49 protein-coding genes and 3 pseudogenes are annotated in these 52,991 nt (G+C 72.7%); 31 read left to right on the forward strand and 21 right to left on the reverse strand.

The genetic code is table 11. The features are described 5' to 3' along the window. The coding region (locus IEZ12_RS06645; RefSeq protein ID WP_189271212.1) for a multicopper oxidase domain-containing protein at positions 1–657 on the forward strand (657 nt) is incomplete at its 5' end. A gap of 16 nt (positions 658–673) precedes the next feature. Here the strand turns inward: IEZ12_RS06645 and IEZ12_RS06650 are convergent. Then, positions 674–1,402, reverse strand: a complete 729-nt coding sequence (locus IEZ12_RS06650; protein WP_189271213.1) for an SDR family oxidoreductase — start codon at positions 1,400–1,402, stop codon at positions 674–676. On the opposite strand from IEZ12_RS06650, the gene IEZ12_RS06655 reads away from it, so the two are divergent. The 3 genes and pseudogenes from IEZ12_RS06655 to IEZ12_RS06665 all read left to right on the forward strand — a co-directional run. Then, positions 1,401–1,934, forward strand: a complete 534-nt coding sequence (locus IEZ12_RS06655; RefSeq protein ID WP_189271214.1) for a hypothetical protein — start codon at positions 1,401–1,403, stop codon at positions 1,932–1,934. The two genes, IEZ12_RS06650 and IEZ12_RS06655, sit on opposite strands and share 2 nt — an antisense overlap. Before the next feature lie 103 nt (positions 1,935–2,037). Then, a complete protein-coding gene (locus tag IEZ12_RS06660) occupies positions 2,038–4,452 on the forward strand; it encodes an ATP-binding cassette domain-containing protein (protein ID WP_189271215.1) in 2,415 nt (804 codons plus the stop codon). A 58-nt stretch (positions 4,453–4,510) separates the two neighbouring features. Continuing rightward, positions 4,511–4,726, forward strand: a pseudogene (locus tag IEZ12_RS06665) (GNAT family N-acetyltransferase); the annotation flags it as partial. Here the strand turns inward: IEZ12_RS06665 and IEZ12_RS06670 are convergent. After that, complete coding sequence (locus IEZ12_RS06670; RefSeq protein WP_189271216.1) at positions 4,727–5,059, reverse strand: winged helix-turn-helix transcriptional regulator; 333 nt, start codon at positions 5,057–5,059, stop codon at positions 4,727–4,729. It abuts the pseudogene before it with no gap. Between the two features lie 107 nt (positions 5,060–5,166). Between IEZ12_RS06670 and IEZ12_RS06675 the strand changes: the two genes are divergently transcribed. From IEZ12_RS06675 to IEZ12_RS06695, 6 genes and pseudogenes are all read left to right on the forward strand, one after another. Continuing rightward, complete coding sequence (locus IEZ12_RS06675; RefSeq protein ID WP_189271217.1) at positions 5,167–5,808, forward strand: NAD(P)-dependent oxidoreductase; 642 nt, start codon at positions 5,167–5,169, stop codon at positions 5,806–5,808. 142 nt (positions 5,809–5,950) lie between these two features. Next, positions 5,951–6,376, forward strand: a complete 426-nt coding sequence (locus IEZ12_RS06680; protein ID WP_189271218.1) for a VOC family protein — start codon at positions 5,951–5,953, stop codon at positions 6,374–6,376. A 17-nt stretch (positions 6,377–6,393) separates the two neighbouring features. After that, a pseudogene (locus IEZ12_RS06685) lies at positions 6,394–6,618 on the forward strand (mycothiol transferase); the annotation flags it as partial. 101 nt (positions 6,619–6,719) lie between these two features. Continuing rightward, on the forward strand, positions 6,720–6,794 hold the full coding sequence (locus IEZ12_RS40505) for a putative leader peptide (protein ID WP_354644872.1): 75 nt from the start codon (positions 6,720–6,722) through the stop codon (positions 6,792–6,794). Between the two features lie 120 nt (positions 6,795–6,914). Further along, positions 6,915–7,931: an isopenicillin N synthase family dioxygenase gene (locus IEZ12_RS06690; RefSeq protein WP_189271219.1), complete on the forward strand. Its 1,017-nt coding sequence runs from the start codon at positions 6,915–6,917 to the stop codon at positions 7,929–7,931. Between the two features lie 103 nt (positions 7,932–8,034). Then, positions 8,035–8,784, forward strand: coding sequence for a MerR family transcriptional regulator (locus tag IEZ12_RS06695; protein ID WP_189271381.1), 750 nt, complete (start codon positions 8,035–8,037; stop codon positions 8,782–8,784). On the opposite strand, the gene IEZ12_RS06700 is transcribed toward IEZ12_RS06695, so the two are convergent. The 5 genes from IEZ12_RS06700 to IEZ12_RS06720 all read right to left on the reverse strand — a co-directional run bounded on the left by IEZ12_RS06700 (position 8,772) and on the right by IEZ12_RS06720 (position 15,905). Beyond that, positions 8,772–10,955, reverse strand: a complete 2,184-nt coding sequence (locus tag IEZ12_RS06700; protein ID WP_189271220.1) for a 3-hydroxyacyl-CoA dehydrogenase NAD-binding domain-containing protein — start codon at positions 10,953–10,955, stop codon at positions 8,772–8,774. The two genes, IEZ12_RS06695 and IEZ12_RS06700, sit on opposite strands and share 13 nt — an antisense overlap. Before the next feature lie 41 nt (positions 10,956–10,996). Continuing rightward, a complete protein-coding gene (locus tag IEZ12_RS06705; RefSeq protein WP_043913164.1) occupies positions 10,997–12,211 on the reverse strand; it encodes an acetyl-CoA C-acetyltransferase in 1,215 nt (404 codons plus the stop codon). Between the two features lie 38 nt (positions 12,212–12,249). After that, positions 12,250–13,392 carry an acyl-CoA dehydrogenase family protein gene (locus tag IEZ12_RS06710; RefSeq protein ID WP_189271221.1) on the reverse strand — a complete coding sequence of 381 codons (1,143 nt, stop codon included), beginning with the start codon at positions 13,390–13,392 and terminating at the stop codon, positions 12,250–12,252. A gap of 11 nt (positions 13,393–13,403) precedes the next feature. Next, complete coding sequence (locus tag IEZ12_RS06715) at positions 13,404–14,546, reverse strand: CaiB/BaiF CoA transferase family protein (protein WP_189271222.1); 1,143 nt, start codon at positions 14,544–14,546, stop codon at positions 13,404–13,406. A 132-nt stretch (positions 14,547–14,678) separates the two neighbouring features. Beyond that, positions 14,679–15,905 carry a PucR family transcriptional regulator gene (locus IEZ12_RS06720; protein WP_189271223.1) on the reverse strand — a complete coding sequence of 409 codons (1,227 nt, stop codon included), beginning with the start codon at positions 15,903–15,905 and terminating at the stop codon, positions 14,679–14,681. A 126-nt stretch (positions 15,906–16,031) separates the two neighbouring features. Between IEZ12_RS06720 and IEZ12_RS06725 the strand changes: the two genes are divergently transcribed. The 5 genes from IEZ12_RS06725 (at position 16,032) to IEZ12_RS06745 (ending at position 19,400) form a co-directional block, all read left to right on the forward strand. Beyond that, the gene (locus tag IEZ12_RS06725) at positions 16,032–17,525 is read left to right on the forward strand and encodes a flavin-containing monooxygenase (protein WP_189271224.1); all 1,494 of its coding nucleotides are present in this window, start codon (positions 16,032–16,034) and stop codon (positions 17,523–17,525) included. Between the two features lie 102 nt (positions 17,526–17,627). After that, entirely contained in the window at positions 17,628–17,891 is a 264-nt protein-coding gene (locus IEZ12_RS06730) for a DUF1876 domain-containing protein (RefSeq protein ID WP_100586848.1), read from the forward strand. Positions 17,892–18,025: 134 nt separating this feature from the next. Continuing rightward, complete coding sequence (locus IEZ12_RS06735; protein ID WP_189271225.1) at positions 18,026–18,676, forward strand: Pr6Pr family membrane protein; 651 nt, start codon at positions 18,026–18,028, stop codon at positions 18,674–18,676. A gap of 44 nt (positions 18,677–18,720) precedes the next feature. Beyond that, complete coding sequence (locus IEZ12_RS06740; protein ID WP_189271226.1) at positions 18,721–19,005, forward strand: hypothetical protein; 285 nt, start codon at positions 18,721–18,723, stop codon at positions 19,003–19,005. Further along, positions 18,987–19,400 carry a PIN domain-containing protein gene (locus IEZ12_RS06745; RefSeq protein ID WP_189271227.1) on the forward strand — a complete coding sequence of 138 codons (414 nt, stop codon included), beginning with the start codon at positions 18,987–18,989 and terminating at the stop codon, positions 19,398–19,400. Before IEZ12_RS06740 ends, IEZ12_RS06745 begins: the two co-directional genes overlap by 19 nt. A gap of 3 nt (positions 19,401–19,403) precedes the next feature. Here IEZ12_RS06745 and IEZ12_RS06750 read toward each other — a convergent pair whose 3' ends face one another. Next, on the reverse strand, positions 19,404–20,213 hold the full coding sequence (locus IEZ12_RS06750) for an IclR family transcriptional regulator (protein ID WP_189271228.1): 810 nt from the start codon (positions 20,211–20,213) through the stop codon (positions 19,404–19,406). 204 nt (positions 20,214–20,417) lie between these two features. On the opposite strand from IEZ12_RS06750, the gene IEZ12_RS06755 reads away from it, so the two are divergent. Genes IEZ12_RS06755 through IEZ12_RS06765 form a run of 3 tightly spaced genes read left to right on the forward strand, consistent with a single transcriptional unit; the run spans position 20,418 to position 23,570 of the window. Further along, positions 20,418–21,716, forward strand: a complete 1,299-nt coding sequence (locus IEZ12_RS06755; protein ID WP_043913185.1) for an extracellular solute-binding protein — start codon at positions 20,418–20,420, stop codon at positions 21,714–21,716. Positions 21,717–21,750: 34 nt separating this feature from the next. Next, positions 21,751–22,725 carry a carbohydrate ABC transporter permease gene (locus IEZ12_RS06760; RefSeq protein WP_189271229.1) on the forward strand — a complete coding sequence of 325 codons (975 nt, stop codon included), beginning with the start codon at positions 21,751–21,753 and terminating at the stop codon, positions 22,723–22,725. Then, positions 22,722–23,570: a carbohydrate ABC transporter permease gene (locus IEZ12_RS06765; protein ID WP_043913190.1), complete on the forward strand. Its 849-nt coding sequence runs from the start codon at positions 22,722–22,724 to the stop codon at positions 23,568–23,570. The genes IEZ12_RS06760 and IEZ12_RS06765 overlap by 4 nt, the downstream gene beginning before the upstream one ends. A gap of 8 nt (positions 23,571–23,578) precedes the next feature. Here the strand turns inward: IEZ12_RS06765 and aroA are convergent, their stop codons facing one another. From aroA to IEZ12_RS06795, 6 genes are all read right to left on the reverse strand, one after another. Then, a complete protein-coding gene (gene aroA, locus IEZ12_RS06770) occupies positions 23,579–24,799 on the reverse strand; it encodes a 3-phosphoshikimate 1-carboxyvinyltransferase (protein ID WP_189271230.1) in 1,221 nt (406 codons plus the stop codon). A 103-nt stretch (positions 24,800–24,902) separates the two neighbouring features. Beyond that, positions 24,903–25,955: a DUF2599 domain-containing protein gene (locus IEZ12_RS06775; protein WP_189271231.1), complete on the reverse strand. Its 1,053-nt coding sequence runs from the start codon at positions 25,953–25,955 to the stop codon at positions 24,903–24,905. Positions 25,956–26,074: 119 nt separating this feature from the next. Next, the gene (locus tag IEZ12_RS06780) at positions 26,075–27,130 is read right to left on the reverse strand and encodes a hydroxyacid dehydrogenase (protein WP_189271232.1); all 1,056 of its coding nucleotides are present in this window, start codon (positions 27,128–27,130) and stop codon (positions 26,075–26,077) included. 39 nt (positions 27,131–27,169) lie between these two features. Beyond that, a complete protein-coding gene (locus IEZ12_RS06785) occupies positions 27,170–28,066 on the reverse strand; it encodes a carbohydrate ABC transporter permease (RefSeq protein WP_043913194.1) in 897 nt (298 codons plus the stop codon). Beyond that, positions 28,063–29,079, reverse strand: a complete 1,017-nt coding sequence (locus IEZ12_RS06790; protein ID WP_189271233.1) for a carbohydrate ABC transporter permease — start codon at positions 29,077–29,079, stop codon at positions 28,063–28,065. Before IEZ12_RS06790 ends, IEZ12_RS06785 begins: the two co-directional genes overlap by 4 nt. Further along, positions 29,079–30,434 (reverse strand): ABC transporter substrate-binding protein, encoded by a 1,356-nt coding sequence (locus IEZ12_RS06795; protein ID WP_189271234.1) that lies wholly within the window; start codon positions 30,432–30,434, stop codon positions 29,079–29,081. Before IEZ12_RS06795 ends, IEZ12_RS06790 begins: the two co-directional genes overlap by 1 nt. Before the next feature lie 322 nt (positions 30,435–30,756). Here IEZ12_RS06795 and IEZ12_RS06800 point away from each other — a divergent pair, with 322 nt between their 5' ends. From IEZ12_RS06800 to IEZ12_RS06810, 3 genes are all read left to right on the forward strand, one after another. Next, positions 30,757–32,667 carry a DUF2264 domain-containing protein gene (locus IEZ12_RS06800; protein WP_189271235.1) on the forward strand — a complete coding sequence of 637 codons (1,911 nt, stop codon included), beginning with the start codon at positions 30,757–30,759 and terminating at the stop codon, positions 32,665–32,667. Positions 32,668–32,760: 93 nt separating this feature from the next. Continuing rightward, entirely contained in the window at positions 32,761–33,540 is a 780-nt protein-coding gene (locus tag IEZ12_RS06805; protein ID WP_189271236.1) for a sugar phosphate isomerase/epimerase family protein, read from the forward strand. A 112-nt stretch (positions 33,541–33,652) separates the two neighbouring features. Next, positions 33,653–34,303, forward strand: a complete 651-nt coding sequence (locus IEZ12_RS06810; protein WP_189271237.1) for a DUF6928 family protein — start codon at positions 33,653–33,655, stop codon at positions 34,301–34,303. 7 nt (positions 34,304–34,310) lie between these two features. Here the strand turns inward: IEZ12_RS06810 and IEZ12_RS06815 are convergent, their stop codons facing one another. Continuing rightward, the gene (locus tag IEZ12_RS06815; protein WP_189271238.1) at positions 34,311–34,946 is read right to left on the reverse strand and encodes a gamma carbonic anhydrase family protein; all 636 of its coding nucleotides are present in this window, start codon (positions 34,944–34,946) and stop codon (positions 34,311–34,313) included. A gap of 59 nt (positions 34,947–35,005) precedes the next feature. Beyond that, positions 35,006–35,917, reverse strand: a complete 912-nt coding sequence (locus tag IEZ12_RS06820; protein ID WP_189271239.1) for an NmrA family NAD(P)-binding protein — start codon at positions 35,915–35,917, stop codon at positions 35,006–35,008. Positions 35,918–36,021: 104 nt separating this feature from the next. Between IEZ12_RS06820 and IEZ12_RS06825 the strand changes: the two genes are divergently transcribed. Both IEZ12_RS06825 and IEZ12_RS37860 read left to right on the forward strand, forming a co-directional pair. After that, positions 36,022–36,816, forward strand: a complete 795-nt coding sequence (locus IEZ12_RS06825; RefSeq protein WP_229847300.1) for a TetR/AcrR family transcriptional regulator — start codon at positions 36,022–36,024, stop codon at positions 36,814–36,816. 9 nt (positions 36,817–36,825) lie between these two features. Continuing rightward, a pseudogene (locus tag IEZ12_RS37860) lies at positions 36,826–37,040 on the forward strand (hypothetical protein). A gap of 142 nt (positions 37,041–37,182) precedes the next feature. Here IEZ12_RS37860 and IEZ12_RS06830 read toward each other — a convergent pair. Then, positions 37,183–37,863, reverse strand: coding sequence for a hypothetical protein (locus tag IEZ12_RS06830; protein WP_189271240.1), 681 nt, complete (start codon positions 37,861–37,863; stop codon positions 37,183–37,185). A 141-nt stretch (positions 37,864–38,004) separates the two neighbouring features. Here IEZ12_RS06830 and IEZ12_RS06835 point away from each other — a divergent pair, with 141 nt between their 5' ends. After that, positions 38,005–38,712 (forward strand): GNAT family N-acetyltransferase, encoded by a 708-nt coding sequence (locus IEZ12_RS06835; protein WP_189271241.1) that lies wholly within the window; start codon positions 38,005–38,007, stop codon positions 38,710–38,712. Here IEZ12_RS06835 and IEZ12_RS06840 read toward each other — a convergent pair. Next, positions 38,649–39,734: a substrate-binding domain-containing protein gene (locus tag IEZ12_RS06840; RefSeq protein WP_189271242.1), complete on the reverse strand. Its 1,086-nt coding sequence runs from the start codon at positions 39,732–39,734 to the stop codon at positions 38,649–38,651. The two genes, IEZ12_RS06835 and IEZ12_RS06840, sit on opposite strands and share 64 nt — an antisense overlap. Positions 39,735–39,937: 203 nt before the next feature. Between IEZ12_RS06840 and IEZ12_RS06845 the strand changes: the two genes are divergently transcribed. Continuing rightward, complete coding sequence (locus tag IEZ12_RS06845; protein ID WP_189271243.1) at positions 39,938–41,938, forward strand: carbohydrate binding domain-containing protein; 2,001 nt, start codon at positions 39,938–39,940, stop codon at positions 41,936–41,938. A 25-nt stretch (positions 41,939–41,963) separates the two neighbouring features. Here the strand turns inward: IEZ12_RS06845 and IEZ12_RS06850 are convergent, their stop codons facing one another. Continuing rightward, a complete protein-coding gene (locus IEZ12_RS06850) occupies positions 41,964–43,574 on the reverse strand; it encodes an ABC-F family ATP-binding cassette domain-containing protein (RefSeq protein WP_189271244.1) in 1,611 nt (536 codons plus the stop codon). A 382-nt stretch (positions 43,575–43,956) separates the two neighbouring features. On the opposite strand from IEZ12_RS06850, the gene IEZ12_RS06855 reads away from it, so the two are divergent. The 3 genes from IEZ12_RS06855 to IEZ12_RS06865 all read left to right on the forward strand — a co-directional run bounded on the left by IEZ12_RS06855 (position 43,957) and on the right by IEZ12_RS06865 (position 47,201). Further along, entirely contained in the window at positions 43,957–45,603 is a 1,647-nt protein-coding gene (locus IEZ12_RS06855) for an ABC-F family ATP-binding cassette domain-containing protein (protein WP_189271245.1), read from the forward strand. A 184-nt stretch (positions 45,604–45,787) separates the two neighbouring features. Next, positions 45,788–46,468: a nitroreductase family protein gene (locus IEZ12_RS06860; RefSeq protein WP_189271246.1), complete on the forward strand. Its 681-nt coding sequence runs from the start codon at positions 45,788–45,790 to the stop codon at positions 46,466–46,468. A 139-nt stretch (positions 46,469–46,607) separates the two neighbouring features. Then, positions 46,608–47,201: a GNAT family N-acetyltransferase gene (locus IEZ12_RS06865; protein WP_189271247.1), complete on the forward strand. Its 594-nt coding sequence runs from the start codon at positions 46,608–46,610 to the stop codon at positions 47,199–47,201. Between the two features lie 140 nt (positions 47,202–47,341). Here IEZ12_RS06865 and IEZ12_RS06870 read toward each other — a convergent pair whose 3' ends face one another. Further along, on the reverse strand, positions 47,342–47,962 hold the full coding sequence (locus IEZ12_RS06870; RefSeq protein ID WP_189271248.1) for a TetR/AcrR family transcriptional regulator: 621 nt from the start codon (positions 47,960–47,962) through the stop codon (positions 47,342–47,344). Positions 47,963–48,122: 160 nt separating this feature from the next. Here IEZ12_RS06870 and IEZ12_RS06875 point away from each other — a divergent pair, with 160 nt between their 5' ends. Further along, positions 48,123–48,755, forward strand: a complete 633-nt coding sequence (locus tag IEZ12_RS06875) for an FMN-dependent NADH-azoreductase (protein WP_043913219.1) — start codon at positions 48,123–48,125, stop codon at positions 48,753–48,755. Between the two features lie 338 nt (positions 48,756–49,093). Continuing rightward, positions 49,094–49,660 (forward strand): NUDIX domain-containing protein, encoded by a 567-nt coding sequence (locus IEZ12_RS06880; protein WP_189271249.1) that lies wholly within the window; start codon positions 49,094–49,096, stop codon positions 49,658–49,660. 45 nt (positions 49,661–49,705) lie between these two features. Here the strand turns inward: IEZ12_RS06880 and IEZ12_RS06885 are convergent, their stop codons facing one another. Then, positions 49,706–52,024 carry a Tex family protein gene (locus IEZ12_RS06885; RefSeq protein WP_229847331.1) on the reverse strand — a complete coding sequence of 773 codons (2,319 nt, stop codon included), beginning with the start codon at positions 52,022–52,024 and terminating at the stop codon, positions 49,706–49,708. Positions 52,025–52,274: 250 nt separating this feature from the next. Here IEZ12_RS06885 and IEZ12_RS37865 point away from each other — a divergent pair. Then, positions 52,275–52,991 (forward strand): glycosyltransferase 87 family protein (locus IEZ12_RS37865; protein WP_229847301.1); only part of this gene is annotated, 717 nt, incomplete at its 3' end.

Genomic DNA, 52,991 nt, shown 5'->3' on the forward strand with positions numbered 1-52,991 from the left:
GTCCTCGCCATGGGCAACCGCGCCGACGTCCTGGTCCGGGGCGACGAGCCCGGCCGGTACGAGCTGCGGGCCGACGGGGTGGACGACCCGCTGATGACGGTCGTGGTGACGGAGGAGTCCGTCGATCCGCCGATGCAGCTGCCGGCCGCGCTGCCGCCCGGCCGGCCGTTCCTCGACGAGGGCGAGATCACCGGCCCCGACCGCGAGGTGGTCCTGCACGTCGACCCGGAGGTCTTCGACGGGGCGTTCCCCAACGCCTACCGCATGCTGGGCAGCAACGCCACGCCCCCGGCCGACCCCGACGGCGACCTCACCCGGGACACCGCCTACGGCCGTTTCGACCCCGAGTACGTCAACCACACCCTGCGCCTGGGCGACGTCGAACGGTGGACCGTCCGCACGGACGAGACCGTGCCGTCGCACGGCCACCCGTTCCACCTGCACACCAACCAGTTCCTGGTCACCCACCGGAACGGCGAACCGCTGGACCCGCCGGTCTGGCACGACACCGTCGGCCTGGCCGGCGGCACCCCCGGGGACTCCGTCACCTTCCTGGTCAGGTACCAGGACTTCACCGGCATCGCCCTCGCCCACTGCCACCAGCTCCACCACGAGGAGCTCGGCATGATGCAGGTCGTCGAGTACGTCGAACCGTGAGAACGCCCGAGAACGCCTACCGCTGCTCGAAGTAGAAGCTGCGGATGAAGCAGTCCCGGGGCTGGCCGATCGCGAACAGCACGCAGTCGGTGACGGACTGGGCGGTGAGCACGTCGTCGGCGGTGCGGGAGGCGGCGTCCCAGTCGGGGCCGAGCGGGTCGGCGTCGTCGAAGTCCGGCGGGTAGAGGGCGATCACCCGGATGCCCTCGGGGCGCAGGCGGGCGGAGAGCACGTCGGAGAAGCCGGACTGGGCGGCCTTCGCCGCGTAGTAGGCGGGGTGCGAGGCGGAGCGGTGGTTGCGCAGTTCACCGACCGAGGAGACCAGGTTGACCACGTCGGCGGCGGCCGAGGCGCGCAGCAGCGGCAGCAGGTGACGGGTGATCAGCACGGTGCCGGTGGCCCCGGAGGCGATGGTGTCGACGATCGCCTCGTCGTCCCCGCCCAGCAGGTCGGCGCCGTGCAGGTAGCGGGCGCCGTTGTTGACCAGCACGTCGACCCGGTCGGTGCGGGCCGCGACCTCGGCGGCGAACTCCCGTACCGCGGCGGGGTCGGAGATGTCGCAGGCCAGGCCCTCCGCCTCGGCCCCGCTGTCGGCGGCGATCTCCGCGGCCGTCCGCCGGGCCGCTTCCGGCCCGCGCGCCGACACCAGCACCCGCGCGCCCAGCCGCCCGGCCCGGATCGCGAGCGCCCGGCCGGTGCCGCGGCCCGCTCCGGTGATGACCATGGTGCGTCCGGTGAGATCCATGCCCCGCCCCTTCGTCTGCATTCTGTTCGCTGCCGAAAGAATAGGACTGTCGATCGAGAGGGACGAAGTGGCCGAGTGGGGTGTGGCGTTCGCGGTGACCTGCGCGTGCGGGGCCGAGGCGCGACAGGACGCCGGGCAGTGGCTGCGGGACGGCACGATCAGCTGGGACTCGGAGTTCTCCTGCCGCGCCTGCGGGGCGTCGATGTGCCTGGGGTTCGGCGCCGACGGGACGCCGCACTGGGTGCGCGACCCGCTGATCGCCCGGCACGGGACGGCGCGGCTGCGGCTGACCGATTCGGCGGCGGGACGGGTCGCGGTACTGAAGACCCTGCGCGAGGCCTGGGACCTGACGCTGCCCCAGGCTCGGTACATGGCAGAGCAGTTGGCCGACCCGGGGCTGTCCGGGACGCTCCCCGAGGTCGCCTGGCTGCGCGAACGGCTGGACGTCCGCGGGGTGTCCACCGAGATCACGCCCGACTCCGTTGCGGCGCCCGGCCCTTGGGATCCGCCGGCCGCCGCCGGGCGCGGCTGAGCCGGCCGGTTCCGGCGCCCTGCCGTTCTCCCGCCCGACGGGGTGGTTGGATCGGGGGCGGCGGTGTCGCCACGGGCGCCGCCGGACGGAGGGAGGAGAACGGATGAGCGGCGCCGAGCGGACACCCGGGAAGACGGACCGGCAGCACCTGGCGGACAGCCACGATCTGATCCGGGTGCACGGGGCGCGGGTGAACAACCTGAAGGACATCAGCGTCGAACTGCCCAAGCGCCGACTGACGGTGTTCACCGGGGTGTCCGGTTCGGGCAAGAGTTCGCTGGTGTTCGGCACCGTCGCGGCGGAGTCCCAGCGGCTGATCAACGAGACCTACAGCGCCTTCGTCCAGGGGTTCATGCCGACGCTGTCCCGCCCCGAGGTGGACGTGCTGGACGGCCTGACCACGGCGATCATCGTGGACCAGCAGCGGATGGGCGCCGACCCGCGCTCCACCGTCGGCACCGCGACGGACGCCAACGCGATGCTGCGCATCCTGTTCAGCCGGCTCGGCGACCCGTTCATCGGCCCGCCGCCGGCGTTCTCCTTCAACGTGCCGACGGTGCACGGCTCCGGGGCGATCACGGTGGAGCGCGGCGAGGGCTCGAAGGCCGAGAAGCGGACGTACTCGCGGACCGGCGGCATGTGTCCGCGCTGCGAGGGGCGCGGCAGCGTCTCGGACATCGACCTCGGGCAGCTGTACGACGACGCCAAGTCGCTGAACGAGGGCGCGCTGACCGTTCCCGGGTACAAGCCCGGCGGCTGGAACTACCGGCTGTACACCGAGTCCGGCCTGGTCGACCCGGACAAGCCGATCCGCCGGTACACCGAGAAGGAGCTGCACGACTTCCTGTACCTGGAGCCGACCAGGATGAAGATCGCCGGCATCAACATGACCTACGAGGGCCTGGTGCTGCGGCTCCAGAAGTCGATGCTGTCCAAGGACCGGGCCGCGCTCCAACCGCACATCCGGAGCTTCGTCGACCGGGCCGTCACCTTCACCGCCTGCCCGGACTGCGAGGGCACCCGGCTGAGCGCCGCCGCCCGCTCCTCGAAGATCAAGGGCCTCTCGATCGCCGACGCGTGCGCCCTGCAGATCAGCGATCTCGCGGACTGGGTGCGGGAGTTGGACGAACCGTCGGTGGGCCCGCTGCTGTCCTCGCTGCGGCAGGTGCTGGACTCGTTCACCGAGATCGGCCTCGGCTACCTGTCGCTGGACCGCCCGGCCGGCACGCTCTCGGGCGGCGAGGCGCAGCGCGTCAAGATGATCCGGCACCTGGGGTCCTCGCTGACCGACGTCACGTACGTCTTCGACGAGCCGACCACCGGCCTGCACCCGCACGACATCCGGCGGATGAACGACCTGCTGCTGCGGCTGCGCGACAAGGGCAACACGGTGCTGGTGGTGGAGCACAAGCCGGAGACCATCGCGATCGCCGACCACGTGGTCGACCTCGGCCCCGGCGCGGGTTCGGCGGGCGGCACGGTCTGCTTCGAGGGCAGCGTGGACGGACTGCGCGCCAGCGGCACCGTCACCGGCCGGCACTTCGACGACCGGGCCTCGCTCAAGCCCGAAGTCCGCACCGCCACCGGCGCGTTGGAGATCCGCGGGGCGAGCGCGCACAACCTGCGCGAGGTCGACGTGGACGTGCCGCTGGGCGTCCTGACGGTGGTCACCGGCGTGGCGGGCTCCGGAAAGAGCTCGCTGGTGCACGGCTCGCTGGTCAGCGGCGCGGCGCTGAAGGGCGGCGCGCCGGAGGGCGTGGTGGCGATCGACCAGAGCCCGATCCGCGGCTCGCGGCGCTCCAACCCGGCCACCTACTCCGGGCTGCTGGAGCCGATCCGCAAGGCCTTCGCCAAGGCGAACGGGGTCAAGCCCGCCCTGTTCAGCGCCAACTCCGAAGGCGCGTGCCCGACCTGCAACGGCGCCGGGGTGGTGTACACCGACCTGGCGATGATGGCCGGAGTGGCGACGATCTGCGAGGAGTGCGAGGGAAAGCGCTTCCAGGCCGCCGTGCTGGAGTACCGCCTGGGCGGCCGGAACATCGCCGAAGTGCTCGCCATGTCCGTGGACGAGGCCGAGTCCTTCTTCGCCACCGGCGAGGCCCGCACCCCCGCCGCCCACACCGTCCTGACCCGCCTCTCCGACGTCGGCCTCGGCTACCTGACCCTCGGCCAGCCCCTCACCACGCTCTCCGGCGGCGAACGCCAGCGCCTGAAGCTCGCCGCGCAGATGGCCGAGAAGGGCGGCATCTACGTCCTGGACGAACCCACCGCCGGCCTGCACCTCGCCGACGTCGAACAACTCCTCGGCCTGCTCGACCGGTTGGTCGACTCCGGCAAGTCCGTCATCGTGGTCGAACACCACCAGGCCGTCATGGCCCACGCCGACTGGATCATCGACCTCGGCCCCGGCGCCGGCCACGACGGCGGCCGCCTCGTCTTCCAGGGCACCCCCGCCGCCCTGGTCACCGACCGCACCACCCTCACCGGCCGCCACCTCGCGGAGTACGTCGGCGCGTGACGGCCGCCACCCGGGAGTTCGCACGACACGGCGTCCGGGCGGGACGGCGCCGGTGGCGGCCGACGAGGGCCGGCTGGCGGGTGGGCTGCCGGTCGGGTACGCGCCTCCGGTGCGCTGCCTGCACCGGCTGGTGGTGACCTTCGGCGCGGACCACCCCGGGGCGGTGACCAGCGGTGCGCGGGTGTTCTACGAGCGGCTGGGGTTCTCCCCCGCCGAGGCCGCCGAGAACGGGCCGGAGGGCGGCTCGCGCCAGGTGTACCGGCGCGCGCTCTGATCAATCCCCGTGGTGCTCGCGGGCCCAGGTGCAGGCGGTGTCCAGCACGCCGATCAGCGAGCGGCCCACGTCCGTCAGCGCGTAGTCGACGTGCGGCGGGTTGCCGCCGTGGTCGGTGCGGGTCAGCCAGCGGTCGCGTTCCATCGCCCGCAGCGTCTCGGTGAGCACCTTCGGGTTGACGCCGCACAGCCGGGCCTTGAGCTCGGTGAAGCGGTGCGGCCCGCCCTCCAGGCAACGCAGCACCGCGCCGGACCACTTGTCGCCGACCTGGATCGGCGAGCGGTGCGCGCACTCCCGGGGATCGAACACGCCTGCTTCGTCGGGGATGGCCATGGGTACGACCATAGCCGCACCTCGGAGCCGGTTCCGTTGCAGTAACCGGGGGTGCCCGTCCTACCGTCGGCGACGACACGGAACGCGGCAGGCAACGAGGAGAAGCCATGAGCAGGATCGTGATTTTCGGCGCGGGCGGACGGGTCGGCCGGGCGGCGGTCGCGGAGGCCGTCCGACGCGGCCACACCGTGACGGCGGTCGTCCGCGACCCGGCCAAGTACCCGGACCTGGAGGAGAGTTCGGGCGTGACGCTGGTGCGCGGCGACGCGACGGACGCGGAGGCCGTCGCCCGGACGGCCGTCGGCCACGACGCGGCGATCAACGCCTCGGTGCGGCTGGACGTCCCGTCCGAGAGCTACTTCACCGCCGCCGCCCGCGCCCTGACGTCGGGTCTGAGGCGCGCCGGCGTCGGCCGTCTGCTCGTCCTGGGCATCGCCACCACCCTGGAGACCGCCCCGGGGATCCGCATCATGGACGACCCCCGGTTCCCCGAGCAGTACCGGACGTTCTCCCAGGGCCACGTCGCCGAGTTCGACCTCCTCGCCGCCGAGTCCGGCCCCCTCGACTGGCTGATGGTCGTCCCGCCCATGGACCTCACCCCCGACGCCCCCACCACCGGCCGCTACACCACCGCGATCGACACCGTCACCGGCACCGGCCGCATCTCCCACGCCGACCTGGCCGTGGCCCTGCTGGACGAGATCGACACCCCCAGGCACCACGCCGTCCAGCTGGCCGTCTCCCACTGACGCCCGGGCCTCCGACGGCTCACCCGCGATCCGCCGACCGCCTGACGTTCCGTCACCTCCTCGGCGCGGCAGCGCCGGTCGACCTGAGGGGGCGACCTAGGGTGGGCCCGTCGTCGCAGCCGGTGAGCCGAGGAGGTCGGAGATGCCCGGGGCCGCTGTTCCCCCGCCGCCGCAGGTGTGGCCGACGTTGCGGGCGCGTGACGCCCGGGCGCTGATCGCGTTCCTGGTGGAGGCGTTCGGGTTCGAGGCGACGTCCGTGTACGCGGACGGGGACCAGGTGGCGCATGCCGAGCTGGCGTGGCCGCCCGGGGGCGGGATCATGCTCGGCTCGGCGAAGGAGCCCGCGGACGGCGAGGAGGATCCGTGGCCGCTGCGGCCCGGCACCTTCGGCGCGTACGCGGTGACGGACGACCCGGACGGGCTGTACCGGCGGGCGGTGGGCGCGGGCGCGGTGGTGACCGCCGAGCTGCACGACACCGACTACGGCTCGCGGGACTTCTCGGTGCGCGACCCCGAGGGCAACCGCTGGTCGTTCGGTACCTACCGGGGCGAGCCCCGCCACCACTGACGGGCCGTCGCTGTCGGAGCCCGCTGAGCCTTCACGGGCTGCTGCGGCACCTGACCGGGATCGAGCAGTGGTGGCTGGAGATCCAGTTCGCCGGCGACGAGTCCAGGCCGCTCATGCACTACTCCGACGACGACCCGGACCAGGACTTCGAGCAGCTGGACGGCGACGTCGCCGAGTACGCCCGCCACAACGGGCACGCCGACCTGCTCCGGGAGTGCATCGACGGATCGACCGGCCACTGAGGGAACAAGTGGGCAGGGTTCCGGCGGTCGACCGAACGATCGGTTGACCGAATTCCGTCTTTTCCTCGATACCTTCCGGGCGGGGGTTGTAGCCTGGCTGGGTGCTTCTTCTTGTCAGCCGTCGCCACGTGGACCTGCTCCGCGTCACGAGCATGTCCTGTCGACGCTCCGGCTGATCGCCCCATCCACATCCCCCGCCCGTCGCGGTCCCACTCGACCGCGCGGGCCCCGCCACCCCGGCACTTCCCGGCGTGATCCGCCGTACCCGCCGGGCCTTTCCCCGTGGACGCGCACCCATGACGATGCAGCACCCCACCGCCCTCCCCGTGATCGATCTCTCGCTCGCCGACGGCGCCCCCGCCGAGCGGGACCGGCTCCGCCGGGAGCTGCGGGAGGCCGCCACCGGAGTCGGTTTCTTCCAACTGGTCGGCCACGGCGTGACCGCCGCCGAAACCGCCGACCTGACCTCCGCGATGCGCGCGTTCTTCGCGCTCCCGGAGGCCGACCGACTGTCCGTCAGCAACCTCAACTCCCCGCATTTCCGGGGCTACACCCGCACCGGCGACGAGCGCACCGGCGGCAGCCGCGACTGGCGCGACCAGCTCGACATAGGCCCCGAGCTGCCGGCGCACGTGCCCGCGCCGGGCGAGCCCGCCTACTGGTGGCTGGAGGGGCCCAACCAGTGGCCCGCCGCCCTCCCGGAGCTGCGCACCGCGGCCCTGCACTGGATCGCCCGCCTCGACGACGTCGCCCGCCGGCTGCTGCACGAACTCCTCGCCTCGATCGGCGCCCGTCCGGACTTCTACGACGACGCCTTCACCCCGCACCCCCACCTGCACCTGAAGCTGGTCCGCTACCCGGGCACCGCCCCCGACGGCGCCGCGCAGGGCGTCGGCACCCACAAGGACTACGGCTTCATCACCCTGCTCCTGCAGGACACCGTCGGCGGTCTTCAGGTCGAGCGCCCCGACCACACCTTCCTGGACGTCCCCCCGATGGAGGGCGCCTTCGTCGTCAACCTCGGCGAGCTCCTGGAGGTCGCCACCGACGGCTACCTCAAGGCCACCAGCCACCGGGTCCTGTCCCCGGCGGGCGCCCGCGAACGCTTCTCCGTGCCGTTCTTCTACAACCCCCGGCTCGACGCCCACATCGCCCCGCTCGACTTCCCGCACGCCCACCACGCCCCGGGAGCCACCCAGGACCCGGCCAACCCGCTGCACGCCGACTTCGGCTTCAACGAGCTGAAGGGCTTCGCCCGCGCCCACCCGGAGGTCACCCGCCGCCACCACGCGGAACTCCTCCCCCAGGCCTGATCGGGGCACCGGCCCGGACGCCCGGCGGGGCCATGGACCGCCGGGCGAGACCGGTGTCACACTGCTGGTGTCACAGTGGTGCTGGTACGAGGGCTGGGGTGCGATGGGCGGCGCGGAGCTGCGGTTCACGGTGGACGAGCTGGCTGCCCGGGCCGGGGTGACGGTCAGGACTCTGCGGTTCTACGGGGCGAAGGGGCTGCTGCCGCCGCCGGAGCTGGGACCGCGGCGGGTAGGGCTGTACGGGGCCGAGCACCTGGGGCGGCTGGAGCTGATCGAGGAGTTGCAGCGGCAGGGCCTGACGCTGGCCGCGATCGACCGCTACCTCGCGCAGCTGCCGTCCGACATCGGTGAGTTGGACCTGGCGATCCACCGGGCGCTGGTGGCGTCGTGGACGCCGGAGTCGGCCGAGGAGGCGAGTCGGGCGCAGCTGGAGCGGCGGACCGGGCGGGCGCTGTCGGACGCGGATCTCGACAGCCTCGCCGCGATGGGCGCGCTGCACCGCACCGCGGACCCGGACGTGTTCAAGGTGGATCCGGGGCTGCTGCCACTGGGCGTGCGGGTGCTGGACGTGCCGATCCCGCTGGAGACGCTGGTGGCGGCCCGGGCGGTGGTGCGGCTGCACAGCCGGGCGACGGCGCACGATCTGCACCGGCTGTTCCGGGACACCGTGTGGCGGCCGTACCGGGAGAGCGGTCCGGGGCCCGAGGAACTGGAGCGGATGCGGGAGCTGACCGACCGGATCCAGCCGATGGTGGTGCAGGCGCTGGTGACGGCGTTCCAGCGCTCGCTCGCGGAGGAGCTGGCCCGCCCGGCGGAGCGGGCGGGCCAGGAGGAGCAGGATCAGTCGCGGTAGCGGCCGCCGCTCTCGGCGAGGGCGGCCAGCGAGGCCGGCGGGGTGAAGCGCTCGCCGTACGCGGCGGCGAGTTCCCGGGCGCGGGCGACGAAGCCGGCCGGCCCGCCCGGGTAGCCGTTGACGTACTGCAGGACGCCGCCGGTCCAGGCGGGGAAGCCGATGCCGAGGATGGAGCCGACGTTGGCGTCGGCGACCGAGGTCAGCACGTTCTCGTCCAGGCAGCGGACCGAGTCGAGGGCCTCGGAGAAGAGCAGCCGCTCCTTCATGTCCTCGAACGGGATCTCCGCGCCGGGCCGAACGCTGTGCTTGTTTTTACCGAAATGCTCGCGCAGGCCGGGCCAGAGCCGGGTGCGCTTGCCGTCGACGTACTCGTAGAAGCCGGCGCCGCCGCTGCGGCCGGGGCGGTCGAACTCGTCGAGCATCCGGTCCATGACGATCTCGCCGGGGTGCTCGACCCAGGTGCCGCCGGCCTCCTCGACGGCGCGACGCGACTCGTTGCGGATCTTGCGCGGCAGGGTGAGGGTGAGCTCGTCCAGCAGCGACAGCACCTTCGCGGGGTAGCCGGCCTGCGCGGCGGCCTGTTCGACGGAGGACGGGTCGAGGCCCTCGCCGATCATCGCGACGCCCTCGTTGAGGAACTGGCCGATGACGCGGGAGGTGAAGAAGCCGCGGGAGTCGTTGACCACGATCGGGGTCTTGCGGATCTGCCGGACCAGGTCGAAGGCGTGGGCGAGCGCCTGGTCGCCGGTCTCCGGGCCGCGGATGATCTCCACCAGCGGCATCTTGTCGACCGGCGAGAAGAAGTGCAGGCCGATGAAGTCGGCGGGCCGCTCGACGCCCTCGGCCAGCAGGCCGATCGGGAGGGTGGAGGTGTTGGAGCAGAGCAGCGCGTCGGGGGCGACCACGTGCTGGATCTCCTGGAACACCTTGTGCTTGAGCTCGGGGTTCTCGAAGACCGCCTCGATGACGGTGTCGCAGCCGGCCAGGTCGGCCGGGTCCGCGGTGGGGGTGATCCGGGCGAGGAACTCGTCGCGCTCCTCGGCGGACAGCCGCCCGCGCTGCACCTGCTTGTCCAACAGGCCCGCCGAGTACGCCTTTCCGCGCTCGGCGGCCTCCTGCGTCACGTCCTTCAGCAGCACCGTCAGCCCGGCCTGCGCGCACGAGTACGCGATGCCCGCGCCCATCATGCCGGCGCCCAGCACCGCGACCTTCGACGCCGTCCGGGCCGGGACCGAATCCGGGCGGGAGGCACCGGAGTTGACGGCCTGCATGTCGAAGAAGAAGGCCTGGATCATGTTCTTGGAGGTGGCGCCGCAGGCCAGCTCGGTGAAGTACCGGGCCTCGATGACGAACGCGGTGTCCACGTCGACCTGGGAGCTCTCCACGGCGGCCGCCAGGATGTTGCGCGGCGCCGGGTAGGGCGCGCCGTTCAGCTGCTTGCGCAGGTTGGCCGGGAAGGCGGGCAGGTTGGCGGCCAGCGCGGGGGTGCTGGGGGTGCCGCCGGGGATCTTGTAGCCCTTGACGTCCCAGGGCTGCGCGCTGACCGGGTTGGCGGCGATGAACGCGCGGGCCTGCGCGAGCATCTCCTCGGCGGTGGAGGCGAGTTCGTGCACCAGGCCGTTCTGGAGGGCCTGCGCGGGACGGTACTGGCGGCCCTGCAGCAGCACCTTGAGCAGGGCGTCGGCGATGCCGAGCATCCGCACGGTGCGGACCACTCCGCCGCCGCCGGGCAGCAGGCCCAGGGTGACCTCGGGCAGGCCGATCTTGCTGCCGGGGGCGTCCAGCGCGATCCGGTGGTGGCAGGCCAGGGCGATCTCCAGGCCGCCGCCGAGCGCGGCGCCGTTGATCGCGGCGACCACCGGCTTGCCGAGGGTCTCCAGCCTGCGCAGTGCGCGCTTGATCCGCATCGAGTTGGCGAACACCTGCTCGGCGTCGTCCGGCCCGACCGAGGACAGCAGCTTGAGGTCGCCGCCGGCGAAGAAGGTCTTCTTCGCGGAGGTGACGATGACGCCCGTCAACTCCTCGGTGGCGGCGAGGCGTTCGACGGTGGCGTCGAGCGCGTCGGTGAACGCGGCGTTCATCGTGTTGGCGGACTGCGCGGGGTCGTCGAGGACGAGGGTGACCACGCCGTCCTGGTCCTGCTCCCAGCGGATGGGGCTCACGTCGGTCATTTCGTTGAAATCCTTGGGTGAGTACGTGAGTGGACGGGTGGTCAGATGCGTTCGATGACGGTGGCGATGCCCATGCCGCCGCCCACGCACAGGGTGGCGAGGCCGTAACGCAGGTCGCGGCGCTCCAGCTCGTCGATCAGGGTGCCGATCAGCATCGCGCCGGTCGCGCCGAGCGGGTGGCCGAGCGCGATCGCGCCGCCGTTGACGTTCACCTGGTCGGACCGGAAGCCGAGTTCGCGCATGAAGCGGAGCGCGACGGCGGCGAACGCCTCGTTGATCTCCACCAGGTCGATGTCGGCGGCGGTCAGGCCGGCCTTGGCGAGGGCCTTGCGGGTGGCGGGGGCGGGGCCGGTGAGCATGATGGTCGGCTCGGAGCCGGAGACCGCGGCGGAGACGATCCGGGCCCGCGGGGTGAGGCCGTAGCGCTCGCCGATCTCCTTCGAGCCGATCGCGACCAGCGCCGCGCCGTCCACGATGCCGGAGGAGTTGCCGGCGTGGTGGACGTGGTCGATGGACTCCACCCAGTGGTACTTCTGCAGCGCGACGGCGTCGAAGCCGCCGAGGTCGCCGATGTCCGCGAAGGACGGCTTCAGGCCGGCCAGCGTCTCCACGGTGGTGCCGGGACGGATGAACTCGTCACGGCCGAGCACCACCAGGCCGTTGCGGTCGCGCACCGGCACCACCGAACGGTCGAACAGGCCGTCGGCCTGCGCCTTCGCGGCGCGGGCCTGCGACTCGGCGGCGAACGCGTCCACGTCGGTGCGGGACAGGCCCTCGATGGTGGCGATCAGGTCGGCGCCGATGCCCTGCGGGATGAAGCCCGTCTCGTACGCCGTCATCGGGTCGGCGAACCAGGCGCCGCCGTCCGAGCCCATCCGCACCCGGGACATCGACTCCACGCCGCCGGCCAGGATCAGGTCCTCCCAGCCCGAACGGACCTTCGCCGCGGCCAGGTTGACGGCCTCCAGGCCGGACGCGCAGAAGCGGTTCTCCTGCACGCCTGCCACCGTGTCGGGCAGGCCCGCGGCGATCGCCGCGACCCGGGCAATGTCGGAGCCCTGGTCGCCGATCGGGCTGACCACGCCGAGCACGATGTCGTCGATCGCGGCCGGGTCCAGGGTCGGGAAGCGGCGGCGGAGTTCGTGGATCAGGCCGACCACCAGGTCGATCGGCTTGGTGCCGTGCAGGGAGCCGGTCTGCTTGCCGCGCCCGCGCGGGGTGCGGATCGCGTCGTAGACGTACGCTTCGGTGGTCACGGGGTGACTGCCTTTCAGACGGGTGGGTCGGCCGGGGTTCAGCCGAGCAGGGAGCGGCCGACGATCTCTTTCATGATCTCGGTGGTGCCGCCGTAGATGGTCTGGACGCGCCCGTCGGTGAATGCCCGGGCGACCGCGCTGTCGCTCATGTAGCCGGAGCCGCCGTGCAGTTGCAGGCAGCGGTCGGCGGTGCGCTTCTGCAGTTCGGTGGCCCACCACTTGGCCATCGAGGCGTCCACCGGCGTCAGGCTGTACCTGTTGTGCTCCAGCACGCAGCGGTCCACGAACGCCCGGGTGACGGCGCACTCGGTGGCCAGCTCGGCGATCTCGAAACGCACGTGCTGGAGCTTGGCCAGCGGACGCCCGAACGCGGTGCGCTGCTTCACGTACGCCGTGGTCTCCTCCAGCACGAACTCCGCGCCGGCGATCGCCGCGACCGCGATCGCCAGCCGCTCCTGCGCGAGGTTGCGCATCAGGTACAGGAAGCCCTGGTTCTCCTCGCCGAGCAGGTTCGCCTTCGGCACCCGCACGTCCTGGAAGAACAACTCTGCGGTGTCCTGCGCCTTCTGGCCGATCTTGTCGAGGTTGCGGCCGCGTTCGAAGCCCGGCATGCCGCGTTCCACCACCAGCAGGCTCAGCCCGTGCGCGCCGCCCTCCTCGGTGGTCTTCGCCACCACCACGACCAGGTCCGCCAGGATGCCGTTGGAGATGAAGGTCTTCGAGCCGTTCAGCACGTAGTGGTCGCCGGCGTCGACGGCCGTGGTGCGGATCGCCTGGAGGTCGGAACCGGTGTCCGGCTCGGTCATCGCGATCGCACTGATCAGCTCGCCGGAGCAGAACCCGGGCAGCCAGCGCCGCTTCTGCTCCTCGGTGGCCAGCCCCGTCAGGTACGGGCCGATGATGTCGTTGTGCAGCCCGACCGCCAGGCCGCTCGCGCCGGCCCGGGTGAACTCCTCGGCCAGCACCGCCGCGAACCGGAAGTCCGGGCTGCCCCCGCCGCCGTACTGCTCGTCCACCGCGAGGCCGAGCAGCCCCGCCCGCCCGGCGGCCAGCCAGGCGTCACGGTCGACGATGCCCTGCTGCTCCCAGCGGGCGTGGTGCGGGATGACCTCCTTGGCGAGGAAGGCCCGGACACTCTCCCGGAAGTCCTCGTGTTCCTCGGTGTAGAGCTCGCGCTGCACGGGTCTCTCCTTCAGGAGGCGTTCGGGTCGAGTGCGGGGACGGCCCAGTCGCGGGCCACCTCGGCGGTGTGCGCGCCGGGCCGGGCGGGCGCGGTGCGCAGCGCGGCCGGCGTCGCGGAGAACCTCGGGGCGACGCCGGGCTGCACGGTGCCGTGCTGCTCGGTGTAACTGCCGCGGGCCGCCAGGTGGGGATGCTCCTGTGCTTGACGGAGCGTCAGGACGGGTGCCACGCAGGCGTCGTGGCCCTCGAAGAGCGCCGTCCAGTCGGCCTGGGTGCGGGTGGCGAACCGCCGCTCGATGCGCTCGCGCAGCTCGGGCCAGCGGGGCAGGTCGTACTGGGCCGGGGCGTCCTCCCCGAGCTCCAGCAGGCGGGTGAACTCGGCGTAGAACTGCGGCTCCAGCGGGCCGACGGCCATCCACCTGCCGTCGGCGGTGGCGAACGTGCCGTACCAGGGGGCGCCGCCGTCCAGCAGGTTGACGCCCCGCCGGTCCTGCCACAGGCCGGCACCGAGCAGGCCCCACAGCATGGTGGACAGGTGGGCCGCGCCGTCCACGATCGCGGCGTCGACGACCTGCCCGGCGCCGGTGGCCCGGGCGTGGTGCAGGCCGGCCAGCAGGCCGACCACCAGGTACAGCGAGCCGCCCGCGTAGTCGCCCAGCAGGTTGGCGGGGATCGCCGGGGGCCCGTCCGCGTCGCCGATCAGGCCGAGGACGCCGGAGGTCGCCAGGTACGTGATGTCGTGCCCCGCGCGATCGGCGAGCGGGCCGTCCTGGCCCCAGCCGGTCATCCGGCCGTACACCAGCGCCGGATTCCGCGCCAGGCACTGTTCCGGGCCGACGCCCAGCCGCTCCGCGACGCCCGGCCGGTAGCCCTCGATCAGCAGATCGGCGCGCGCCGCCAGCTCCAGCACCAGGCCGGGGCCGTCCGCCGCCTTCAGGTCCACCACGACGGAACGCTTGTTGCGGTTGGTCAGGTCCTGCTCCGGAGCCGGCCCGAGCACCTGCCCGCCCGGACGGTCCACCCGCACCACGTCCGCCCCCAGATCGGCGAGCAGCATCGCGGCGAACGGCCCGGGCCCGATGCCCGCCAGTTCCAGGACACGGACGCCCGCAAGCGGCCCGACAGCCGGGGCGGGGGGTGTTGCGGGGGTCATCGGCGGCCGCCTCCCAGGTTTGACAGTGAAGCTGTCACAGTGGCGATGATAGGGATGCGACTCGCCGGTAACAAGAGCCTGCCCCGGGTGCGACAGGCGTACATCACGTCCGCGAGGTCGCGCCCCTCGGCTTCACCTGGGGGGACCCCCGGTGCCCCTGGCCTGCCATTTGCGGATCTCCAGGGCCGCAGCCACTTCGAGCGGGTTCTCGTGGAGGGGCCGCGGCAGCAACGCGTCGGCGTGGGCGAGGCGGCGCAGGAGGGTGTTGCGGTGGGTGAACAGGCGGGTCGCGGCGCGGGTCGCGTTGCACTGTTCGGCGAGGTAGGCGCGGACGGCTTCGGCCGGGGGGCCGTCGAGGGCGCCGAGGACGCGGCGGACGAAGCGGTCGGCGCCTTCGAGGTCCTGGGTGAGGAGGGAGACGAGTTCGATCTCGTCGTGGGAGGCGAGGCGTTGGACGGAGGCGAGGCGGGCCAGCATGCGTTGGGTGGTGAGGGCGTCGAGGTGGCTGCGGCGGAAGCCGTTGACGCCGGCGGCGGCGGGGCCGAGGGCGATCCGGACGGCGGGGAGCCGGTCCAGGCCGGCGCGGAGGGCGGACGGGTCGGGGCGGGCGGCGGTCCAGAGCCAGCGGGTGGCCGCGCTCGCGGTGACGTCGAGGACCGGCGGGCGGCCTGCCGCCACGGCCAGCAGGTCGGCGGCGCGGTCGAGTTGGGCGAAGTCCGCGTCGAGGTCGTCGACCCACAGGACGGCCGCGGTGTGGGGGCCGGCCAGGGGGTAGCCGAGCCGGGCCTCGGCGCGGGCCCGGGCGATCGGGGCGCCGTCCAGCAGCAGGGTGACGGCGTGCAGTCGCTCGGCGTGGTTGGAGCCGGTGAGGGCGGCGCGTTCGGCGCGCAGCAGCGCGGACATCTCGCCGACGCAGGCGTCCACGAACGCGGAGATGGAGCGCAGTGACACTTCCAGCAGGTCGCGCAGTTCGTCGGGGTCGGCGGTGAGGGAGCAGGCGATCCGGGTCCACAGGCGGACGGCGACGCTCTCGCCGGCGCGGTAGGAGTCGAGGGCGGGCTCGTCCAGCCCGCGGCGGACGATGTCGCGGGCGATGAGCCGCTGTTCCTCGCCCTCGGGGGCCGGGGGGACGGGCGCGCCGGGGGCGGTGACGTTGGCGGCGGCCCAGCGCAGCAGGTTGGCCCGGTTGACGCGGCGCAGGCCGGCCGACAGGACGGGGTCGGCGGCGATCGGCCGCCGGGCCTCGCCGGCGAGGGTCGCGGCGTCGAGTTCGGCCAGCCACTCGGGCTGCGGGTTCAGGGCGATCTCGGCGCCCTGGCGGATCAGTCTCCGGATCCGGGGCGGGGGCAGCGGCGGCATGCCCGTCACGGTAGTGGTGCACAGTGCACCGGGGAAGGCGCAGTACGGTGCAGGTTGAACCTGGGCAACTGCCGTGCGCTTTGAGGACGATGGCGGGGTCCGGCCCGTCACCCTCAGGAGTCGCCCGTGTCCACCGCTGCCGCTGCCGCGCCCCACGAGAGGGCCGCCGCGCCCGTCGAGCACCTGGACGTGCTGATCGTCGGCGCCGGGATCTCCGGCATCGGCGCGGCCCGCTACCTGACGGCCGAGTCTCCCGGCAGGTCGTTCGCGGTCCTGGAGGCCCGGGCGGAGCTCGGCGGCACCTGGGACCTGTTCCGCTACCCGGGCATCCGGTCCGACTCGGACCTGCACACCTTCGGCTACGCGTTCAAGCCCTGGCGGGAGAAGGAGTCGATAGCCGACGCCCCGCAGATCCTCTCCTACCTGCGCGAAACCGTCCGGGAGAACGGTTTGCAGGACCGGATCCGCTACCAGCACCGGGTGCTGGAGGCGTCCTGGTCGACGGCGGACGCCCGCTGGAGCGTCCGGGTGGAACGCGTCGACACCGGCGAGCAGGTGACGCTGACCTGCGACTGGCTGTTCTGCGCGATGGGCTACTACCGCTACGACCGGGGCTTCACCCCGGAGTTCGCGGGGCTGGAACGGTTCACCGGCACCGTCGTCCACCCGCAGCACTGGCCGGAGGACCTCGATCACACCGGCAAGCGCGTCCTGGTGATCGGCAGCGGCGCGACCGCCGTCACCCTGGTGCCCGCGATGGCCCGGCGGGCCCGGCAGGTGACGATGCTCCAGCGCACGCCCACGTACGTCATGCCGGTACCGCGCCGCGACCACCTCGCCAACCTGCTGCGCCGCCTGCTCGGCGACGAGCGCGGCTACGCGCTGACCCGGCGCAAGAACATCGCCCAGCAGTACGCGGTCTGGTCGTTCTGCCGGCGGCACCCGAAGGCCGCCCGGAAGATCATCCGCTGGGTGAACACCCGCCAACTGCCCAAGGGCTACCCGGTGGACGAGCACTTCAGCCCGCCGTACGACCCGTGGGACCAGCGGCTGTGCGCCGTCCCGGGCGGCGACCTGTTCAAGGCGATCCGCGGCGGCCGGGCGACGGTGGTCACCGACCGGATCCGCACCTTCACCGAGCGCGGGGTGCTGCTGGAGTCCGGACGGGAGCTGACGGCGGACCTCGTGGTCACCGCGACCGGGCTGAACGTGCAGGCGTTCGGCGGGATCCCGATGAGCGTGGACGGCGAGCCCGTACGGCTCGCCGAGACCGTCGCGTTCAAGGGCATGATGCTCTCCGGCGTCCCCAACTTCGCGTACGCGATCGGCTACACCAACTCCTCCTGGACGCTGAAGATCGGCCTGCTGTGCGAGCACTTCTGCCGCCTGCTGGCCCACATGGACCGGCAGGGGCACCGGATCTGCCGGCCCGAAGTCGCGGACCCGGCGATGCCCACCCGGCCGTTCCTGGACTTCGCGGCCGGCTACATCCGGCGCGCCGTCGACGCCCTGCCCCGGCAGGGCGACCGCGGGCCGTGGCAGACCTCGACCAGCTACCGCGACGACGCCCGGACGCTCGGCGCCGGGCAGGTCACCGACCCCGAGCTGCACTTCTCCTGACCGGCCCCGGACGCCGCCCCTTGCTCCCCGGCGGGAGCGGGCGGACGCTGGGAGGAAGGCGCACCGGCCGCCCGTCGCCGGTGCACGGGAAGGTGACACGTCATGCAGAACCACTGGGTCGTCGACCTGAACTTCGAAGAGGACGAGTCCCGCACCACCTGCACCGCCTCGCTCAGCGGCTTCAGCGCCCCCGGCGCCGAAGGCAAAGGCATGGCCCGCCGAAATCCCGTCGACGACGGCGACAGCGTCATCGGCGAGGAGCTGGCGGCGGCCCGTGCGTGCCACGACCTCGCCCACCAGCTGGCCGGCCGGGCCGAGACCGGCATCGAGAGCCACACCCACAACCCGGCGCACCTCCCGCTCTGACCGGCGCCGAACTCCCGTACAGGGCGGGCCCGTCCACCGGCCAGTGATCTTTTCGGACCGTCGAACCGGCAGGTAGAGTGCGGCGATCAGTCGTGCCCACGGGGGGCACCAGCGAGACGAACACCGGTGACCGCATGACCGTCTGGACCCGCCCCGCCCTGTGGTGGCGCAGCGCCATCGCCCTGTCCGCGTTCCTGGGGATCTACCTCAGCAACAGCTCACTGGTGTACTTCACGCTCCAGAGCAACGTGCTGGTGCTCGGCTACTTCCTGGGCGCGGTCTACTGGATGGTCAAGCGCGACACGGCGGACGCCCCCGCGCCCCGGCTGCGCGGCGCCGCCGTCCTGTACATCACCATCACCGGCATCGTCGCGCACGTGCTGCTCAACCACGGCGAGAACCCGCTGCCCGGCCTGGTCTCCGGCCCCGACCGCCTCCAGCACTGGTCGAGCTTCTTCCTGCACTACACCACCCCCCTGATGGTGCTCGCCGACTGGCTGCTGCTCTCCCCCCGCAACGCCTCCCGCTGGCGCGACCTCCCGCTCTGGCTCTCCTACCCCCTCGGCTACGCCTTCCTCACCGAGGCCCGCGCCGCGGCCTTCCCGGACTTCCCCCTCCGCTACCCCTACTTCTTCCTCGACCCCACCGAGAAGGGCTACGCCTGGGTCGGCCTCCAAATGGTCCAGCTCACCCTGGAGTTCGTCGTCCTCGCCGCCCTGGTCGTCGCCCTCGACCGCCTCGGCACCAAACTCCGCCGCGAGCCCGCGGCCCCCGCGGAGGCCTGACGGCGAGCCCCGGCCGATTCCCACTTCTTTGATAATCTGGGCTCATGGCTGAGAGCGTCTACAACATCGGCGACGGACCTGCTGTCAGAGTCAGCCTGTCCCTGCCCGAAGGCACAGCGGCCGCGATCCGCGACCGCGTGGGGAAGCGCGAGTTCTCGGCGTTCGTCACCGCCGCCGTGGAGCGTGAGCTCCGCGGCCGCATCCTGGACGAGTATCTGGCCGACTACGTGCACCGCAATGGGCCGATCCCGGCTGAGGACCAGGAGCGTGCCCGCAAGGTGTTCGACGAGGTGTTCGCCGAGGAGAGCGAATGGCCCGTCGCAAGTTGAACCACGAGGGGACGCTGGTCCTCGACTCCGAAGGGCTGTCCAAGCTGCTCGCCGATCACTCGGGCGTGGCCGCCATGGTCGAACAGGCCCGGGCCCGAGGCATGGAAGTGGTGATCAGCGCCCTGACGATCATCGAGGCGGTCCACGAGCGGTCCAACCAGGCTCGACTGGGCTGGCTGCTGTCCGGCCTGCGCATCGCCCCGGTCGGCGACGAGGAGGCGAAGGCGGCGTCGGCGCTCCTGCTGGCCGCCGGCCTGCACGGCCACAAGTACGCGATCGACGCCGTCGTGGCCGAACTCGCCCTGCGCCAGCAGCGACCCGTGGTGGTGCTGACGTCGGACATCGACGATCTCACCAAGCTCTGCGGGGGCCGGGTCCGGCTGATTCCGGTGTAGTTGTCAGCGGGTGGAGCCCATCGTTCGGGAGACGCGGGCGGCGGTGGCGGCGACCACCGGGCCGAGTTCGCGGGCGCGGGCGGCGGTGATGCGGGAGGTGAGGGCGGAGGTGGAGATCGCGCCGATGACGGTGTTGTTGTGGTCGAAGACGGGGGCGGCGATGCAGCGGACCTCGGGTTCGTTCTCGCGGTCGTCGACGGCGTAGCCGCGGGTGCGGATGCGGGTGAGTTCGGTGCGCAGGGCGGCGGCCGAGGTCAGGGTGCGGGGGGTGATCGCGGGGAGGCCGTGGGAGACCACGGTGGCGAAGGCGTCCTCGGGCATCCAGGCGAGCATGGCCTTGCCGACGGCGGTGCAGTACATGGGGGCGCGGCTGCCGATCCGGGAGGCCATCCGGACGGCGGTCTCGTTCTCGACCTTGTCGACGTAGACCACGTACGGCGCGTCGGGGACGCACAGGTGGACGGTGCCGCCGACCTCGCGCATCAGGTGGTGGGCCTCCTCGGAGGCGGCGGTGCGCAGGTCGAGGGTGGCCAGGTAGGCCTGGCCGAGCTGGAGGGCGCCGGGGCCGAGCCGGAAGTGGCCGGTGTCGCGGTCGCGGGCCAGCAGCTGGGCGTCGACCAGGGGCGCGGCGAGCCGCAGCACGGTGGACTTCGACATGCCGAGGCCTTCGGCGAGCGCGGTGAGGCTGAGGTCCGTCCCGGCCGCGGCGTGGTCGCGGACGTGTTCGAGCACCGCCAGGGCCCGGCGCAGCGACGCGGACTGGTTGCGTTCCGGTCGGTCGACGGGCCGGCTGTCGGCGGCGGTGCTGGTCATGGGGTGTGACGCTACGGCGCGTCGGGGCGTGGTGCCAGTTCCGCAGCACATCGTTTTGCAGTGCAGAACTTTCGCGCTCTGCTCTTGTCGGCGCGCCCGGCGGCTTTCTAATGTCCCGCTCACACCGATCCCCCACCGCATGTCCGAGTTTTCTCCGGATCGTGCAGGTACATCCCGCTTTTCGGCGAGGAGATGACGTTGAGCATGAAGAAGCTGGCCCGTGGTGCCGCCCTTGCCGTGCTGGCGGGCACCGTGGCGACGGCCTGCGCGCCGGGCACCGCCAAGACCGCCTCGTCGGAGGACAAGCAGACCGGCACCGTGAAGGTGTGGCTGTACGACGAGGCGAACCGGGCGCCGAAGGAGCAGGTGGTGGCGCAGGCCGTCGCCGACTTCAAGGCGAAGCACGCGGGCGTGGACGTGCAGGTGTCGTACATTCCGACGGACGCCGGTCCGCGCGCGGAGAAGATGAAGGGCGCGTTCAACGATCCGTCCTCCGCGCCGGACGTGGTGGAGTTCGGCAACACCGACCTGTTCGGCTACACCGCGTCGGGCGGCCTCGCCGACATCACCTCCGACCTGGCGAACTGGGAGGAGGGCAAGGACCTGCCGCAGGACCTGAAGGACACCGCGGTGGTGGACGGCAAGACGTACGGCCTGCCGTGGTGGCTGGGCGTGCGCGCGCTGTACTACCGCACCGACGTGTTCACCGAGCTGGGCCTGGCCGCGCCGACCAGCTACGCGGAGCTGAAGTCGGCGGCGGAGAAGGTCCGTTCGGCGCACGGCGACATGCTGGGCATCGCGGTCGGCGGCAAGTACACCTTCGGCGCGCTGCCGTTCGTCTGGGCGAACGGCGGCGACCTGGCGACGGCGAACGGCTCGGCGTACACCTCGGCGCTCGACTCGGAGAAGTCGCAGGCGGGCGTGAAGGCGTACACCGACCTGTTCACGGACGGGATCTGTCCGGCGCAGCAGTGCGCCGACCTGACCGGCGGCAAGACGGTGGAGTCGTTCGCAGCCGGCAAGGCCGGCATGGCGATCCTGCCGAACTCCTCGCGCAGCGCGGTGGAGGCGGGCGCCGCCAAGGGCAAGTACGCGATCGTCCCGCTGCCCGGCGCCGAGGCCGGGAAGATCGCGCCGGCCTTCTCCGGCGGCAACGACCTGGGCGTCATGAAGTCCACCCAGCACCGCAGCCTGGCCGTCGACTTCATCAAGGAACTGGCTTCCAAGAAGAACCAGTTGGCACTGTTCGACGCGATGGGCAACCTGCCGACGCTGACTTCGGCGCGGGCCGAGGTGGTGCAGAAGCAGCCGTGGCTGAAGCCGTTCACCGACACCATCGAGGCGGGCACCAAGTTCGTCCCGAAGGACGCCGCCTGGGCGAAGATCGACGCCCAGAACGTGGTGCCGACGATGCTGCAGAAGGTCATCACCGGCAAGGCCGACGTGGCTGCCGCGACCAAGGAGGCGGCGGCCGCGATGAACACCTCGTTCAGCGGCAAGTAGCCGTCAACCTGTAGACGAGAAGCGGAAGTTGTCGATGCCTGCCACGACCGTCACCGCCCGGGCGGACCACGGGGACTCCCCGGTCCGCTCGGCGGGCGGCGCCCCCGCGAAGGGTCGCCGCCGATCCGGGCCGCTCGCCCGGATCCCCGTCCCGCTGTGGCTGCTGCTGCCGGCCGCGCTGGTGCTGATCCCGCTGTTCGGCTATCCGCTGTACCAGCTGGGCCTGCTGTCGGTGCTCAAGTTCGGGCAGCCGCAGGCCTCCGGCGGGGTGCCGACCGAGTTCGTCGGACTGTCGAACTACACCGACGTGCTGGGCGATTCGCAGTTCTGGTCGGTGCTCGGCCAGACCCTGGCGTTCGCCGCGTTCTGCGTCGTCGCCACCCTGGTGGTCGGCGCGGTCTGCGCGGTGCTGCTGACCCGGGTCGGCAAGTGGCCGCGGCTGCTGCTGATGTTCGGCGCGCTCGGTGCGTGGGCCGCGCCCGCGATGACCGGCTCCACGGTGTGGATGTTCCTGCTGGACACCAACTCCGGCCTGGTCAACGAGATCCTCGGCACCCAGGGCCACAACTGGATGTACGACAAGTGGTCGGCGTTCGCGATGGTCGCCGTGGTCGTGGTCTGGCACAGCTTCCCGTTCGTGATGATCACCCTCTACGCGGGCATCCAGGCCATCCCGGACTCGATCCTGGAGGCCGCCCGCCTGGACGGCGCCGGCACCGCCACGATCTTCCGCCGGATCATGCTGCCGATGCTGCGGCCGCTGCTGGTGATCGTGGTGATCCAGTCGATCATCTGGGACTTCAAGGTCTTCACCCAGATCTACGTGATGACCGGGGGCGGCGGCATCGCCGGTCAGAACCTCGTCCTCAACGTGTACGCCTACCAGAAGGCCTTCGTCGCGGAGAACTACAGCCTCGGCGCGGCCATCGGCGTCCTGATGACGCTGATCCTGCTGGCCGTCACCGCCGTGTACATCCGCAGCCTGCGCCGCTCCGGGGAGGAACTGTGAAGCGCGACAGTCGCGTTCTGAGGCAGGGCGCGAACGTGGTGGCGATCGTGCTCGCCCTGCTGACCGTCTTCCCGCTGTACTGGATGGTGCTCTCGGCACTGAAGCCGAAGGGCGAGATCACCTCCGCCCACCCGCGCCCGTGGACGTTCGCCCCGACGCTCGACAACTTCCGCAACGCGCTGGGGGTTTCGGGCTTCGGCCGGTACTTCCTGAACAGCCTGGCGGTCGCCGTGGTCGTGGTGGTGGTCTCCGCCGCGATCGCCTTCCTGGCGGCGGTGGCGCTGTCCCGGTTCAAGTTCCGGTTCCGGACGACCATTCTGATCATGTTCCTGGTCGCCCAGATGGTGCCCGTCGAGGCGCTCACCATCCCGCTTTTCTTCCTGGTCCGCGACATCGGCACGGTCGCCCCCGGCTTCGGCCTGTCCTCGCTGGGCGCGCTGATGCTGGTCAACCTGGCGTTCTCGCTGCCGTTCGCGGTCTGGATGCTGCGCGGCTTCGTCGCCGCCGTCCCCGAGTCGCTGGAGGAGGCCGCCCGGATCGACGGCGCCAGCCGCTTCACCATCCTGTGGCGCATCCTCTTCCCGCTGGTCGCGCCCGGCCTGGCAGCGACCAGCGTGTTCTCGTTCATCACCGCCTGGAACGACTTCGTGTTCGCCAAGACGCTGATCCTGGACACCGACCACCAGACGCTGCCTGCGGCCCTGATGGTGTTCTTCAAGCCGGACGAGAACGACTGGGGAGGCATCATGGCCGCCTCCACCCTGATGACCGTCCCGGTGCTGATCTTCTTCGTCCTGGTCCAGCGACACATGGTGTCCGGACTCGGCGGCGCCGTGAAGGACTGACCTGTCGGCTACCCGGCCCAGGCGGCGAACGCCTCGTGGAAGCCCGGGAAGGTCTTGCGCACGCACCCGGGGTCGTCGAACGCGATCCCGGGCGTGCGCAGCCCCGTGACGGCGAACGACATGACGATCCGGTGGTCGCCGCGGGTGGCGATCTCCGCCGCCCTCGGCGCCCCGGGCCGGATCTCGATCCAGTCCCGCCCCGTCGCCACGTCGACGCCCAGCCGCCGCAGGTTCTCGGCGCAGGCGTCCAGCCGGTCGCACTCCTTGACCCGGGTGTTGTACACGTCCTCGATCCGCACCGGCCCCGACGCGAACGGCGCGATCGCGGCGAGGGTCGGCATGGTGTCGGAGATGTCCCGCATGTTGACGGTCCCCCCGGTGAGCTCCCCGCCCTTGACGGTGGCCGCGTCCGCCCCGATCTCCACCTTCGCGCCCAGCCGCTCCAGCACCTCGACGAACCGCAGGTCGCCCTGGAGGGCGCCGCGCCCGAGCCCGTCGACGGTCACCTCACGACCCGTCACCGCGGCCGCCGCGAAGAAGTACGACGCCGTGGACGCGTCCGGCTCGATCGCGTACCGGGTCGCCGTGTAGCCGCCGGGCGGCACGCTGAAGAGGTCGCCCTCGCGCTCGACCTCGACGCCGAAGCTGCGCATCATCGCGAGCGTGATCTCCACGTACGGGGCGGAGACCAGGTCGGTGACCCGGATCCGCAGCCCGCTCCGGGTCAGCGGGCCGAGCAGCAGCAACGCCGTCAGGTACTGCGAGGACAGGCCGGCGTCCAGCGTCACCTCGCCGCCCGCCACGCCGCCCGTCCGCACGCTCAACGGGTGGTGGCCCTCCTCCCCGTGGCACTCCACCTCGACGCCCAGCTCCCGCAGCGCCGTCGTCAACGGCCCGAGCGGCCGCCGCCGCATCTGCGCCGAAGCGTCGAAATGGAACGTCCCCCGGCCCGCCGCGGCCAGCGCCGGCAGGAACCGCGCCGTCGTCGCCCCGTCCCGGCAGAACACCCGCGCCCCGTCCGCCCCCGGCCCCTGCGGCCGCCCGTCGATCCGCCACTCCCCCGCCTCCCGCGCCACCTCGTACCCCAGCGCGAGCAGGCCCTCGGCGAACCCCTCCGTGTCGTCCGAGACCAGCGGCCGCACCAGCGTGGTGGCGCCCTCCGCCGCCGCTGCCAGGAACAGCGCACGCGCGGTGACCGACTTCGAACCGGGGATCTCGACGACACTCACGGGAGCCACTCCACCACGACGACAACAGGGCAGCCCCGATCCTGCCCTGCCGCGGCTGTGCGAGACGGATCGTCCCACCCCTCGGACAGCCGCGAGGCGCGGGCTACGAGTCGGTGTCCCAGTTGCACTTGGACGACAGCATCTTCCGCAGGATCGTGTCGCTGCTCCCGGTGAGCACGGGGCGCCAAGTCTCCAGGTCCCAGGTCGGGCCGCCGAAGTGGCCGCCGCTGGTGTTGGGGTAGGAGAACTCCGCGTGGCACATCAGCTGTTGGAAGGTCGAGTTCTGCTCGGCCTGGGTGGCGCCGGGGAACATCCGCGTGTTGGACCACACCTGCCGCCAGTCCTCGTTCAGGTCACTGGCGGCGTCGTCGGTTCCCAGGACGGTCTTGAACGCGGCGGCCGTCGGGGTGACGTGGACGGACGTCAGACGGCTGTCGGACCAGTTGACGTAGACCTCGGTCCTGACCACCCACTTGGTGTTGGTGGTCCCGCCGTAGCCGATGCACGCGCTCTGGCAGGCCTCGAAGGCGTCGGCCTGGCCGCCGCTCCACAGCAGGTACTTGCCGGACTGGAAGTCCTGGCGGACGCCGTTGTTGTCGTCGACGTTGCCGCCGACGTGTCCGGCGTTGTACTCGTCGCTGGTGGGGTAGCCGTACGTCCCCGTCTCGTAGCCGTACTGGCCCCACCACCAGCCGATGTTGCCGTGCACCGCGTGCGCCCCGGTGCCGGGCGACCAGTAGACCGTGGCGTTCTGGAACTGCTGGCGGACGCCGATCCCGTCGGGGTTGCGCAGCTCGTCGGTGAGCGGGTAGCCCATGTAGCCGCCCTCCCAGCCGTGTTGGGCCCATTCCTGGCCGACGAGTCCCCACACGGCGTGCGCCCCGGTGCCGGGGCTCCAGTAGATCGAGCCGTTGTCGAAGACCTGACGGCGGCCCACTCCGTCGGGAAGGCCGAGTTCGTCGCTGGTGGGGCAGCCGAGGGCCTGCCGCACGCCGGGCGTCCGGGTGTACTCGGTCCAGATGGCGCCGTCCACCGAGTGGGAGCCGCAGAAGACTTCCGCGGCCGCGGGGCCGGCCTGGACGCCCACCAGCAGGGAGGCGCCGGCCGCGCAGGCGGCGAGGGAGGCGAGGAACCGGGAAGCTGCTCGTCCGTTCATGACCAGCAGTATCGGGGAGCGCGGCCGGTGCGGGCTGCACCATAAAGCGCCAAAGTTCGCGTACCACGCAGAAGGCCCCACCGGCCCTTTCCGGGGCGGCGGGGCCTCGCTCGGCACGGCTACGCGGTGCGGGCGATCTCCTCGCGGGTGACCGGGTGTGCGAACGGCAACCCCTCGACGTAGCGGGCGAGTTCGTCGGCCGCGGCGGCGGCCATCCGGTGGAGTTCGCCGCCGAGGGAGCCCGCGATGTGGGGGGTGAGGAGGACGTTGGGCAGGTCGTAGAGCGGGGAGTCGGCGGGGAGCGTCTCGGGGACGGTGACGTCGAGCACGGCGTGGATGCGGCCGGTGACCAGCTCGGCGGTGAGGGCGTCCTGGTCGATCAGGGAGCCGCGGGAGGTGTTGATCAGGGTCGCGCCGTCCGGCAGCAGGGCGATCCGGCGGGCGTCCACCAGGTGCCTGGTCTCCGGGAGTTCGGGAGCGTGCACGCTCAACACGTCGGAGCGGGTGCACAGTTCGTCCATCGAGACCGACTCCGCGCCCATCGCGGCAGCCTGATCGGCCGTCACGTAGGGGTCGTGGAGCAGGAGTTCGAAGTCGTACGGGGCGAGCAGCTCCAGGACCCGGCGTCCGATCCGGGAGGCGCCGACGATGCCGACGGTGCGCCGGTAGTTGCCGACCTCCGCGTACCCGGCCTGCCAGTCGTGCGGGGCCCGCCGGGCGCGGTAGTCGGCGGCCAGCCGGAGCACCGGCTTGTTGCTGAACAGCACGGCGGCGACGGTGAATTCGGCGACCGGCAGGGCGTTCGCGTAGGCGGCGGAGGTGATGCCGAGGCCGCGGTCCCAGCAGGCGTCGGTGATGTGGTGCTTGACCGAGCCGGCCGCGTGCAGGACGGCGCGGAGCTCGGGCGCGGCGGCCAGGACGGCGTCGGTGAGCGGGGGGCAGCCCCAGCTGCTGATGATCACCTCGGCGGAGGCGAGGGCGGCCGCACCCTCCGGGGAGGAGAAGTCGTCGATGACCAACTCCGGGTCGAGGTCGGCGAGTTCGACCATCCGGGCCATGGTGTCGGCGGAGATCAGCCGGGCGGCGAGGTCGCGGTGCATGGCGAGCAGGGCGCGCGGGCGGGTCCGGACAGCGGCGGCGGAGGGCGGTGCCTCGACGGGCGCGGAGTTGGGCATGGCGGGGCTCCCCAGAAGGCGCAGTGGAAACGGAGGTGGTTACTTGACGCTGCCGGCGGTCATTCCGGCCTTCCAATGGCGCTGGAGCAGCACGAAGGCGATGACCAGCGGCAGGATGGCGAGCAGCGAGCCGGTGACCACCAGCGGGTAGTACTCGGGGAAGGCGTGGGTCTGGGCGTTCCAGGTGTACAGGCCGAGGCTGACCGGGAAGAGCCGGTTGTCGGAGAGCATCACCAGCGGCAGGAAGAAGTTGTTCCAGATGGCGGTGAACTGGAACAGGAAGATGGTGACGAAGCCGGGCATGACCATCTTCAGGCCGATCGACCAGAAGATCCGCAGTTCGCTCGCGCCGTCCATCCGGGCGGCCTCCAGGGTCTCGCCGGGCAGGTAGCCGGCGCAGAACACCCGGGCCAGGTACACCCCGAACGGGTTGACCAGCGAGGGCAGCAGCACCGCCCAGTAGGTGTTCACGATGTGCAGCTGGGAGGCCAGCAGGTACATCGGCAGGGCGAGCGCGGTGGTGGGCACCAGCACGCCGAGCAGCACCACGCCGAACAGCTTCTCCTTGCCGGGAAAGCCGTAGACGTGGAACGCGTAGCCGGCGCCGACGCAGATCAGCGCGCACAGCAGGGCCCCGATCCCGGCGTACAGCAGGGAGTTGAGGTACCAGCGGAAGTAGATGCCGTCGCCGGTGGTGGCCAGGTCGTGCAGGTTCTGGCCGAGGTGGAAGTTGCCCGCGCCGAGCGAGCGGCCGCCGATCAGGTCGGCGGTGTTCTTCGCGGAGGCGGTGAGCAGCCAGCCGAGCGGCAGCAGGGTGTACAGGGTGGCCAGCACCAGCGCCCCGTTGACGGCGGTCTTCGACAGCGTCCAGGGGCGGCGGCGCGGCGGCGCGGCGGTGTCCGCGGCGGGGCGGACGGGGGTGAGGGTGCTGCTCATCGGGCGGTCTCCGTCCGGTGCTCGGTCGGCTTCGGGGTCCGCTTCCCGGCCCGCTTCTCGTCGCGGCCGCGGGTGAAGCGGGTGACCACGAAGGACAGCGCGGCGGCGACCAGGGCGAGGATCACCGAGGACGCGGCGGCCAGGCCGTAGTCGTTGCGTTCGAACGCGGCGGAGTAGGCGTACATGTTGGGGGTCCAGGTGGAGACCACGCCGGGGGCGACGTCGTGCAGGATCACCGGTTCGGTGAACAGCTGGAGCGAGCCGATCACGGTGAACAGTCCGACCATCACCACGGAGGCGCGGATCAGCGGGATCTTCACGCTGAAAGCGGTGCGCAGCGGCCCGGCGCCGTCGACCACGGCGGCTTCCAGCACCTCGCGCGGGATGGCCTGCAGCGCGGCGTAGAAGATCACCATGTTGTAGCCGGTCCACTCCCAGACCGCGATGTTGACGATCGCGGGCAGCGGGTGGCCGAACACGTCGACCTGGGCGCCGGTCGAGTTGAGCGCGTCGATCACGGGGCTGATGCCGGGGGTGTACAGGTAGGTCCACACCAGGGCGGCGATGATGCCGGGCACGGCGTGCGGCAGGAACAGCGCGAGCTGGAAGAACCGCTTGGCGCGGGCCAGCGCGGAGTCCAGCAGCAGCGCGACGGCCAGCGACAGGCCGAGCATCAGCGGGATGTACAGCAGGCAGTACTGGGCGGTGTTCCAGAAACCGTCGCGGAAGGCGGCGTCACCGAGCGCCCGGGCGTAGTTGCCGAGGCCGGTGAACACCTGGGTGGTGGCGCCGCCGAAGCCGAGGCCGGAGCGGCGTTCGCTGAACAGGCTGAGGTAGACCGCGTAGCCGATCGGGATCAGCGTGCACGCGGTGAACAGCAGCAGGAACGGGGCGAGCAGCACAACCGGGGCGCCGAACGGGGCCCGGCGCCTGCGCGGGGCCGGCGTTCCGGCGGGACCGCCCCGGGCGGCGGCGGGGGTGCCGCCGCCCGGGACGGACGTGGCGCCGGACATCAGCCGGCCACCTTCAGACCGCGGTTCTTCAGCTCGGCGAGGGTGGCCTGCTGGGCGGTGTCGACGGCGGACGGCACGGTGGCGCCCTGGCCGAGCTTGCCGAAGGCGTCCTTCATCGAGGTGTTGGTGGCGCCCATCGACGGGCCCCAGGACCAGTTCGGCTTGATGGACTTGGCGGCGTCCTGGTAGATCGCGTAGATGTCCTGGCCGCCGTAGAAGTCGGTCTTGAACGCGGCCTTGGCGACCGGGATCAGCTCCGGGTCGGCCGGGTAGGCGGAGGACGCGCCGGAGGCGATGCGGGCCTGGATGCCCTCGGGGGTGGTGGTCGCCCAGGTGGCGAACTCGACCGCGGCCTTGGCCTTCTTGCTGTCCTTGGAGACCGCGAAGGTGGTGCCGCCGAGCATGCCGGACGCCGGCTGGCCGTCCCAGCTCGGCATCGGGGCGACCGCCCACTTGCCGTTGGCGGCCGGGTCGGTGCCGAGGGTGGACTTCAGCACGCCGCCGCCCCACGCGGCGCCCAGGTACGCGGCGGTCTCGCCCTTCTGCAGCGAGGCGGTCCACTGCTGGCTGAACGAGGGCTGCACGCGGATCAGGTCGTCGGCGATCATGCCCTGCCAGTAGTCGGCGACCTTCTTGGTCTCGGCGCCGCCCATGTCGACCTTCCAGCTGTCGCCGCTGGTGCCGAACCACTTGGCGCCGGCCTGCCAGGCCATCGCCTCGAAGGTGCTCGGGTCGTCCGGGAAGAAGGTGGCGATCCGGGTGTTGGCGTCGGCGGCCTTCAGCTTCGCCGCGGCGTCCTTGAACTCGTCCCAGGTCTTCGGGACGGCCACCCCGGCCTTCTCGAACAGGTCCTTGCGGTAGTACAGGGCCTGCGGGGAGGCGTCCAGCGGCAGCGCCCAGGTGGAGCCGCCCAGCGTGGTCAGCTCCATCGACTGGGGCAGGTACTTGCCCTTCAGGTCGGCGGAGACCAGCTTGCTGATGTCCTGCACCGCGCCCTGGCTGACGAAGTCCGGCAGCTGCGGGTACTCGACGTTGAACACGTCGGGGGCGTTGCCGGCCTTCACCGCGTTGGAGATCTTGGCGTAGCCGCCGGCGTTGCCGGACGGGATCTCCTCGAAGGTGATCTGGATGTTCGGGTGGGAGGCGTTGAACGCCTGCACCACGTCCTTGGTGCCCTTGGCCCAGCCCCAGAAGGTGAGCGCGACCGGCTTGCCGTCGCTGCCCGCGTCGGAGCCCGACGCCGACTTGTCGCCGTCGCTGCCGCACGCGGCGAGCAGGGTCACGCCCAGAACGGTGGCGGTGGCGGCGGCGGCGAGACGAAGGGCTCTGCGGCGGTGGAGAGCGGGAGAGGACATGGCACGGCTCCTGTGGGGGTCCTGGAAACGCCGGGTAGGTGCCCGATCACCCGATTTGAGCAGGTCGGGACGGGTTGATCGCTATCTTGGGACGGCCTCCGATCAGACGTCAAGGGATCGGGATCAAATGATCTGCGTTGATCAATCGCGTTCGGCCTGTTGAGCGCCGTTCACCTTGAGTTTTCGGCGTTTTCCGGGAGGTCACAATCGGATCAAGGAGATCATTCGATCAGCGATCCTTGACGGCGCGATCGCCTCTTCCTAGGGTCGGCCGGACAGCCCCCGCGCCCACCCCGCGCCCACAGGAACCGAGGCCGCCGCCATGCCGCACCCGCTCCCCCTTCCGCCGGAAGACCGCGCGCTCAGCCCGCACACCGGCTGGACCCGGGCCCACTGGGAAGCTGCCGCCGACCACCTGCTGGCCGCCCTCCGCCCCTACGCCGGGCCCGCCAACGCCCTGATCAACCTCCCCGGCACCCGTCCCAGCTGGTCCGGCCCCCGCTCGGACGGCCTGGAGGGCTACGCCCGCACCTTCCTGCTCGCCGCGATCCGGGTGGCCGGCGCCGACGGCGACGACCCGACCGGCCTGCTGGAGCGCTACGCCGAGGGCCTCGCCGCCGGCACCCGCACCCCCACCGCCGAACGCGACCTCTCCGACGGCGACCTCACCTCCTGGGGCGTCATCACCGACCGCGGCCAGCCCATGGTGGAGGCCGCCTCCGTCGCCATCGGCCTGCGCCTGACCCGCCGCTGGCTCTGGGACCGCCTCGACCCCGCCGTCCAGGAACGCGCCGGCGCCTGGCTCGCCCAGGCCCTCCACCGCCGGCCGGTGGACAACAACTGGTGGCTCTTCCCGTTCACCGTCGGCGGCTTCCTCGCCGAGGTCGGCATCGACACCGACGCCGCGAACGCCGCCGTCGACCGCGGCCTGGACCGCATCGACCGCTGGTACCTCGGCGACGGCTGGTACACCGACGGCCGCCCCCGCGCCATCGACCACTACAACGGCTGGGCGCTGCACCTCTACCCCGCCCTGCACGCCCACCTCGCCGCCGACCCGGCCCTCACCGCCCGCTACGGGAGCCGGCTGCACGCCTACCTCGCCGACTACTCCCGGCTGTTCGACCACAACGGCGCGCCCGTCCACCAGGGACGCTCGCTCAGCTACCGGTTCGCCGCCGCCGCCCCGCTGTGGGCCGGCGCCCTGCTCGGCACCACCCCGCTCGACCCCGGCGCCACCCGCCGACTCGCCTCCGGCGCGCTGCGCTACTTCCTCGACCGCGGCGCCCTCGACGAACACGGACTGCTCACCCTCGGCTGGCACGGCCCCTACCCGCCGATCGTCCAGCCCTACTCCGGCCCCGCCTCCCCCTACTGGGCCTCCGGCGGCTTCCTCGGCCTCCTCCTGCCGCCCGACCACCCCGTGTGGACCGCCCCCGAGACCCCCTCCCCCGCCGAGACCGCCGACGCCGTCACCCCGCTGCCCGCCCCCGGCTGGCTGATCCAGTCCACCGCCGCCGACGGCCTGGTCCGCCTGCACAACCACGGCAGCGACGACCAGCCCGCGGACGCCCCCGTCCCCGACAACCCGCTCTACTCCCGCCTCGCCCACTCCACCCGCACCGGCCCCAGCACCGCCGCCGGCGACAACCACTTCGCCCTGCTCCTCGACGGCGAACCCACCGAGCGCGGGCCCATCACCCCGCTCGGCGCGGGCCTCCTCGACGCCTGCGGCTGGGCCGCGTCCTCGCACCGGCCCCGCCACCGGGGAGCCGAACTGCCCGGCGTCACCGTCACCTCACTCACCCTCGCCCATGGCCCCGACGAAGTCCGGGTCCACGTCGTACGCGGCGCGGCCCCCGGCGCGACCGTACGCGAGGGCGGCTGGGCGGTCACCGGTGCCGCACCCGCCGTCTCCACCAACGGAGTTCACGCCGCCATCACGGGCGACGACCACCTCCGCACCGAACTCCGCGCCCTCCACGGCTGGACCACGGCCACCACCACGCCCGCCCCCGACGGCACCGCGTTCGGCGCCACCGCCACGGTTCCGCACCTGCACGGCGCGGTCGGCTCCACCACCGCGGTCTTCGCGAGCGCCGCCCGCCTCACGGCTGCCGCCGGCCCGCTCGCCCCGCTCACCGCCCTGAACCTCGCCGTCGCCGACGAGTCCCTCACCGTCACCTGGCCGGACGGGACCACCACCACCTGCGCGCTCCCCCCGACCGCCTGACTCCTCGTCACCGCCCGCCCACCCTCCTGTTCCTCCGTAGCCGGGCCACGGGTCGGCGGGTGGGCTGGTGGGCAACTACAGCAAGGACCTGACGTGCCGCTCGCCTTCTCCACCCTCGGCCTCCCCGGTCACCCCCTGGACGCCGTCCTCGCCCTCGCCGCCGAGCACGGCTACCAAGGGCTCGAACTCCGCGCCGCCCCGAGCGAGCCCGTCCACACCGGCCTGACCTCCGCCGAACGCCGCGCCGCCGCCCGCCGGTTCACCGCCGCCGCCATCACCCCCCTCACCGTCGCCTCGTACATCGGCATCGCCGAGCCCGGCCCGGACGCCCCCGTCCTCGCCGACCTGCGCGCCCACCTCCACCTCGCCGCCAACCTGGGCGCCCCGTACGTCCGGGTCTTCCCCCGCGGCGGCTCCGACGCCCTTGAGGGCACCCGCACCGCCGGCCGCCGACTCCTCCAACTCGCCGACAGCGCCGCCGATCTGGGCGTCACCATCCTGGTCGAGACCCACGACTCCCACCGCTCCGGAGCCGCCCTCGCCGCCCTCCTCGCCACCACCCCGCACCCGTCCGTCGGCGCCCTCTGGGACGTCCTGCACACCTGGCTCTCCGGCGAGACCCCGGCCGAGACCTACCACCACCTCGCCCCCCGCCTCGCCTACATCCAGGTCAAGGACGTCGCCTCCCCCACCGACCTCACCCCCCTCCCCCTCGGCGCCGGCGCCCTCCCCCTCCCCACCTGCCTCGCCCAACTCCCCACCCCCACCTGGATCTCCTGGGAGTACGAGGCCCCCTGGCACCCCACCGCAGCCCCCTTCGCCCACCAACTGGCCGCCGGCCACGCCTACCTGACGGACCTTCTGAGTCGCTGACGTCACTCGGCGTTCGATTCGCGCTGCTCACGGGCGGACCCCCTGCTCGACCTTGCCCGCCTGTCGGATCCGCCAACTAGCCTGCTGCGCAACGCGACAGGCGGAGGGCGCCATGGGGTTCAGGACCAGTCTGCTGATGTACACCGACGGAGAGGTGCCCGCTCTCCTGCGGCAGGCCGACGTGTCCGACCCAGGTCGGACCGTCGCCATGATGAAGCGCCTCACTCCCGGGCGAACGATCGAACCGACGGCCCCCGTCCGTCTCTGGGACGGGTTGTATCCGCTCTTCGGGCATGCGTTCGCGGCGAGTTTCCCCGGCGTCGACATCGTGTGCGATCTGCGACTGGTCTCCGAACGGCCGTCCGAACTCCCCGCGCCGCTGGTGGCCGCGAGTGCCGGCCGACGGCTCATCCTGCATGGCATGCACAGCGTCGTCGACTGGTCCGCCTTCGCCGTCTGGGAGGACGGGCGCCTCGTTCGCTCGCTGAGTCTGTGCCCCGACGACGGGTTCATCGAGGACATCGGCGAACGGCTCCCCTTCGAAACGCCGTACTGGGCGGCCGACTGCAACGCCGACACCATTCCCTGGCCCGACCGGGCCGAGGACCCGGACGCGCTGCCGTTCCACGCCCTGGCCCTGGGGGTGTCCGCACTGCACGCGCTGTGCGGAATCGACCTCGACGGTCCGCCGGGGCCCGACGCGGTCGACGGTGCGGTCGTCCAGTTGCACGGGTTCGTAACTCGGGGGCCGGTCGCGGGCTGAGGGGGTGTCAGTCGGCGGGGCGGTCGTCCAGGTGGGCGGCGTACTCGGTGGCGCGTACTTCGGCGATGCGTTCGTGGCGGGCCAGGCGGTCGGTCCAGGAGGCGTCGATACCGAAGGCGGTGTTCGCGAATCCGAGGCGGCCGATGGCCTCCGGCACGGACGGGTCGCCGGGGGCCAGGAGTTGGACCGGGTCGCCGATGGCGAGCATCTGCGGGGGGACGAAGTACTCGTCGGGGAGCACGGTGCGGGCGTGGACGAGCGCGGCGACGGCGACCACCGAACCGGCGCCGACCCGGGCCTCCTGCAGCACACTGGCGGAGGTGGCCAGGTAGCAGCAGCGCTGCACGGTGCAGCCCAGCAGGGTGGCGTGCGGGCCGACGAACACGTGGTCGGCGAGCCGGACGGGCTGGTCGGCGGCGACGGAGGAGGCCCGCAGGACGGCGTTCTCGGACACCACCGTCGCCTCCCCGATCTCGATGTACGAGCCCTCCGCGTCGAGCACCGCGCCGAACATCACCCGGGCACGGGGGCCGATTCGCACGTCGCCGACGAGTGCGGCGGTCGGCGCGACGTACGCGGTGGGGTGCACCTGCGGAGCTGCGCCGCGGTGCCTGATCCGGATTCCCTGCGAGTGCGTGGTCACGGGCCGGATCATCGAGGAGTGCGGCGCGCCCTCGCTGGCGGATATCGGACATGGCGTTCTCAGCTCCGGCCGCCCAGCAGTTGGGCGCGCAGGGCGGCGGTGCCGGTCTCGTCGAGCCAGGCCGAGAAGGTGCGCAGGCCGGGGTGGAGGACGCGCAGGGCGTCGATGTCGGTGTGCCAGCGGTGGCCGGCGGCCCACTGGCGGCGGACTTCGGCGAAGCTCGGGTGGAGCGCGGCGGCCTCGTCGTGGGTGAGCTGTCGGTAGCGGACCGCGATTCCGGTGGCGGCGCTGATCGCGGCGGCGGCCTCGACCGGGGTGAGGGCGTCGCCGGCCAGTTCCAGGGTGCGTCCGGCGAAGCGGTCGGGCTGTTCGAAGGCGAGGGCCGCGAACTCCGCGATGTCCTCCAGCGCGATGATCTCGACGGGGTCGTTCGGGCTGAACAGGTGCCGGTGGACGCCGTCGACGATGCCGTCGAGGCCGAGGCCGTTCGACCCGAGGTAGTTGGTCATGAAACGCACCGGGCGCAGCACGGTGACGAGCGGGATCCGCCGGTGCAGGTACTCCTCGATGCGCCGCTTCCCGGGCGCCGCGAACGGCGCGCCGGTGGTCGGGGCGACGCCGGTGAACACCGCCTGGCGGATTCCGACGGCGGCTGCCGCGTCGGTCAGGTCGCGGCCGCGGCTGAACTCCAGTTCGTCGTCGAGGCCTTGCGGGCCGTAGGCCACGGGCGGCACGGCGAACAGGGCGGTGGCGCCGACCAGTGCAGGTTCGAGGCTCGCCGGGTGGTCGAAGTCGGCGCGGACCAGTTCGGCTCCGGCGTCCGCGAGGGCCACGGCGGCGGGCGCGGCGGTGTCCCGCACCAGTGCGCGGACCGGGTGGCCGGCGGCCAGCAGGCGGCGTGCGGTCGCGCCGCCCTGCTTGCCGGTGGCGCCGGTCACGGCGATGACGCCCCGGGTGGGTTCGGTGGTCATGTCGTCCTCCTTCTTCCCCGGGCCCGGTCGGGGACCGGTCGTCGACTCGGGGATCTGGGATACTCCAACCCGGTCGGCTCCCGGGGGACAAGGGGTTTCGTGACATGACGACAGTGGTCGACGGCGGCGACCGGGCCGATGCCCGCCGCAATCGGGCGAAGGTGCTGGCCGCCGCCGGGGAGGCGTTCGCCGAGCAGGGACTCGACGTCCCGTTGGGCGACATCGCGCGCCGGGCCGGTGTCGGCGCCGGCACCGTGTACCGGCATTTCCCCAGTAAGCAGGCGCTCCTCGAAGCGGTGCACGCGCAGCACCTGAACGACCTGATCGCCTCCGGCGAGCGGCAGGCGGCCCGATTCGCGCCCACCGAGGCGTTCTTCGGGTTCCTCCTGGAGGTGGTCGAGACGTCCCGGCGGCGCGGACCGGTCTGCGACCTGGTGACCGCCGACCCGAGTTGGCCGCGCCCGGTGCTGACGGCGGCCGTGCAGCGGTTCCGCCAAGTCCTGACGGCCCTGCTCCACGCGGCGCAGCGGGCCGGCGGGGTCCGCCCCGACCTCGGCCCCGAGGACGTCGCCTCGTTCGCCGTGGGGTGCGCCTCGATGCTCACCGCGCGCCGCGACCCCCAGGCCGGACTCCAGCTCGTCCGGCTCGCCCTGGACGGGCTGCGGCCGTCCACTTCCGTCACGGAACAACCACCCTTTCGTGACACGCTCGGCGGCCGCCGGACGCTCGCCGCCGCCTGCGAGGAGTGCGGGGCCGCCCTCACGCCCCGACCCACCGGCCGCCCGGTGCGCTACTGCGGACCCACCTGCCGCCAACGGGCCCACCGCCGCCGCCCGGCCTCCGGTCCCCCTCCGACCGATGTCCCGCCCGCCTGCCGCAGCGCCGAGGTCCCGGCCTAGGCTCCCACCGTGACCAAGGAATTGAAGTGCACCCACTGCGGGAGTCCCGGTCTCGACCAGGGCTTCGTCGAGGACCGCGGTGAGGGCAGCCGGGGCGACGCCCGCTGGAGCGTGGCCTGTTCGGCGGGGCCAGGCGCTTCGGCCGACCCCACTTCCAGATCGACGCCTTCCGCTGCCCGCAGTGCGGCCACCTGGAACTGTTCGCCCGTCAGCAGCTCAGCTAGGCCCGGCCCGGCTCGCCCGGCGCCCGCCGGAGGGAGTCCTCACCCCCGCACCTCCCGATCCGGCGCAGCACCAGGTCGGTCTGCTGCACCGGGTGGGCGTGGAGCTCTTCGGCGGTGGTGAGCGGGCCGCGAACAGTCTTCCCTACTGTGACGCCGTCCCGGCCGGATGGCCGATCTCGGCCAGGTCCTCGGCGAGGTCGGCCAGGGTGAGTTCGGGGTTGAGGACGGCCACCAGGTCCTCCGTCAGCGGCTCGCCGGCGAAGATCGCGCGGACGGCCGCCAGGTCGATCTCGGCCTCCAGGTACTCCTCGGCGTGCGCGTGGTACGCCTCCGGCCGGCGGTCCGTCAGCAGCGCGAACAGGGCGTCCGCGCCGTCGGGGTCGGGTCCGGCGGGGAAGTCGATCGCGCCGTGCCGCCAGGCCGGGTCGGCGGTCTCGCGCCACAGGCAGACCGTCACCACCGGGGTGCCGTTCTCGTCGCTGAACGCCGGCTCGGCGACCTGCGCGGCGAACGCGGCAGGCACGTCATCCAGTACGCCGGGCCACACCTCGCCGTCGTGGCCGTACGGGCTCATCTCCGCCTCGTGGGCGAACCCGCGCACGTACGCGCCGGCGGGTTCGAACACGATCGCGTACTCGTCGCCGCTGCCGTTCCGCATCGAGGCCAGGTGCCGCCCGGCCGCCGCGTCCCACCGGCTGTCGTAGCCGAAGTACCGGTCCTCCCAGGCAGGGATCAGGATCGCGTCCAGCATTGCCAAGGTCCGGCAGTGGTTCTGGAGTTCGGCGACGGAGGGCAGCGCCGCGGCGACGTGTTCAACGGTCATACCGGCATCCAAGCAGGTCATACCCACACTCAGCGCCGCACTCCGGCCCGCCCGCCGCCACGCACTCCACCCCGCCCGCCGGCCCGCCCGTCGGCCCGAAAACCGGGTGCCCGCGGCCGCCGGGACGCAGCACAATGCCGCATGCTGATCGATCACTGGCCCGTGCTGGGCCTGCGACTGAGGACGCCCCGGCTGGAGCTTCGGCTGCCCGGGGACGAGGAATTGGCCGCGCTGGCGGACCTGGCGGCGGGCGGCGTCCACGCCGCGGACCGGATGCCCTTCCTGGTGCCGTGGACGGATCTGCCGCCCGCCGAGCGGGCCCGTTCGGTGGTGCAGCACCACTGGCGGCGGCTCGGCTCTTGGTCGCCGGACGACTGGGCGCTCAACCTCGCCGTGTTCGCGGACGGGCGGGTGGTGGGCCTGCAGACCGTCGCCGCACGGGACTTCGGCGTGCTGCGGCAGGTGGGCACCGGGTCCTGGCTGGGCGCGCCGCACCAGGGGCGGGGCATCGGCACGGAGATGCGCGCGGCTGTCCTGCACCTGGCCTTCGCGGGGCTGGGCGCGGACGAGGCGGTCTCGGACGCGTTCGCGGACAACGCCGCCTCGGCCGCCGTCTCCCGCAAGCACGGCTACCGGCCGGACGGCGTCGAGCAGGTGGTGGTGCGCGGCCGCCGGATGACGTCCCACCGGTTCCGGCTGACCCGCGCCAACTGGGAGGCCGGCCGCACCACCCCCGTCACGATCGACGGCCTCGCGCCCTGCCTGCCCCTCTTCGGCCTACCGGGTCAAGCCCCGCCGTCGCCCCCGCAGGAGGTGCGGACCTTCAGGGTGGGAAGCAGTTCGACGTGATAGGCGGGGAGGCCGGAGCCGCCGTCGAGGCGGCGGAGCAGGAGTTCGAGGGCGGCGGCGCCGACGGACTTCTTGGGTGGGGCGACGGCGGTGAGCGGGGGTGCGGCGAGGGCGGCGAAGACGTCGTCGTAGGAGATCAGGGCGACGTCCTCGGGGACGCGCAGGCCGCGGATGCGCAGCAGCGGCGGGAGTTGGATGGCGTCCTGGTCGTTGTGGACGAGGACGGCGCGGACGCCGTCGGCGGTGGCTTCGGCGATCTGCTGGGCGACCCACTCGGGGTCGGGGACGCCGGCGGGGGTGCCCGGGCGGTGCATGTCGATGACGGGGCGGGTGCGCAGGCCGAGCAGGTGGGCGGCTTCGGCGTAGCCGGTGCGGACCTGGTGGGCCGTCCAGGTGTCGGCGCGGGCGGCGAGCAGCACGGTGTCGTGGCCGAGGGCGGCGAGGTGGCGCAGCGCGAGCAGCACGCCGTGGCGGTGGTCGGAGCCGACGGCGTCGAGTTCGGCGGCGGCGCTGCCGGGGTCGGCCTTGCGTTCCACCAGGACGGCGGGGACGGGGAGTTCGGCGAGCCAATGGTGGTGGTCGGGGTGGTGCGTCGGGTCGCCGGGCTGCCAGTTGGGGGTGAGCAGCAGGCCGTCGACGCCGGATTCGAGCAGGCGCTCGACCTGGGCGCGGTCGTCGCGGGCCTCGTACGCGGCGATGCCGAGGACCAGTCGGGCGCCGGCGGTGGCGGCGGCGGCGCGGGCGCCGGCGATCACTTCGTCGAAGTAGGAGCCGACGGTGGGGACCAGCATGCCGATGACCCGGTCGTGGCGGCCGGGGCGGGCGTTCGGGCCGCTGTCGGGGAGGGAGACGGAGCCGTGCGAGCGGGCGAGTTCGCCGGCGTCGGCGAGGGCGGCGACGTCCCGGCGGACGGTGACCGCGGGGATGCCGAGGCGGGTGGCCAGGTCGACCACCCGGACGGTGCCGAGGTCGCGCACGACCTGCAGGATCCGTGCCCGGCGTTCGTCTGCCGTGACGGTCATGGCGTCCTCTCCTGGTGAGCTCCGCGGGCCCGGTCGGGCCGCGGCGGCAGGTGCGGTGGACCAGCGCCACCCCTGCCGATCAATTTTTATCATTCGATCGCCATTCGATCGAAAGGTCTGAAGTTATTGACTCGATCAGATGGTCAACCTACGGTGCGGAATCGGGCGCCCCATCCCACCCTCCATTCTCGGGAGTCCCAACGATGCTCCTGCACCGTTCCCTTCGGCGTGCCCTGCCTCCGGCCCTGGCCGCCGCCACCCTCCTGACCCCGGCGCTGCCGGCGGGCACGGCGAGAGCCGCCGCCGGCACCGCCTGGTACCTGGACTGTTCGGCCGCCGACGACGGCTCGGGCAGCCAGGCCAGTCCGTGGAACAGCCTCGCCTCCGCCAACGCGCACCTCTTCCAGCCCGGCGACCAGTTGCTGCTCAAGCGCGGCGCGACCTGCACCGGCACCCTGCAGCCGCAGGGCTCCGGAACGGCCGGCGCGCCGATCACCCTGGCGGGCTACGGTACCGGCACCGCCCGCCCGGTGGTGGCGGGCGACCCGGCGAGCAGCCAGAACGCGGCCGTCCGCCTCTACAACGTGGAGCAGTGGGAGATCCGCGACCTGGAGATCACCTTCCGGGACACCGCCGCCGCCAAGCGGGAGCGCAACGGCCTGCTGGTGGAGATCGCCGACCTGCCGAGCGGCGTCGGCACCCACTACCTGGTGGACGACGTGTACGTGCACGACGTCAACGGCGACGCCACCAAGTGGTCCAACGGCATCCAGTTCCGGGTCTCCGGCACCACCACCCCGACCAACTTCGACGACGTCACGGTGCAGAACTCGCAGATCGCGCACGTCGACCGGGAGGGCCTGACCAACCGCTCGACCTGGATGTGCCGGCCGAGCTACGGCACCGGCGACGGCTGCGGCACCACCAACAACTGGCGGGCCAGCACCCGGCTGGTGTTCCGCGGCAACACCGTCCAGGACACCGGCGGCGACGGCATCGTGGTGCGGGCCGCCGACCACGCGCTGGTCGAGCACAACACCGCCTTCGACCTGGCGATGCGCCCGATGGGCTCGAACGCCGGGATCTGGACCATCAACTCCGACTCCACGACGATCCAGTACAACGAGGTGCACCACGTGCGCCGGCTGTCCGACAACAACGACGGCATGGCCTTCGACTCGGACTACGGCAACAACGGGGCGCTGTTCCAGTACAACTACAGCCACGACAACCAGGGCGGCTTCATGCTGTTCTGCGGCGCCTGCGGGGCGGGCTCGTCCTCGACCGGCACGGTGGTGCGCAACAACCTGAGCCGGGCCGACCAGAGCCGCTGGCTGTTCGCCGTCGGTGAGAAGAACGCCCGGATGTACAACAACACCGTGTACCTGCCGGCCGGTTCGACCACCCCGATCATCCAGCAGGGCTCGGGCACCTCGACCACCGCGCTCAGCGGCAACCTCTTCTACAACCTGGGCAGCGGCGGCTACACCGGCTTCGGCACCAGCGCCTACAAGCCCGGCGACTTCAGCTGGGACGCCAACGCCTTCTGGGGCGCCCACCCGGCCAACGAGCCGACCGACGCCCGGAAGGTGACGGCCGACCCGCAGTTGGCGAACCCGGGCGGCGCCGCCCCGGCCGACTACCGGCTGGGCGCCGCCTCCCCGGCCCGGGGCGCGGGCGCCGTCGTCCCCGCCAATGGCGGGCGGGACTACTTCGGCGCCCCGGTGCCGCAGGTGTGCCGCCCCGACATCGGCTTCCAGCAGGCGAGCGCCTTCGACGACGCGACCTGCAGCGCGCCCGACCCCGTCCGCAACGGCGGCTTCGAGGCCGGGACGCTCGCCCCGTGGACGTACTACGGCGGCATGCAGCTGGACACCGCCAACGCCCACAGCGGCACCGCCGCCGTGCGGGTCGGCCCGGCGCAGGCCGCCGCCGAGCAGATCATCTCCGTGCAGCCGGGCACCAGCTACCGGCTGACCGGTTGGGGCAAGGTGTCGGCGGCCGGCACCGAACTGTCGCTGGGCGCCATGGAGTACGACACCGCCGGCTCCAGCAACCGGGCGGCCTTCACCACGACCGCCTGGAGCCAGGGCTCGGCCGTCTTCACCACCGGCCCGACCGCCACCACCGCGCGCATCTACTGCTATGCGCGCAGCGGCAGCGGCTACGGCTGGTGCGACGACGTGACGGTCACCAAGGTCTGAGCGGCCGCCACCCGGCGGGCCGGACTCAGCGCGGGTCCACCGCGTGGAGCTCACCCCCGTCCCACTCCAGCCAGCGGGTGATGCCGATCTCCCGCAGGAACGGGTAGTCGTGGCTGGCGACGACCAGCGTGCCCCGGTAGCCCGCGAGGGCCTGGGTGAGCTGGCGGACGCTGGCCAGATCCAGGTTGTTGGTCGGCTCGTCGAGCAGCAGCAGCTGCGGCGGCGGGTCGGCCAGCAGCAGGGCCGCCAGCGTCGCCCGGAAGCGCTCGCCGCCGGAGAGCGTGCCGGCCTGCTGGTCGGCCCGGGCGCCGCGGAACAGGAACCGGGCGAGCCGGGCCCGGACGTCGTTGTCCGTGGCGGCCGGGGCGTACGCCTTGACGTTCCGGAAGACGGTGGCTTCGTCGTCCAGCACGTCGAGGCGCTGCGGCAGGTACCGCATCGGCACCGGCGTGGTGATCATGCCCTCGGCGGGCGCGAGCTCCCCCGCGACGGTGCGCAGCAGCGTGGTCTTGCCGGTGCCGTTGCGGCCGATCAGGGCGACCCGCTCGGGCCCGCGCAGCTCCAGGTCGACCACTCCGCCGTAGGCCAGCCGGACGCGTTCGAGCTGCAGCACGCTGCGCCCGGCGGGGACGGCGGTGCGGGGCAGGTCGATGCGGATCTCCGCGTCGTCCCGCACCGCCTCCTCGGCGACGGCGAGGCGCTCCTTGGCCTCGTTGAGGCGCTCGGTGTGCATGCCGCGCAGGCGGCCCGCGGTCTCCTCGCCCTTGCCCTGGAGCTTGTCGGCGAGGGCCTTGGGGTCGTTGCGCCGCACCGAGCGGGCCTTGCCGTAGGCCGCGGACTTGGCGAGCCGCTGGGTGGCCTCGACCAGATCCCGCTTCTGCCGCTTCACATCGGCCTCGGCGTTGCGGACCAGGCGTTCGGCGCTCTCCTGCTCGGCCGCGAGGGCCGCCCGGTAGGCGCTGAAGTTGCCGCCGTACCAGGTGACTTCGCCGTCCCTCAGGTCGGCGATCTGGTCGACCCGCTCCAGCAGCTCCCGGTCGTGGCTGACCAGCAGCAGCACGCCCGGGAAGGCGGCCACCGCGTCGTACAGCCGGGCCCGGGCCTGGGCGTCCAGGTTGTTGGTGGGCTCGTCGAGCAGCAGCACGTCGGGGCGGCGCAGCAGCAGCGCGGCGAGGTGCAGCAGTACGGCCTGGCCGCCGGAGAGTTCGCCGGTGGTGCGGTCCAGGTGCAGCCCCGCCAGGCCGAGGCGGTCGAGGGTGGCGCGGGCGCGCTCCTCGACGTCCCAGTCGTCGCCGATGGCGGCGAAGTGCCGTTCGTCGACGTCTCCGGACTCGATGGCGTGCAGGGCTTCGCGCTTGGCGCGGATGCCGAGCGTCTCGTCCACCCGCTGGTCCGAAGCGACCGTCAGGTCCTGTGGCAGGTAGGCGAGTTCACCGGCGATCCGGACGGTGCCGGAGGCGGGGGTGAGCTCGCCCGCGATCAGCCGCAGCAGCGTGGACTTGCCGGCGCCGTTCAGGCCGACCAGCCCCGTCCGGCCGGGGCCGACCGCGAGGTGGAAACCGCTCAGCACGGGGCGGCCGTCGGGCCATTCGAAGCCGAGGTCGGTGCAGAGGATCGAGGTGGTGGGTTGCGCCATGGAGGGCCTCCGTCAGTTGCCGTGGAAAAGGGGACAACACGGGGAGACACCGGGGACGCGGCTGCGAGAAGGGCCGTCACGGGAAAGCAGAAACCCGCACGGGAGCCATGGATCGCTGCCCAGCCGAGGTCGCACTCGCGCCCGCACGCCGAAGAAAAGCCCGGAAACAACACGGGTGTGGCGTGGCGCGGTGTCTCATGACCTCAGACAAGCAACGGCCTTCTCCAGACATGCGGGAATGTGACGCCTCCGAGCGTACGGAACCCCTGCCGCCGGGTGCAACGGAATTAAGTCCCGAGTCGGGGACGAGTCGCACCCCCGGCACCGCAGGCCGGGCCGCCCGGCCGGAGGTGCTTCGGGCGGCGTCTAAAATCGACTCATCATGAGTGCCACTCTCGTCGTCAAGGATCTCGCCGCCGGTCACGGTGAGCGCACGCTGTTCGCCGGGCTGGACCTGGTCGTCGCCCCCGGGGACGTGATCGGGCTGGTCGGGGTGAACGGCGCCGGCAAGTCCACGTTGCTGCGGCTGCTGGCCGGGCTGGACGCGCCGGAGGGCGGCAGTCTGAAGCTGAGCCCGCCGACCGCGAACGTCGGGCACCTGCCGCAGGAGCCGGAGCGGCGGGAGGGCGAGTCGGTGCGCGACTTCCTGGCCCGCCGGACGGGCGTCGCGGCGGCGCAGGCGGCGCTGGACGAGGCGACCGAGGGCCTGGTGGAGGGCCGGCCGGGCGCGGACGACGCGTACGCGGTGAGCCTGGACCGCTGGCTCGACCTGGGCGGCGCGGACCTGGAGGAGCGGGCCGAGGAGGTCGCCGACCAGCTGGGCCTGAAGGTGTCGCTGGACCTGCCGATGACGGCGCTGTCCGGCGGCCAGGCGGCCCGCGCGGGCCTGGCCTCGCTGCTGCTGTCCCGGTACGACGTGTTCCTGCTGGACGAGCCCACCAACGACCTGGACCTGGACGGCCTGGAGCGCCTGGAGGCGTTCGTCAAGGGCCTGCGCGCGGGCACCGTGCTGATCAGCCACGACCGCGAGTTCCTGGCCCGCACCGTGACCAGGGTGCTCGAACTGGACCTGCACCAGCACCAGGTGAACCTGTACGGCGGCGGCTACGAGTCGTACCTGGAGGAGCGGGCGATCGGCCGCCGGCACGCCCGCGAGCAGTACGAGGACTACGCGGACACCAAGGCCGGCCTGGAGGCGCGCGCCCAGATGCAGCGCAACTGGCTGGAGCACGGTGTGCGCAACGCCCGGCGCAAGGGCGGCGACAACGACAAGAAGGCCCGCGCGCAGCGCGCCGAGTCCACCGAGAAGCAGGCCGCGAAGGCCCGGCAGACGCAGCGGATGATCGAGCGGCTGGACGTGGTGGAGGAGCCCCGCAAGGAGTGGGAGCTGCGGATGGAGATCGCCCCCGCCCCGCGCTCCGGCTCGGTGGTGGCGACGCTCCGTCAGGCCGCCGTCAAGCGCGGCGAGTTCGCGTTCGGCCCGGTGGACCTGCAGATCGACTGGGCGGACCGGGTGGCGATCACCGGCGCCAACGGCGCGGGCAAGTCGACGCTGCTGGCGGCGCTGCTGGGCCGGCTGGAGCTGGACTCGGGCAGTGCGGTGCTCGGTTCGGGCGTGCAGATCGGCGAGGTCGAGCAGGCCCGCGGCCACCTGTTCGGCGGCGACGCCGAGCGTCCGCTGCTGGAGGCGTTCTCCGCCGCCGTGCCGGACCTGAACCCGGAGGACGTGCGCACCCTGCTGGCCAAGTTCGGCCTGAAGGCGGTGCACGTGCTGCGCCCCGCCGCGACGCTGTCGCCGGGCGAGCGGACCCGGGCGGCGCTTGCGCTGCTGCAGGCCCGCGGGGTGAACCTGCTGGTGCTGGACGAGCCGACGAACCACCTGGACCTGCCCGCGATCGAGCAGTTGGAGTCGGCGCTGGCCTCCTACACCGGCACCCTGCTGCTGGTCACCCACGACCGGCGGATGCTGGACACGGTGAAGGTGAACCGTCGGCTGGTGGTCGCGGACGGCCGGGTCACCGAAGCCTGACGGCCGCGGCCGCCTGACGACCGGGCCGCCCCGGCCATCGACTCGCCGGCCGCCGGCCGCACGGTTCGCCGGGGCCCGGCGACGCGGCCGCCGAGACCCTGCGGCCGCGTCGCCGGCCCGGCTGGCAAGTCCTGGCAAGGTCGGATCTTCCACTCGGCGCTCGCCATGTGCTGTGCTGTCACCCATGGTTGACAGTGCATCCACCACCGAAGCGCCGTCCTTCCCGACGGTGCCGCTGCGTCCGATGAGCGTGCCCGCCGACGAGGCCGCGGACCGCTGCCGGGACTTCCACGAGGTGATGGCACAGCGCCGCACCGTCCGCGACTACTCGACCCGTCCACTGCCCGAGGGCGTGCTGGAGTGGGCGATCCGCACGGCGTCGACCGCGCCCAGCGGCGCGCACGTGCAGCCGTGGCGGTTCGTGGTGGTGACCGATCCGGAGCGCAAGCGGCGGCTGCGGGAGGCCGCCGAGGCGGAGGAGCGGGAGTTCTACGCGCACCGGGCGTCCGAGGAGTGGCTGGCGGCGCTGGCCCCGATCGGCACCGACTGGCGCAAGCCGTTCCTGGAGGACGCGCCCGCGGTGATCGTGGTGTTCGAGGTGCACAAGGGCCCCAACTCGCCGCGCCCCTATTACACCAAGGAGAGCGTGGGCATCGCCGTCGGCCTGCTGCTGGCCTCGCTGCACCAGGCGGGCCTGGCCACGCTGACGCACACGCCGAGCCCGATGCGCTTCCTGAACGAGGTCTGCGAGCGCCCGCAGGAGGAGCGCGCCGCGTACGTGATCCCGGTCGGCTACCCGGCGGACGACGCCCGGGTGCCGGACCTGGAGCGCAAGCCGCTGGACGAGGTGCTGGTGCGGCTCTGACGGACCGGCGGACAGCGCGCGGGTCCGGGCGGCGCTCCGGGCGTGCGCGACCCCGCCCCGGCCCGGGCCGTGAACGAGCCGTGAGGGTACGGAATATCCCCTGGTCAGCGCGGTCGGGCATGGCTCATACTTCCGGATCATGAGCCACTCCACCGACGCACCTGACAACACGGTGCGACCGCTGACCCCGGGCCGACCGCCCGAGCTGCTGCCGATCGGCGGCGGCGCGCACCTGCGCCGCCGCCGGCTGGCGGACGCCGCCGCGCTGAACACCGCGGTGCTCGCCAACCTCGACCACCTGCGCCCGTACATGCCGTGGGCCGCCAACGCGCCGACGCTGCCGGAGAGCGAGCAGCTCTCGGTCCGCGGCGAGCAGGTCTGGGACGAGGGCACCGACTTCATGTACCTGCTCGGCCTGGACGCCGAACCGGACGTGGTGATCGGCGGTTTCGGCCTGCACGGCCGGATCGGCCAGGGCGCGCTGGAGATCGGCTACTGGGTGCACCGCGAGCACGTCGGCCGCGGCCTGGCCACCGCCGCCGCCCGCGCGCTCACCGGGGCCGCGCTCGCCCTGCCGGGCATCACCCGGGCGGAGATCCACTGCGACGAGTCGAACGCCGCGAGCGCCGCCGTGCCGCGCAAGCTCGGCTACACGCTGGACCGGATCGATTCGGCGGCGCCGACCGCCCCGGCGGAGACCGGTCGCAAGATGATCTGGGTGACGGGCTCCTGACGCACACGCGGCAGAACTGACGGGGACGGACGGCGGCCGTCCCCGTTCTTCATGCCCGCCGCCAACGCCTCACGCCCCGCCCGGCTCACGCCATGCCCGCCGTCAACGCCTCACGCCTCACGCCCCACCCGCCGCCCCGCTCAGCGTCCGGCGAGCCGTTCGATCAGGGTCTGCCAGCCGTCGGCGAGCAGCGCGCCGAGGTCGCCCTGGCAGCGTTCGGCGCGCTGCTCGGCGGTCGACCGGTCCATCGACAGGAAGACCAGCGGGGGGCCTTCGAGGGCGCTGGTGAGCTGGAAGGCGAGCGTCTCCGGGTCGGGCAGGCCGAGCCGGGCCTGCCTGAGCAGCATCCCGATGTGCGGCTGGGTGAACACCGGTCCGCCGGCCGGGACGGGGCCCTTGCGTTCGACCGCGGCACGCGCGATGTCCTGCCGCGCCAGCAGGAAGTGCGTCCGTTCGCGGCCGTAGGCGATCAGCCGGTCGACCGGGTCGGCGCCGGGGCCGAGCGGGGGCGCGCCGGACAGCACCGCGGCCTGGAAGCGCTGCTCCTCGGCGTCCAGCAGCGCGCGGAAGATACCGGCCCGGGTGCCGAAGCGGCGGAAGACGGTGCCTTTGCCCAGGCCGGCGCGTTCGGCGAGCCCGTCCATGGTGACTTTCTCGGTGCCGAGCTCGGCGATCATCGCGCGGGCCGTGCACAGCAGGGCCTCCCGGTTGCGGGCCGCGTCCGCTCGCTCGACCGGGGGCTTGCCGAAGGGGACGTCCATGGCTGCCAATTTACCTTCCGAGCGAAACGGGGTAAAGTCCGTTTCATCGAAGCGGGGTAAAGTCCGCTTCATCGGAGCGCGGCCCGCCCGGCCGCCTTCCCCGCCCTGCCCCGCCGCGCCCGCTGCTTCCCCGGCAGGCCGAGATCCGAGGAGATCTGTCATGCACCTGTTCCGCTTGGACGCCAGCATCATGGGCCCCAACTCGACCAGCTCCGAGCTCGCCGACACCGCCCACGCCGAGTGGGCGGCCGCCCACCCCGAGGGCACCGTCACCCGCCGCCACGTGGGCGCCGACCCGCTGCCCGGCGACGTCTGGACCCACGCCACGCTGGCGGGCTTCACCCCCGAGGACCAGCGCACCGACGAGCAGCGCACCGCCGCCGCGCTCGGCGCCGAGCTCGCCGAGGAACTGCGCGCCGCGGACGCCGCGATCATCGCCGTGCCGCTGTACAACTGGGGCGTCTCGCAGCACTTCAAGACCTGGGTCGACGTGGTGATCGCCGGCGCCGGCCCGTCCGCGCAGCTGCTCAAGGACAAGCCGGTCCTGCTGGTCACCTCGCTCGGCGGCGGCTTCGCCCCCGGCACCCCGCGCGAGGGCTGGGACCACTCCACCCCGTACCTGGAGCGCATCCTGCGCGACGTCTGGGGCGCCGACCTGACCGTGGTCCGGCGCGAGCTGACCCTGGCCGCCGTCAACCCGGCGATGGAGAGCCTGCGCGACCTGGCCGCCGAGTACCACACCCAGGCGCTGGACGCCGCCCGCGACGCCGGCAAGAACCTGGTCCGCGCCTGACGGACCGTCAACAACCGGGCGCCGGAACGGGAATCCCCGTTCCGGCGCCCGGTCGTCCGCAGGCGGTTCCGACTCCGCGAAACGCGGTCGAGCCCGGTCCGCGGGTCCGGCGGGAGTGATCCGCATGCACCCGCTCGACGCCGCCCGGCTGATCGCCGCCATGGATCCGCCCCCCGGAGCGCACCGCACTGTTCGCCGAGCCGTCGGAACGACCGGGAGGCCACCGTCGGATGACCTTCCGGTGCGGCGAATTGACGTACGCCCACCGGAGGGTGACGTTCCGTCGGATTCGTTGACCCCCGGGTCCGGTTCCGCCCACCCAGGACTACGATCGATCGATGACGGACACGACGCGCAGAACAGACGACAGAGCCGCGATCGCAGCCAGGTTCCCGGCCCTCCACGCACCGCAGCGCTGGGAGTGGGGCGGCATCGACGCGCAGTTCACCACGGAACTGCCGCCGGACGAACTGGTCACCAACATCCACCTGGTGGGTTTCTCCGAGGGCCGCGTGGTCCTCTGCCACGACGTACGCGGCCACTGGTTCCTCCCCGGCGGCACCCGCGAGGCCGCCGAGAGCATCGACTCCTGTCTGGCCCGCGAACTCCGCGAAGAGGCCGGCGCCCGCCTCACCGGCCCCCCGACCTGGATCGGCCACCACCTCGCCGTCTCCGACGGCCCCACCCCCTACCGCCCCTGGCAGCCCCACCCCGTCAAGGCCTGGCTCTGGGGCTGGGCCGAAGTCCTCGTCGACTCCGCCCCCACCAACCCCGCCGACGGCGAACAGGTCCTCGAAGTCCGCCTCACCACCCCCGAAGAGGCCCAACACCTCCTCGCCCACCACCGAGACCCCTGGTGGCCCGAACTCATCGCCCTCGCCACCGAGTCCCGCGCCGCCGGCTGACGGCGACGGCCGGCCCCGTGGGACCGGCCGTCGGGCGGGGGCCTGCTACTTGCCCAGGCCGGCGCGGCGGAGGGCGTCGGCCATGGCGGAGTTGGCGGGCGGGGGCGGGGTGCGGTCGTTCTGGCGGCGGTCCTGGCGCGGGGGGCGGGAGTCGCGGCGGGCGGACTGCTCGCGGGGGCCGGCGGCAGGGCGGGTCTCGTCGTCGAGGCGCAGGGTGAGGCCGATCCGCTTGCGCTGGACGTCGACGGCGGTGACCTTGGCGCGGACGATGTCGCCGGGCTTGACCACCTCGCGCGGGTCCTTGACGAAGTTCTTGGACAGCGCGGAGACGTGCACCAGGCCGTCCTGGTGGACGCCGATGTCGACGAAGGCGCCGAACGCGGCGACGTTGGTGACCACGCCCTCCAGGACCATGCCGACCTCCAGGTCGGAGATCTTCTCCACGCCCTCCTTGAAGGTGGCGGTCTGGAAGGCGGGCCGCGGGTCGCGGCCGGGCTTGTCGAGTTCGCCGAGGATGTCGGTGACGGTCGGCACGCCGAAGGTGTCGTCCGCGAAGTCGCCGGGGCGCAGCGAGCGCAGCACCGAGCCGTTGCCGATCAGCGCGCCCAGGTCGCCACCGGTGGTGGCGAGGATCCGCCGCACCACGGGGTAGGCCTCGGGGTGCACCGCGGACGCGTCCAGCGGGTCGTCGCCGTCGGGGATCCGCAGGAAGCCCGCGCACTGTTCGAACGCCTTGGGGCCGAGCCGGGAGACGTCCTTGAGCGCGCGCCTGGTCCGGAACGGCCCGTTCGCGTCGCGGTGGGCGACGATGTTGTCGGCAAGCGTGCCGGTGATGCCGGAGACCCGGGTGAGCAGCGGCGCGGAGGCGGTGTTGACGTCGACGCCGACGGCGTTGACGCAGTCCTCGACCACGGCGTCCAGCGAGCGGGAGAGCTTGAGCTCGCTAAGGTCGTGCTGGTACTGGCCGACGCCGATCGACTTGGGGTCGATCTTGACGAGTTCGGCCAGCGGGTCCTGCAGGCGGCGGGCGATGGAGACCGCGCCGCGGATGGAGACGTCGAGGCCGGGCAGTTCCTGGGCGGCGAACGCGGAGGCGGAGTACACGGACGCGCCGGCCTCGCTGACCATCACCTTGGTGAGCCCGAGCTCGGGGTGACGCTTGATCAGGTCGACGGCGAGCCGGTCGGTCTCCCGGGAGGCGGTGCCGTTGCCGATCGCCACCAGGTCCACCTTGTGCTCGGCGGCGAGCCGGGCCAGCACGGCCAGCGCCGCGTCCCACTTGTTGGCGGGCTGGTGCGGGTAGATGGTCTCGTGGGCGACGACCTTGCCGGTGGCGTCGACCACGGCGACCTTGACGCCGGTGCGGAAGCCCGGGTCGAGGCCCATGGTGGCACGGGTGCCGGCGGGGGCGGCGAGCAGCAGGTCGCGCAGGTTGGCGGCGAAGACGCGGACCGCCTCGTCCTCGGCCTCGGCGCGCAGCCGGGTGCGCAGGTCGATGCCGAGCCGGACCAGGATGCGGGTGCGCCAGGCCCAGCGGACGGTGTCGGTGAGCCACTTGTCGGCGGGGCGGCCGCGGTCGGCGATGCCGAACCGGGCGGAGATCCGCTGCTCGTAGTCGCTCGCGCCGGGCAGGTCGGCCTCCTCGGCGCCGTCGTACGGGGAGAGTTCGAGGTCGAGGGCCTCTTCCTTCTCGCCGCGCAGCATCGCCAGGATCCGGTGCGAGGGCAGCTTGGTGTACGGCTCGGCGAAGTCGAAGTAGTCGGCGAACTTGGCGCCGTCCTGCTCCTTGCCGTCGCGGACCTTGGCGACCAGCCGGCCGCGGGTCCACATCCGTTCGCGCAGCGAGCCGACCAGGTCGGCGTCCTCGCCGAAGCGTTCGACCAGGATGGCGCGGGCGCCCTCCAGCGCGGCGGCGGCGTCGGCGACCTGCTCGTTCGCGTAGCCGGCGGCGAGCGCGGCCGGGTCCTGCGCGGGGTCGGCGAGCAGCGTGTCGGCCAGCGGTTCGAGGCCGGCCTCGCGGGCGATCTGCGCCTTGGTGCGCCGCTTGGGCTTGTACGGGAGGTAGATGTCCTCCAGCCGGGCCTTGGAGTCGGCGGCGAGGATCTGCGCGCGCAGCGTGTCGTCGAGCTTGCCCTGGGAGTCGATGGACTCCAGGACGGCGGTCCGGCGCTCCTCTAGTTCGCGCAGGTACCGCAGCCGCTCCTCCAGGGTGCGCAGCTGGGTGTCGTCGAGGGCGCCGGTGACTTCCTTGCGGTAGCGCGCGATGAAGGGGACGGTCGCTCCGCCGTCGAGCAGGCCGACGGCGGCCTGCACCTGGTTCTCGCGGACGCCCAGTTCCTCGGCGATCTTGCGTTCGACGGGCATGGTCACGATGCCGGTCACCCTTTCTGGTGGTTTCGCTTCTCGCCCGTGCATTCTGGCAGGTCCGGCCGACGTTGTTCGGCGGACCGGGCAGCACGGCGGGGTGTGGCGCGTTCCGGGGACGTGCACGGACACGCGCGGAGGCCGGTCCGGCCTTGCCCGATTTGTCTGATATGAGTGAGATCGCACAAGGGCCTGTCCAGAGGCTCGGCCCCGGATCGACCCCGCAGCACGACCGCACAGGAGGACAACGGTGGCGCAGGTCCCCACCCGGCCGATCCGCTGGAGCCGCCCCGCGACCTGGCCCCGCGAGGTCCTCGTGCTGGCCGTGTACTGGGTCGCCAGCCGGCTGCTGATGGTCGGCCTGGTCCGCTCCGCGAAGACGGAGTCCACCTCCGAGGTCGGCGAGCTGTACCGCGGCTGGTCCGAGGTGCTGCGCACCGGCTCCTTCCCGGTGGACGACGTCACCTGGCAGTACCCGCCGGGCGCGGCGCTGCCGATGCTCGCACCCGCCGCGCTGCCGTTCCTGACGTACCTCCAGGCGTTCTGGCTGCTGATGCTGCTCACCGACGCGCTGGTCCAGTTCGTGCTGCTGCGGGTCTCGCTGGGCCGGCCCGGCCGTTCCACCTCCGGCGCGTGGCTGTGGGCGCTGGCGCTGCCGCTGCTGCTCGGTCTGCCGTACGGGCGCTACGACCTGGCGGTCACCGGGCTGGCGATGGTCTCACTGCTGCTGCTGCCCGCCCGGCCCCGGCTGGGCGGGGCGCTGGCCGGGGTCGGCGCGATGGTCAAGGTGTGGCCGGCGCTGATCGTGCTCGGCACCCCGCGCGGCCGCACCACCCGGCAGGCCTGGGCGGCGATGGCGGCGGCCGCGCTCGCCCTGCTGCTGGTGCTGGCCGCGCTCTTCGACCACGCCCTGGACTTCCTGCACGCGCAGCGCCACCGCGGCGTCGAGATCGAGTCGCTGGGCGGC

Source organism: Kitasatospora griseola (assembly GCF_014648555.1).
GTDB lineage: Bacteria > Actinomycetota > Actinomycetes > Streptomycetales > Streptomycetaceae > Kitasatospora > Kitasatospora griseola.

What these genes read in the sequence shown, in the direction of transcription:
- IEZ12_RS06655 (WP_189271214.1), top strand. Translation starts at nt 1,401, where the DNA reads ATGCCCCGCCCCTTCGTCTGCATTCTGTTCGCTGCCGAAAGAATAGGA.
- IEZ12_RS06650 (WP_189271213.1), bottom strand. Translation starts at nt 1,402, where the DNA reads ATGGATCTCACCGGACGCACCATGGTCATCACCGGAGCGGGCCGCGGC.
- IEZ12_RS06660 (WP_189271215.1), top strand. Translation starts at nt 2,038, where the DNA reads ATGAGCGGCGCCGAGCGGACACCCGGGAAGACGGACCGGCAGCACCTG.
- IEZ12_RS06670 (WP_189271216.1), bottom strand. Translation starts at nt 5,059, where the DNA reads ATGGCCATCCCCGACGAAGCAGGCGTGTTCGATCCCCGGGAGTGCGCG.
- IEZ12_RS06675 (WP_189271217.1), top strand. Translation starts at nt 5,167, where the DNA reads ATGAGCAGGATCGTGATTTTCGGCGCGGGCGGACGGGTCGGCCGGGCG.
- IEZ12_RS06680 (WP_189271218.1), top strand. Translation starts at nt 5,951, where the DNA reads ATGCCCGGGGCCGCTGTTCCCCCGCCGCCGCAGGTGTGGCCGACGTTG.
- IEZ12_RS06690 (WP_189271219.1), top strand. Translation starts at nt 6,915, where the DNA reads ATGACGATGCAGCACCCCACCGCCCTCCCCGTGATCGATCTCTCGCTC.
- IEZ12_RS06695 (WP_189271381.1), top strand. Translation starts at nt 8,035, where the DNA reads ATGGGCGGCGCGGAGCTGCGGTTCACGGTGGACGAGCTGGCTGCCCGG.
- IEZ12_RS06700 (WP_189271220.1), bottom strand. Translation starts at nt 10,955, where the DNA reads ATGACCGACGTGAGCCCCATCCGCTGGGAGCAGGACCAGGACGGCGTG.
- IEZ12_RS06715 (WP_189271222.1), bottom strand. Translation starts at nt 14,546, where the DNA reads ATGACCCCCGCAACACCCCCCGCCCCGGCTGTCGGGCCGCTTGCGGGC.
- IEZ12_RS06720 (WP_189271223.1), bottom strand. Translation starts at nt 15,905, where the DNA reads ATGCCGCCGCTGCCCCCGCCCCGGATCCGGAGACTGATCCGCCAGGGC.
- IEZ12_RS06730 (WP_100586848.1), top strand. Translation starts at nt 17,628, where the DNA reads ATGCAGAACCACTGGGTCGTCGACCTGAACTTCGAAGAGGACGAGTCC.
- IEZ12_RS06735 (WP_189271225.1), top strand. Translation starts at nt 18,026, where the DNA reads ATGACCGTCTGGACCCGCCCCGCCCTGTGGTGGCGCAGCGCCATCGCC.
- IEZ12_RS06740 (WP_189271226.1), top strand. Translation starts at nt 18,721, where the DNA reads ATGGCTGAGAGCGTCTACAACATCGGCGACGGACCTGCTGTCAGAGTC.
- IEZ12_RS06745 (WP_189271227.1), top strand. Translation starts at nt 18,987, where the DNA reads ATGGCCCGTCGCAAGTTGAACCACGAGGGGACGCTGGTCCTCGACTCC.
- IEZ12_RS06750 (WP_189271228.1), bottom strand. Translation starts at nt 20,213, where the DNA reads ATGACCAGCACCGCCGCCGACAGCCGGCCCGTCGACCGACCGGAACGC.
- IEZ12_RS06755 (WP_043913185.1), top strand. Translation starts at nt 20,418, where the DNA reads ATGAAGAAGCTGGCCCGTGGTGCCGCCCTTGCCGTGCTGGCGGGCACC.
- IEZ12_RS06760 (WP_189271229.1), top strand. Translation starts at nt 21,751, where the DNA reads ATGCCTGCCACGACCGTCACCGCCCGGGCGGACCACGGGGACTCCCCG.
- IEZ12_RS06775 (WP_189271231.1), bottom strand. Translation starts at nt 25,955, where the DNA reads ATGAACGGACGAGCAGCTTCCCGGTTCCTCGCCTCCCTCGCCGCCTGC.
- IEZ12_RS06780 (WP_189271232.1), bottom strand. Translation starts at nt 27,130, where the DNA reads ATGCCCAACTCCGCGCCCGTCGAGGCACCGCCCTCCGCCGCCGCTGTC.
- IEZ12_RS06785 (WP_043913194.1), bottom strand. Translation starts at nt 28,066, where the DNA reads ATGAGCAGCACCCTCACCCCCGTCCGCCCCGCCGCGGACACCGCCGCG.
- IEZ12_RS06790 (WP_189271233.1), bottom strand. Translation starts at nt 29,079, where the DNA reads ATGTCCGGCGCCACGTCCGTCCCGGGCGGCGGCACCCCCGCCGCCGCC.
- IEZ12_RS06795 (WP_189271234.1), bottom strand. Translation starts at nt 30,434, where the DNA reads ATGTCCTCTCCCGCTCTCCACCGCCGCAGAGCCCTTCGTCTCGCCGCC.
- IEZ12_RS06800 (WP_189271235.1), top strand. Translation starts at nt 30,757, where the DNA reads ATGCCGCACCCGCTCCCCCTTCCGCCGGAAGACCGCGCGCTCAGCCCG.
- IEZ12_RS06810 (WP_189271237.1), top strand. Translation starts at nt 33,653, where the DNA reads ATGGGGTTCAGGACCAGTCTGCTGATGTACACCGACGGAGAGGTGCCC.
- IEZ12_RS06820 (WP_189271239.1), bottom strand. Translation starts at nt 35,917, where the DNA reads ATGACCACCGAACCCACCCGGGGCGTCATCGCCGTGACCGGCGCCACC.
- IEZ12_RS06825 (WP_229847300.1), top strand. Translation starts at nt 36,022, where the DNA reads ATGACGACAGTGGTCGACGGCGGCGACCGGGCCGATGCCCGCCGCAAT.
- IEZ12_RS06830 (WP_189271240.1), bottom strand. Translation starts at nt 37,863, where the DNA reads ATGACCGTTGAACACGTCGCCGCGGCGCTGCCCTCCGTCGCCGAACTC.
- IEZ12_RS06835 (WP_189271241.1), top strand. Translation starts at nt 38,005, where the DNA reads ATGCTGATCGATCACTGGCCCGTGCTGGGCCTGCGACTGAGGACGCCC.
- IEZ12_RS06840 (WP_189271242.1), bottom strand. Translation starts at nt 39,734, where the DNA reads ATGACCGTCACGGCAGACGAACGCCGGGCACGGATCCTGCAGGTCGTG.
- IEZ12_RS06845 (WP_189271243.1), top strand. Translation starts at nt 39,938, where the DNA reads ATGCTCCTGCACCGTTCCCTTCGGCGTGCCCTGCCTCCGGCCCTGGCC.
- IEZ12_RS06850 (WP_189271244.1), bottom strand. Translation starts at nt 43,574, where the DNA reads ATGGCGCAACCCACCACCTCGATCCTCTGCACCGACCTCGGCTTCGAA.
- IEZ12_RS06855 (WP_189271245.1), top strand. Translation starts at nt 43,957, where the DNA reads ATGAGTGCCACTCTCGTCGTCAAGGATCTCGCCGCCGGTCACGGTGAG.
- IEZ12_RS06860 (WP_189271246.1), top strand. Translation starts at nt 45,788, where the DNA reads ATGGTTGACAGTGCATCCACCACCGAAGCGCCGTCCTTCCCGACGGTG.
- IEZ12_RS06865 (WP_189271247.1), top strand. Translation starts at nt 46,608, where the DNA reads ATGAGCCACTCCACCGACGCACCTGACAACACGGTGCGACCGCTGACC.
- IEZ12_RS06870 (WP_189271248.1), bottom strand. Translation starts at nt 47,962, where the DNA reads ATGGACGTCCCCTTCGGCAAGCCCCCGGTCGAGCGAGCGGACGCGGCC.
- IEZ12_RS06875 (WP_043913219.1), top strand. Translation starts at nt 48,123, where the DNA reads ATGCACCTGTTCCGCTTGGACGCCAGCATCATGGGCCCCAACTCGACC.
- IEZ12_RS06880 (WP_189271249.1), top strand. Translation starts at nt 49,094, where the DNA reads ATGACGGACACGACGCGCAGAACAGACGACAGAGCCGCGATCGCAGCC.
- IEZ12_RS06885 (WP_229847331.1), bottom strand. Translation starts at nt 52,024, where the DNA reads ATGCCCGTCGAACGCAAGATCGCCGAGGAACTGGGCGTCCGCGAGAAC.